Consider the following 54,062-nt stretch of genomic DNA (forward strand, 5'->3'; position numbering starts at 1 on the left):
GCTCCAGGAGTCGGGCGCCGTACGGGTCGTGGCGATCGTGCACCCGGCGGTGCGCGATCTGTCGGCCTCCGCGCATCTGGCGATCGACACCGACGGTCCGGCGGGCCCGGCGGCCCGCGCGATCGCCGCGCTGCCCGAGGCGCCGTTCGTGACGCTGACCAGCGGGCGGCGCGCCATCATGACGGAGCTGCGCACCGCGGGCTTCGGCGCGCTCGACCGGACCATCGAGCAGATCCGGGCCATGCCGGGCGTACGCGCGGTGGACGCACTCGTCGCGACCCGCCACGTGAAGGACCCCTACCTCCTCACGCGGGAGCCGACCGTGAGCGCGCTCGACGCGGTGGACGAGCGGATCCTCGCCGAACTCGAGGACGACGGCCGCCTGGCCTTCGCGGAACTCGCCGCGCGCGTCGGCCTGTCGGCGGGCGCGACCCGCGCACGCACCCTGCGCCTGCTGGAGGGCGGGGTGGCCAAGGTGGTGGCCCTGGTCCGCCCCGACGTGCTCGGCATGGGGTACCTGTGCGGGTTCAGCCTGCGGGTCGACGGCGCGGCGGCGGACCTCGCCGAGCGGATCGCCACCTTCGGGCGCGTGACGTTCCTGTCGACGTGCCTGGGCGGCGCCGAACTGGTCGGCACGATCACCGCGGAGTCGTTCGCGGCCGTGCGCGCCACGCTCGAGGAGATGCGCGCCCTGCCCGCCGTACGGGAGGTGGAGAGCTGGCTCCACCTCGAACTGATCAAGGAGCGCTACGACCTGGGGCCGCGCACGGACTGACCCCACGGGCGGCCCGTAGGGGTGCACAGCCGATACGTAACCCAACAGGCGATTCGACGTTACAAACATTCCTAGACCGACCCTCTGGTCAATCAGTCGTTCGCTATCTATGGTTCTGCAAGCCGAATCGTCTGTCGGCGCACCCCCTGTTCGTTCCCGGTCGAAGGCAGGCCTGCCATGCCCCGCTCCCCCGAGCACACGCTCCTCGTCACCGGCGCCGCCGTAGCCGCCGCGGGCACCACCGTCCGGGCCGAGGCCCTCGCCGTACGCGGCGAGCGCATCGTGCACGTCGGCACCGTCGAGGAGGCCCGCGCCGCACTCGGCGGCCGGGTCGACGAAGAGCTCCGCCTCGACGGCGGCCTCGTCCACCCCGGCTTCGTGGACGCCCACTGCCACCCGGTGATGTACGGACAGGCGCTCGCCTGGGTCGACCTGCGCCCCGAGCGCGTGCCGGACATCGACACGCTCGTCGAGGTGCTCCAGGAGGCGGCCCGCGACCTGCCGGGCGGCGTCCCGATCCGCGGCTTCGGCTACGAGCACCGGCGGCTCACCGAGGGCCGCCACCCCAGCTGCCACGACCTGGACCGCGTCGCCGACGACCGCGAGGTCTACGTCATGAACGCCTCCGGGCACGGCGGCGTCGTCAACTCCCACACCCTGCGCACCTGCGGCATCGACGCGACCACCCCCTCCCCCGAGGGCGGCACCATCGGCCACTTCGCCGACGGCGAGCCCGACGGGCAGCTGTGGGACGGCGCCTGCGACCTGCTGACCGGCCCGGCCGGCGTGAAGATCGGCAACCACGGCCCGAACTTCCACCTGTCCGAGCCCGACGACATCATGGCCGACCATCTGCTGCGCGCCCAGGAGGTGTTCCTCGCCGCCGGTGTCACCACGATCGGCGACGCGCAGGTCTCGCGCCGCGAGATGGAGACGTACCTGCGGGCGCGGGCCGACGGTTCGCTGCGGATGCGTGTGTCCGCCTACCTGACCTCCGCGCTGCTCGACACCGCCCTCGAACTGGGCGCGGTGCGCGGCTTCGGCGACGACCGCTTCCGCATCCAGGGCGTGAAGTTCTACGCCGACGGCACGCTCGGCGGCTGGACCGCGTACTTCCCCGAGGGTTACGCCGCCGACTGCTGCCACCACGGGCAGCTGTACCACTCGGTCGAGGAGTACGCGGAGATCGTGCGCCGCGCCCACGCCGCCGGCCTGCAGACCGCCACGCACGCCCAGTCCCCGTACGCCATCGGCATGGTGCTCGACGCGATCGAGAAGGCGCAGGCCGACCGGGAGCGCCCCGACATGCGCCACCGCATCGAGCACTCGGGTCTTCCGACGGACGAGCAGATCGAGCGGATGGGCGCGCTCGGCGTCGTCCCCGTCATGCAGCCGCAGCACCATCTGCGCACCGGCGACGGCACGTTGACCGCGATCGGCGAGATGGGGCACCGCTACAACCCGGCGGGCCGCTGCCCCGAGGCCGGTGTGCCGGTCGTCTTCTCCTCGGACGCGCCGGTGGCCCCGCCCGCCCCGCTGGAGGCGGTGTCCGCCGCGGCCACCCGGCGCACGGTCCTCGGCACCGTCCTCGGCGACGAGTCGCTGCGCCTGCCGGTCGAGGCCGGTCTGCACGCGCACACGGCGGCCGCGGCGAGCGCCCTGCACCGCGAGCACGCGGTCGGCGCGCTTGCCTCCGGCATGCTGGCGGACTTCGTCGTGCTGGATGCCGATCCGTTGCACGTGCCCGCCGAGGACTTGGCCGGGATTCGCGTCCAGGAGACGTGGATCGGCGGCAGCCGGGCGTGGGCGCGCAGCGCGTAGCCGGAGTCGTTGTGGCCGAGTCGTGGTGTGGCCGAGCCGGATGGCGCGCCACACCGTGGCTGGGCTTGCGCAGTTCCCCGCGCCCCTGAAGGCCGCACCGTTGTCCGGCTCGTCCCCAATGACGCGCACAACCGTGGTTGCGGTCGCGCAGTTCCCCGCGCCCCTGAAGGCCGCACCGCTGCCCGGACCGTCCCGATGACGCGCCCGGCCGTGGCTGGGCTCGCGCAGTTCCCCGCGCCCCTGAAGGCCGCACCGCCGCCCGGGCCGTCCCTGTGACGCGCCCAGCCGCCCTGGAAGCCCCCCACTTCCCGTCCCCGCCCGCACTCTTCCGCCGGAGGTCCCCTTGTCGGACCGCACCACGCCCCGCTCGCCGCAGAGTCCGTTCAGGACGGCGTTCGCCGCTCTGTCCGGTACCTCCATCGAGTGGTACGACTTCTACGCCTTCGCCACCGCCGCGGCGATCGTGTTCAACGACGTCTTCTTCCCCGCCGACATGCCGACGGCCCTGAAGACGATCTCGTCCTTCGCGACCTTCGCCGTCGGCTTTCTGCTGCGCCCGCTCGGCGGCATCGTCTTCGGGCACATCGGCGACCGCGTCGGCCGCAAGAAGACGCTCGTCATCACGCTCCTGATGATGGGCATCGCCTCGTTCGCGATCGGCCTGCTGCCGACGTACGACCAGGTCGGCGTCCTCTCCCCGATCCTGCTGATCACGCTGCGCCTGATCCAGGGCATCGCGATCGGCGGCGAGTGGGGCGGCGCCGTACTCATCGCCGTCGAGAACGCACCGAAGGGCAAGGCCACCTTCTTCGGCTCGTTCGCCCAACTCGGCTCGTCCGTCGGCGCGTTGCTGTCGACCGGCATGTTCAGCCTCATGAACCTCTTCGGCGACTCCGCGTTCAACAGCTGGGGCTGGCGCGTGCCGTTCCTCGCCTCCGCGGTCCTCGTCGTCATCGGCCTGGTGGTGCGCACCAAGCTGGAGGACTCCCCGGTGATGGACGACATCCACGCCGCCGAGGCCGAGAAGGGGACGCCGAGCCGGCTGCCCGTCGCCGAGGTCCTGCACAAGGACTGGAGGACGGTCCTGACCGGGGTCTTCGCGCTCGCCACGGCGACCGGCGGCTACTACGTGGTGACCAGCTATCTGCTCTCGTACGGCACCGAATCGCTGCACCTGTCGGAGTCGATGCTGCTCAACGGCCTCTCGCTGGCCGCGTTCCTGGAGCTGGTGGTCACTCCGCTGCTCGCGCTGCTCGGTGACAAGGTGGGCGCCCACAAGGTTGTCGTCGCGGGTCTCGCCGGTGTCGTGCTGCTGTCGATCCCGCAGTTCATGGTGCTCGGCGGCGGCAGCGTCGTGCTGATCTATCTGATGATGCTGGCGATGCGCCTGGTGATGTCGGCGCTGTACGGGCCGATGGCCGCGATCCTGGCCGACGGCTTCGCCCCGCACGTCCGCTACACCGGTATCTCGCTCTCCTACCAGGTCTGCAACATGATCTTCGCGGGCTTCGCCCCGGTCACCGCGGTCTGGCTGTCGTCCCTGGCCGGCGGGGCGTTCTGGCCGCCGGCCGCCGCGCTGATGGTGGTCTCCGTGATCGGCATCTGGTGCACGCTGCGGCTGCGGGTCCACTTCGAGCGCCGGGTCGCGGCCGAGTCCACGGCCGCCACCCGGGCGTCGGTGCCCGCCTAGGAGCGGGCCTCAGTAACGCTGCGCCTTGGCCACGCTCGCCTTGAGGTGCGGCTCGGGGGGCTTGGTGCTGATCGCCAGCGGCTGCGCCCTGCCCCCCGCCTTCAGGTCCTCGGCTCCGACGACCTTCGTCTCGACCACCTTGCCGTCGGAGTCGCTGAAGTCGACCTGGACCGCGTACGAGGCTTTCTTGTCGGTGGTGTTGGTGATGTGGACGACGACGGCGCGCACGCCCTTCGTGTCCGCGAGGCGCTTTCCGGTCAGCTCGACGTCGCGCACCGCGTTGCCCTCCCCGTCGACCTTGTCCAGCTGCTTGGTGAACTCCTGCCGCTTGCGTTCCAGGTCGGCCGAGACCGACGCCTCGAACTTCTCGGCCCGCTCCGAGGCCGACTCGGCGGCCTCGGAGGCGGAGGCCTTGATCGACTCCTTCTTCGACGCCAGCGCCGAGGGCGGCGTACCGGAGAACCTCGACGCGTCCGGTGAGCTGGCTGACGCACTGGCGCTCGCGCCCGTGTCCTTCTCGTTCCCTGAGCCGCATCCCGCGAGGGCCAGCACACCCGCCAGCGCGCAGGCGATCGGCGCGACCGTCGTCCGCCCGCGCATCAGAACCTCAACACCGCGGCGACGCGCCCGGCGTCCGCGAGGGTGTCGTCGGGGACGAACACCACCTCCGCGCCGGTCTCCAGGGCGGACTCGACGACCTCGTCGACGATGTCGTGCACGGCGTCGAGGTCGTCATCGGCGGCCGGTTCCAGGTGTCCTTCACCGGCCCGCACGGTGATCCGGTAGTTCTCCTCGACGACGAGCCTGCGGATCCGCCCGTCCTGGGCCTCCTGCCACACCTCGTCCACGCCCGCCGCGTACTTCTTCTCGCCGCGCGCCTGCTCCAAGTGGTCCAGCGCCTCGGCGACGACCAGCCGCGCCGCTTCCTCCCGGGCCGGGGCCACCGCCTGTGCGACCTCCTCCGGGGTGCCCTGTGCGAGCCCGCCGACCGACACCTCGATCGCGCCCTTCGCGGAGCTGCCGACCTCCGTCAGCAGGGTCAGTGCGGCCGGCTCCCCGGTGACGTAGAGCGGCCGCGGCTCCTCGCCGAGCACGTCGCTCAGCTCGGTGTCCGCGTCCCGGAAGAACTGGCGGGTCTGCTCGTCGCGGAAGGTGCTGGGCAGGTCGCCGACCCGCTCCTTGCGTTCGGCGTCCGGGTCCTCGAGGCTGCGGGTCAGCGGGAAGCCGTGCTCGGTGTTCTCGGTGACGCGGTCGCCGCGGCCGTCCCACAGCGTGATCCGGTCGGCGGCCAGGGCCAGCACCCAGTAGGGGCGCCGCGCGGCGTCGGCGGCGACGAGGTTGCGGGTCAGGAAGGTGTCGGCGACCACGACCCGCTCGGGGACGCCGCGGTCGACGGCCCAGACCTGGTGCTCGCCGGGCGCCGCGAAGACGATCAGGCCGTCGCGTGCCTGGGCGGGATCGACCTCCTGGACCGCGGCCCGCAGCTGCGCGACGACGTCCTCCTGGCGTTCTTTCGTCACCGCGGGATCCGCCGCCAGCTGGCGCTCCGCCTCGCTGACGAGGTTGCCGAGCCGGACCGGGTCCTGGCCGTTCTCCGGTCGTCGCCGATGGGTGGGCATCGCCAGGGACACGGCGGGGTAGGAGCGCGGCTCGCGCAACTCGCGAAGGATCACCGGGGTCAATGAGGAATGCATGGCTGCTTGTCCTTCTCCTGAGACGGCTCGCACCATGCTGCCCACAACTCGCGCAATCGGCCATTCGGAATGAACAGGAGTTAATGCCCCAGCACCCTTAAAAGGTGCACTCCTCAACATGTTGATAGAAAACTGTTCCCCGAGCGCCCCAGCTCCCGCACCACAACCGAAGGGGACGTCATGGAGCAGCAGGCCTCTACGGAGCCGCAGACCTCCCCACCGCCCGCGAAACTGGCCCTGTTCACCCTCACCACCATGGTCATCGGCTCCATGGTCGGCGCGGGGGTGTTCTCCCTCCCCTCGCGTTTCGCCGAGCAGACGGGGGTGGCGGGAGCGCTCATCGCCTGGGCGATCGCCGGTACGGGCATGCTGATGCTCGCCCTGGTCTTCCAGTCCCTCGCCGTGCGCAGACCCGACCTGGACGCGGGCGTCTACGCCTACGCCAAAGCGGGCTTCGGGGAGTACGTCGGCTTCTTCTCCGCCTTCGGCTACTGGGCCAGCTCGTGCGTGGGCAATGTGACGTACTGGGTGCTCATCATGTCGACGGTCGGCACGATCTGGTCGAGTCTCGGCGAGGGCGACACGGCGCTCGCGGTGATCCTGTCCTCCGTCGGCCTGTGGGCGTTCTTCCTGATGATCCGCCGGGGTGTGAAGGAGGCCGCGGCGATCAACCGGATCGTCACGGTGGCGAAGGTCGTGCCGATCATCATCTTCGTGATCCTGGCGCTCGTCTTCTTCGACCCGAGCGTGTTCGTCGAGAACTGGGGCGGCGCCGACTACGCGGGCTCCCTGTTCAGCCAGGTCAAGGGCACGATGCTGGCCACCGTCTTCGTCTTCCTCGGCGTGGAGGGCGCCAGCGTCTACTCGCGGCACGCCAAGCGCCGCGAGGACGTCGGCAGGGCCACGGTCCTCGGCTTCCTCAGCGTCTTCGCCATCTTCGCCTCCGTCGTGATCGTCAGCTACGGGATCATGCCGATGAGCGAGATCGCCGAGCTGCGCCAGCCCTCCATGGCGGGCGTCCTGGAGGACGCGGTCGGCAGCTGGGGCAAGGTCTTCATCAGCGTCGGCCTCATCGTGTCCGTGCTCGGCGCCTACCTGGCGTGGACGCTGATGGCCGCGGAGGTGCTGTTCGTCGCCGCGAAGGACGACGACATGCCGCGCTTCCTGCGCCGCGCCAGCCCCGCGGACGTGCCGGTGCCCGCCCTGCTGATGACGACGATCCTGACCCAGGTCGTCCTCGTCGTGACCGCGTTCTCCGACGACGCCTTCAACTTCGCGCTCGACCTGACCAGCGCCCTGTCCCTGATCCCGTATCTGCTCGCCGCCGCCTTCGCCGCGAAGATCGGCATGCGCGCCGATCCGCTGACCGCCGGCGGCCGCACCTCCAACCGTGAACTGACCATCGCCTGGGTGGCCGTGATCTACACGGCGTTCCTGCTGTACGCGGCGGGGCTGAAGTTCGTCCTCGTCTCGCTGATCTTCTACGCCCCGGCCACCATCCTGTTCGTGATGGCCCGCCGCGAGCAGGGCCGCCGCCTGTTCTCGCCGCGTGAACTCGTCATCCTCGCCGTCTCCGTCATCGGCGCGGCGATCGGCATCGTCGCCCTGGCCGCCGGCTGGATCAGCCTGTGACCGCCCCCGTCCCACCACCCTCTTCCTCTCCCCGGGAGGCACTCGTGACCGACCCCGACAGCTCCGCTCCCGTCCCCTACGGCGTCCACTCCGAGGTGGGCCGGCTGCGCAAGGTCCTGGTCTGCGCGCCGGGGCTCGCGCACCGCAGGCTGACCCCGACCAACGCGGACGACCTGCTCTTCGACGACGTGATGTGGGTGGAGAACGCCCAGCGCGACCACGCCGACTTCGTCAACAAGCTGCGCGGGCGCGGCGTCGAGGTCGTCGAGCTGCACGAGCTGCTCGCGGAGACGATGGCCGTCCCCGGGGCCAGGTCCTGGCTCCTGGACCGGAAGATCATCGCCAACCAGGTCGGCCTCGGCCTGATCGACGACACCCGCACGTTCCTGGAGGGCCTCGATCCCCGGCAGCTCGCCGAGTACCTCATCGGCGGGCTCGCCACCACCGATCTGCCCGACGACTACCGCTCCCCGTACGTGTCGCTGGCCCGCGAATCCACGGGTGTGCGCGAGTACTTGATGCCGCCGCTGCCCAACACCCTCTACACCCGCGACACCACGTGCTGGCTCTACGGCGGTCTCACCCTCAACCCGCTGTACTGGCCCGCGCGGCACGACGAGACGCTGCTGATGAAGGCCGTCTACACCTTCCACCCGGACTTCGCGGGCTCGACCGTGTGGTGGGGCGATCCCGAACAGGACTGGGGGCAGGCCAGCTTCGAGGGCGGCGACATCATGCCCGTCGGCAAGGGCGTCGTCCTGATGGGCATGAGCGAGCGCACCTCGCGGCAGGCCATCACCCAGGTCGCGGCCTCCCTCTTCGAGCGCGGCGCCGCCGAGCGCGTCATCGTCGCCGGGATGCCGAAGCTGCGCTCCGCGATGCACCTGGACACCGTCTTCACCTTCGCCGACCGCGACATCGTCACCCTCTACCCGAAGATCATGGACGCGGTGCACACGTTCTCGCTGCGCCCCAGCGATAAGCCGCCGGGCCTGGAGATCACCGACGAGGGCTCGGCCGCCTTCACCGACGTCGTCTCGAAGGCCCTCGGCATCGGCGACCTCCAGGTGATCGAGACGGGCGGCGACGTGTACGCGTCCGAGCGCCAGCAGTGGGACAGCGGCAACAACGCGGTCGCCCTCGAACCCGGCGTGGTCTTCACCTACGACCGCAACACCCAGACGAACACGCTGCTGCGCAAGGCGGGCGTCGAGGTCATCACCATCGTCGGCGCCGAACTCGGCCGGGGGCGCGGCGGCGGCCACTGCATGACCTGCCCCATCAGCAGGGACCCGCTCGACTACTGAGGCGGGCCCGGGACCGGTACCGTCGAGGACATGGAGAAGGTCGCGCTCCATCCGCTGCTCCGCGCGGTGGCCCTCGTCGTGGCCGCCGTCGCCACGCTGACCGTGTGCGTCACCGCCACCGTCCGCGGCACGCTGCTCGACCCCGGCTTCCACGCCGCCGTCCTCGACGAGCAGCATGCCTACGACCGGCTCTACAACGAGGTCCTGGTGGACCCGGAGGCCTCCCCGGTCACCCGTGACCTGCTGGCCCGGCTCGCCGTGCCGGAGGCCCAGATCACCTCCAACCTCAAGCTGGTCCTGCCGCCCGACACGCTGCGCAACCTGACCCGCCAGCAGATCGACGCGCTGGTCGGCTACCTGAACGGCGACCGTGAGGACCTGCGCCTCGTCGTCGACCTGCGCCCGGTCCTGGCCAACCTCGGCGACCTGGCGCACACCTACTTCGGCGACCTCGTCGCGGACGTCCAGAACCGCTCGGAGCCCGACTTCGACCGGTTCCGGGCGACGCTCGCCGACGAGGCGCGCGAACTGGCCGCCGGGCGCGCGCCCGAGGGCCTGCCGCACCTGCCGCTGACCGAGGACCAGGCGAGCCGCGTCGCCGACACGCTGCTCGCCCTCGTACCGGCCGGGGAGCGCGCGGGCCTGCGCCCGGAGGTCGAGACGGCGCTCGCGGACGGGGACGTGGGCACCGCGCTCGCCGCCGTCGCCCCCGCCACCGTCACGGACCGCGTCCAGGGCGCGGCGGCCCAGCTCGGCACGCTCGTCGACGGCGGACGCTGGGACCTGACCGACTCCCTCAAGGCGTCCGGCAACGATCTGTCGGGGCTGCGCGAGGTGCGCCCGTACACGGCGGTCGGCCTCGGGGTGCTCGAAGTCGTCGCGGCGGTGCTGCTGTTGCTGTCCCTCACGGCGCTGTGGCTGCTCGGTCCGCAGCAGCCGGGGCGCCGGCTGGTCCTGCTCGGGATTCCGCTCGCGGCGGGCGGGGTGCTCACCGCGCTGGCCGCCTGGGTGACGCGCCTGGTCACCGACGGGCGGCTGGTCGCGCCTCCCGAATCGTGGCCGCCGAGCCTGACCCGGCTCGTCGACGACGTGCAGCGCGCCGCCGTCGGCCACTTCACCGGCACCGCGCTGTGGGCCGCGCTCGTCCCCGTGCTCGCGGGGGCGCTGCTCGCCGGTGTCGGCCTGCTCATGAGGTCCGGGCTGGCCGGCCGCGTGCGGCCCGCGAGCGCCTCGGTACGCAGCGGCGGGCGGTCGGCCTGGGGTTCGGGTCGGCGTGCGTGGCGGTCGCGGGGATGGTCCTGATGCCGCTGGCCGCCGCCCCCGCGGCGGCCCGCGAGTGCGAGGGCAGCACCGCACTGTGCGACCGCCGCTACGACGAGGTCGCGTATCTGACCGCGCACAACGCGATGTCGACGACCGCCGACCACTTCATCGGGCCGCTGCAGGACCCGCACATCGGCACGCAGCTGGACCACGGGGCGCGCGCCCTGCAACTGGACACCTACCGCTGGGAGACGCCCGAGGAGATCACCGGGCGGCTTGACGGCTCCGACTTCACGGCGGAGCAGCAGGCGCTGGTGCGGTCCGCGGTCAACCGGGTCAATCCGCCGCGCAAGGGGCTGTGGCTGTGCCATTCGGTGTGCCGGGCGGGGGCGATCTCCCTGGTGCCGACGCTGCGCGAGCTCGGCGACTGGATGAAGGACCACCCCAACGACGTGGTCACGCTGATCGTCCAGGACGCGATCTCCGCCGAGGACACCCGAAAGGCCTTCCGGAGGGCCGGGTTGGACAAGCTGGTCCACCGGCCGCACGCCGATCCGGCGAAGCCGTGGCCGACGCTCGGCGAGATGATCGACAGCGGCCGACGCCTCGTCGTCTTCGCCGAGAAGGCGGACAGCCCCGGCTCCTGGTACCGCAACTTCTACCGCTACGGCATGGAGACGCCGTTCGCCTTCCGCTCCCCGGACCAGATGAGCTGCGTCCCCCACCGCGGCGGCGACGACAAACGGCTCTTCCTCCTCAACCACTTCATCACCAACAACGGCGGCAGCCGCATCGACGCGGGCGAGGTCAACGCCCGCCGCTACGTCCTTGACCGGGCGCGCCGCTGCGAACGCGAGCGCGGCAGGCCGGTCAACTTCGTCGCCGTGGACTACGCGACGATCGGGGACGCCCAGGGAGCCGTGGACGCGCTCAACGAGGGCCGCTGACCGGCTCCGGCGCCGGTTCCGGCTCCTCGACCAGCGACGTCTTCGAGGTCTCTGGCATCAGCGCGTAGGTGATCAGCGAGATCAGGGCGCAGCCGGAGACGTAGAGGAAGAACCAGTTCTCGTGGCCCGCGTCGGCGAAGGCCAGGGCGACGTAGGAGGCGGTGCCGCCGAAGATCGCCTGGGCGAGGTTGTAGGGGACGGCGACGCCCACGGTGCGCACCTCGGTGGTGAACAGCTCCGCCTTCACCACCGCGTTCACGGACGAGTACCCGGCGACGATCGTCAGCGCCAGGATCGAGAGCGCGAGGGCGGCGCCCCAGGTCGGCCACGCCTTCATGCCGCTGAGGATCGGGTAGGTGCCGAGGGTCGTGCCGATGCCGAAGAAGATCAGCACGGGGCGGCGGCCGACCCGGTCCGAGATGTATCCGCCCAGCGGCAGCAGCACCAGGAAGACGCAGAGCGCCGCGAGACTCACCCAGGACGCCTGCTCCTTGGGCAGGCCGACGCTGTTGACCAGGTAGCTGTTGAGGTACGTCGTGTACGTGTAGTAGGCGACGGAGCCGCCGAGCGTCAGGGCGAACACCAGCACGGCCGCGCGCCGCTGGCGCCACACCTCGCGCAGGGTGCCGCGCCGCTCCTGTACGTCGCCGGCCTCCGCCTTCACGTACGCCTCGGTCTCGTGCATGCCACGGCGCAGATAGAACACGGCGACGGCGCCGAGCGCGCCGATCACGAAGGGGATGCGCCAGCCCCACTGCGTCAACTGGTCGTCGCTGAGCAGGGTTTGGAGCACGATCAGGATCACGAGTCCTGCCAGCTGTCCCAGCGTCACGGAGACGTACTGGAAGCTGCCGCCGAGGCCGCGCCGGTGCCCGGCCGAGACCTCGGTCAGGTAGGAGGCGCTGGCCGCGTACTCACCGCCGACGCTGAGGCCCTGCAGCAGGCGGGCTACGACGAGAACGACGGCGCCGGTGTAGCCGGCCGTCGCGTGGTCGGGGGCGACGGCGATCATCAGGGCGCTCGCCGACATCAGTCCGACGGTGACGGTGAGTCCGGCCTTGCGGCCCTTGCGGTCCGCGAGCCTGCCGAGCAGCCAGCCGCCGACGGGCCGGGCGAGGAAGCCGACGGCGAAGACCGCCGCGGAGTTCAGCAGGGATGCGGTGGCGTCGTCGGCCGGGAAGAACTGGCCGGAGAAGTACACGGCGAAGGTGGCGTAGACGAACCAGTCGAACCACTCGATCATGTTGCCGATCGAGCCGACCAGGATGTTCCGGACGTAACTCCGCTTCTGTGCGGCCGTGCTGGATACCGCTCTTGGGTTGACCGGGCGACTCATCGTCGAGCCTCTCTGCGGGAGGTGTGCGGCGGGGACGGAGGGAGGTCAGTGCGGCGCAGGGGCGGTGAGGACGTCCCAGACGGCGGGCTCGCCGGCCGCGATGGCCAGGCGGCCCAGTGCGACGGCCTCGGCCTGCTGCGGGACGGGGGTGTCGCGCCAGGCCCAGAGGCGGCGCGTGTAGCGGTGCAGCGGGTATTCGGCGGTGATGCCGAGCGCGCCGTGCAACTGGTGGGCGCTGCGGGCCACTTCGGTGGCGGTGGTCGCGGCGGTGATCCGGGCGGTGGCGGCCGCGGCGGCCAGCCGGGCCGCATCTGGTTGACCGCTCGCGTCCCCGCAATAGGTGTCGCGGGCATGGTGCAACGCGGCCTCGGCCTGCAGGAGATGGACGCGCATGGTGGCGAGGTGGGCGGCGACGGCCGGGATCTTCAACAGCGGCGCGCCGAACTGCTCGCGCTGGGTCACGTGCGCGGCGGTCAGCTCGTAGGCGCCCTCGGCCGCGCCGAGCAGGGCGGCCGAGCGGAGCACGGCGAGGCGGGCATGGAGGTGTGCGGGGGACGGCGCGCCGGGCGGCAGCGCGTGCACCGGCGCCGCGGTCAGGCCGACGGCCTCGTACGGGGTGCCGCACAGGGCGGGTCGGGACGGGTGGCGGGTGACGCCCGGGCCCGTGAGGTCGACGGTCCACGGGCCCGCATCGGACGCTCCCGCGGCCTCGGCCGCCGGGACCAGCAGCAGGGTGTGCGCTCCGGACGCCCAGGGGACGGCGGGCAGTTGGGCGGTGATCGTGCCGTCGGGGCCCGGCCCTGTGATTCCTGCGGGGAGGAGGGCGAGTGCGGTCGCCCCCGTGGGGAGGGTGTCGCCGGATGCCAGGCACCGGTCGGCGGTGGCGGACTCGGCGACCGGGGTGGTGACGGCGTGCCGGGCGAGCGCGTGGGTGAGGGCGAGCAGGTCGTCGAAGGTGCCGCCGGAGCCGCCTGCCGTCTCGGGGATGTCCAGGCGCGTCATGCCGAGTTCGGCGAGCCGATCCCACAGCGCGGGGCCGGACGGCTCCCCCGCGTCGGCTTCGTCGGCCGCGTCCGCCGCGAGTCCGCGTACGACCTCGCGGAGCTCGTCGGCGTACCCGCTGGTGATGGTGGGCTCGCGGCGCCGGGGCTTGGTGGAGGTGCTCATGCGCGGGTCTCCTCGCGGGCGATCAGGGACAGCAGGACGTCGGAGGCGCCGCCGCGCAGGCCGAACGCCGGGGCGGCGAGCAGCGCCTGGCCGAAGTCGCTGTCGGCGGTGGGCGGCAGGCCCCCGGACGCCTCGCGGAACGCCTCGACGACGTCGTTCTCGAAGGCGTTGCCCAGGTACTTCAGGGCGGCGGCCGCACGGACCGGGGTCTCCCCGCGGTCCATGGCCGAGGCGACGTCCCAGCAGAGGCGGCGCAGCACGGTGAGCCGGGCGGTGAGGGAGCCGACCGAGGCCGCGATCGTGTCGGGGACGGCCGCACCGGATCGCCCGTCCCGCGCCGCCTCGGCGAGCAGGTTGACGAGGACGGGGTAGCTGGACAGGACGCGTTCGGCGCCGCCGCGTTCGAAGGAGAGCTGGCCGACGACCTGGCGCCAGCCCTCTCCCTCGGTGCCGATGAGGCGGCCCTCGGGGACGAACACGTCCTCGAACCGCACCTCGTTGAAGTGGTGTTCGCCCGCCAGGTCGGGAATGGCGCCGGTGCTCACCCCGTCGGCGTCCATGTCGACGACGAACTCGCTCAGCCCCTGGTGCTTGCGCTCGACGTCCTCGCGCGGGGTGGTGCGGGCCAGTACGTAGGCGTGGGTGGCGTGGTGGGCGTGGCTGGTCCAGATCTTGTGGCCGCTGAGCCGCCAGCCGCCTGTGACGCGGCGGGCGGCGGTGCGGACCGAGGCCAGGTCCGAGCCGGCCTCGGGCTCGCTCATGCCGAGGCAGAAGACGGCGTCGGTGGCGGCGATCCGCGGCAGGATCTCCTCCTTGAGCGCGGGGCTGCCGTGCCGCAGGATGGCGGGCCCGATCTGCCGGTCCCCGATCCAGTGCGCGGCGACGGGCGCGCCCGCCCGCAGCAGTTCCTCGGTGACGGCGAGCCGGTCGACGTTGCGCAGGGCGTGGCCGCCGTACTCCACCGGCCAGGTCATGGCGGTCATGCCGCGGGCGGCCAGTTCGCGGCTGAAGTCGCGGTCGAAGGAGCGGAGCCAGGCGTCGCTGCGGGGCGTGCAGCGGCCGGCCTCCCGCCATTCGGTGGCCAGGGCGCGGGCGGCGGTCCGCGGGTCGGCGCCATGAGAGGTGGGTGCCGGGGCGCGGGCGGTGTCGGTCGGGGACATACGGGGGTTGCCTCCTGGAGCTCAAGTCCGGTGCGGGACGGGCGAGAAGACGGGCGAGAAGGGGACTCAGGAGCCCGAGTACGTACCGGTGCGCTTCTCGCGGAACGCGTCGTAGGCCTCGCGGGAGTCGTCCATCGACGTCACCACGGCCATGTGGGAGGAGATCAGGTCGAGCGCGGTGCGCAGGTCGTGGTTCGCGCCCTGGCGGACGGCGCGCTTGATCATGGCGAGGGCGGCGGGCGGCCGGGACACGAGGCGGGCGGCGAACGCGTACACCTCGTCGAGGAGTTCGGCGTCGTCGTAGACGTCCTCGACGATGCCGAGCCGCTTGGCCTCGTCCGCGTCGACGAAGTCGCCGGTCCACAGCAGGCGCAGCGCGGCGGCCTGGCCGACGACGCGGGGCAGCAGCCAGCAGCCGCCGTCGCCGGGGACCAGGCCGACCTTGATGTAGCCCTCGCAGAAGCGGGCGGAGCGGCCGGCGAAGCGCAGGTCGCAGAGCAGGGCCATGTCCATGCCCGCGCCGACGGCGGGTCCCGCGACGGCCGCGAGGACCGGCTTGTCGAGGTCCTCAAGGGCCCGTGCGACCTGGTGCACCCGCTCGGTGAGCAGCCTCTTCTCCTGGATCGGGGTGCGCTGTTCTCCCTTGAAGTCGGCGAGGTCGACGCCGGAGCAGAAGGCGTCGCCCGCGCCGGTGACGACGATGACGCGGACGTCCGGGTCGGCGTCGGCGCGGCGCAGGGCCTCGGCCCAGGCGTCGGCCATGGGGAGGGTGAACGCGTTCTTCCGGTGCGGGCGGTTGAGGATGACGGTGGCGATGTGGTCGCGGGTGGCGTAGAGGAGGTCTTCGTCCGCGGACATGGGGGATCCTTCCGTTCGGGGGGCCGTTCTCAGGACCGTCGGGTGGCTGTTCTCGGGCCTGTCGGGGTGCTGTTCTCAGGCGGCGGTCGCGGCGGTCGGCTCGCGGGCCACACCGGTGTCGAAGAGGGCGGCGGCCTCCGTGCCGGGCAGGCCGAGCTCGGTCAGGACCTCGCGGGTGTGCTCGCCGAGGTGCGGGGCGGGGCGCAGCGGGCCCTCGTCCTCGCACGGGGAAGCGCCGGCGGCGGGTTCGGTCATCCGGACCGGTGGCCGGCCGAGCAACAGCGGTCCCTCGGTGGGGTGTTCGGTGCGCTCGAAGAAGCCGGTGGCGCTCAGGTGCGGGTCGGTGAAGAGGTCGTCGAGGGTGTTGACGCGGGTCGCGGGTATGTCGCGGGCGTCGAACTCGGCCTGCCACTCGGCCGTGGTCCGCAGCAAGAGTTCGGCGTTGACCATCGAGTAGAGGGTGTCGATGTGCTCGGTGCGCTCCGTGATGGTGCGAAAGCGCGGGTCGTCGGCGAGCGCGGGGCGACCGATCGCGGTGAAGAAGGCACGCCACTGGGCGTCGGTGTAGATCATGACGGCGAGGTGGCCGTCCTTGGTGCGGCACGGGCGGCGGTGCGGGGAGCTGGTACGGGCGTAACCGGTGGGGCCCGTAGGCGGGTCGAAGACGCGGCCGCCCTGCTGTTCGAGCAGGGTGAACGAGGCCATCGTCTCCAGCATCGGGACCTCGACGGCGCGGCCCCGGCCGGTGACCTGGCGGCCGTGCAGCGCGGCGAGCACCGCCGCGGCCCCGTAGATGCCGACCGTCTTGTCGGCCGCGGCCTGCCGCACGTACTCCGCTCCGCCGTCGCCGCCCTGGAGCGCGGCGACGCCTCCGGCGGCCTGGATGACGTCGTCGTAGGCGGGCCGGTCGGAGTCGGGCCCGCCGGCGGCGAAACCGCGGAACGCGCAGTGGACGAGGCGCGGGTTGCGCTCCAGGGCGGACTCGGCCGTGAGTCCGAGGCGGCGGGCGGCGGCGGGGCGGAGGTTGTGCACGAGGACGTCGGCCGAGTCCACGAGGGCGGCGAGGACGGGCGCCGCGCCGGGCGCCTTGAGGTCGAGGGCGACGCTGCGCTTGCCGCGGTTGGTGTTGAGGAAGGCGGGGCCCATGCCGTTGGCCCGGGTGTCGCCGATGTAGCGGACGACGTCGCCGGCGGGCGGCTCGACCTTGATGACGTCGGCGCCCCACTGGGCGAGCAGCAGGGTGCAGTACGGGCCCATGAGCGTCGAGGTGATGTCGACGACGCGGACGCCGTCGAGCGGCCGGCCCGCAGGCGATCCGCCGCCGCTCTCAGCCGCCGCTGCGGCCGTCGCCGCGCCTTCGGAATTGTCTACCGATTCTGCCGGTTCCTTCGGCGTCATCGCCGAGTCCTCCTCTGAAATCGGCCGCTGATGGCATGCGTTGAGGCCATCAACAGGTTTCATTTAGGGACGTTCACCACTGAACTGGACATCCGTCCGAGCGAGATTGGATGCAATCTGACTCACGGTGCGGCATCATGTCAATGCCCCTGCGCGTTCAGGGGAGTTAGAGTCGACAACCCTCGGCGGGAAGGCAGGCAACAGTGACGGCTCAGACGGGGGCGGAGCGTCTTGACGCGGTGTCCGGTGCGGTGGCCCAGGTGGTGGAGGAGCTGCGGGCGATGCTGTTCGCGCGCGATCTGACACCGGGCAGCCCGGTGCGGCAGGAGGCCCTGGCCGCGCGTCTCGGGGTCAGTCGCGCCCCGGTCCGCGAGGCGTTGCGGGTGCTGGCCAGCGAGGGCGTCCTCGACCACGTCCGCAACGTCGGGTACCGGGTGAAGGTGCTGACGGCGGCCGAGTTCGAGCAGACCTATCTGATGCGGCGGGTCCTGGAGGCGGAGGTGCTGCGCCGGCTGCCGCCCTTCCCGACCCCCGCACTCCAGCGGCTCTCCGCCGTGAACGAGCAGATCGCGGAGGCCTCGGCCCGCGGCGACCTGACCGCCATGGCCCGCCTCAACTCCGATTTCCACTTCCGCATGTTCACCGCGTCGGGCCTGGACCTCGTCGTCGCCGAGCTGCGCCGCGTCTGGCAGCTGAGCGACGGTTACCGGGCCTACCTCCTGCACGACCCGATATCGCAGAAGCGGATCGTCGACGAGCACGCGGAGATGGTCGAGGCGCTCCGCGTCCGGGACCACGAACGCCTCGTCTCCCTCATGGACCACCACCGGGACGGGACCCGGCCCCAGCTGGAGGCGGTCTTCACACCGCCCCCCGCCTAGCGGACGCCCAGCGTGATAGTTTCGCCGAGCCAGTCGTACCTTTGTGTGTTTTTCTACGCACACGGGTCAGGGAATCCGGTGCGAACCCGGAACTGACGCGCAGCGGTGAGGGTGACGGGCGGAGCCACTGCCACTGGGCCGGCACATCGGTCTGGGAAGGCGCTCCGCGCGGACGACCCCGAGTCCGAAGACCTGCTGGCGGCCTCCAGCGCCGCGTGGCGTGGGGGCGGACCGTAGGCCGGCTCCGCGTATGAGCCCTGGACGCGAAGGAACTCCCGTGCTGTTCGCACGTCAACTCCGCCGATGCGCCCCGCTGTTGGCGGGCGCCCTGCTGCTCACCGGGTGCGGCACGACCGCCGCCACCCAGGACGATGCCGCGAGCGGCGGCGGTGTCACGCTCGACAACTGCGGCGAGAAGGTGCGGGTCGAGCACACCCCGCGCCGGGCCGTCGCCCTCGACCAGGGCTCCGCCGAGATCATGCTCTCGCTCGGCCTGGAGGACCGGATGGTCGGCACCGGCACCTGGACCAACCCGGTCCCCAAGGACCTGGCGAAGGCCAACGCGAAGGTGCCGCGCCTGGCCGACCGCTATCCCTCGTTCGAGAAGGTCCTCGGCACCGAACCGGACTTCGCCGCGGCCTCGTTCACGTACACCCTCGGGAAGGGCGGTGTGGCGCCGCGCGCGGAGTTCGAGAAGCTCGGCGTGCCCACGTACCTCTCCCCCAGCGACTGCGCGGGCAAGGACAACGGCGGCGACGGGGACGGGGTGCGGACCAAGGCGCTGGGGCTCGACGTCGTGTACGGCGAGATCCGCGATCTCGCGCGCGTCTTCGACGTGGAGAAGCGCGGCGAGAAGCTGATCGACAAGCTCAAGTCCCGCGTAAGCACGGCCACGTCGGGCATCGACGCGCACGGCGTGGACGTCCTGTACTGGTTCGCCAACTCCGACTCGCCCTACATGGCGGGCTGTTGCGGCGCCCCCGGCGTCGTCACCAAGGAGCTCGGGGCACGCAACGTCTTCGACGACACGCGCGCGGAGTGGCCGCAGGTCAACTGGGAGACGGTCGCCGACCGTGACCCGGACGTGCTGGTCATCGGCGATCTGACGCGCCGCTCGCAGTCCGCGGAGTCGGCCGCGCAGAAGATCAGGTTCCTGGAGTCCAACCCCGTCACCAAGCACATGACCGCCGTGAAGAAGAAGCGGTACGTGCGCCTGAGCGGGCAGGCCATGAACCCGACCATCCGGACGGTCGACGGCGTGGAGCGGGTGGCCGCGGGGCTGCGCGAGTTCGGCCTCGCGCGGTGACGGCTCGCACAGCTGCGGCTCGTACGGTCGCGGCTCGCACCGGGACGACCGCGCCCCCGCAGGCCTCCCCCCGGATCACCCTTCGCGCCGCGCTCGCCTGGGCGGCCGGCATCGCCGCGCTGTGCGCCTCCGTGGCTTTCGCCATCACCATCGGTCCCGCGCAGATCCGGGTCGGCGACGTATGGGCGGCGGTCGGCGACCGGGTGGGCCTGGCGACCTCGGATCTCTCGCCGATCCGGGACGGCATCGTATGGAATCTGCGGCTGCCGCGGACGCTGCTCGCGGCGGTGTGCGGGGCGGGACTCGCGGTGTGCGGCACGGTGCTCCAGGCGCTGCTGCGCAATCCGCTCGCCGACCCGTTCGTGCTCGGCGTCTCCTCGGGGGCGTCGACCGGGGCCGTCCTCGTCGTCGTGCTCGGCCTCGGCGGAGGCGCCGTCTCGGTGTCCGGCGGCGCGTTCGTCGGCGCGGTCTGTTCGTTCGCCCTGGTGCTGGTGCTCAGTCACATGCTGGGCGGCAGCACGGACCGGGTGGTGCTGTGCGGGGTCGCGGCGATGCAGCTGTTCTCGGCGCTGACCTCGTTCGTCGTGCTGACCTCCGCCGACGCGGAGACGACGCGCGGCGTGCTGTTCTGGCTGCTCGGCTCGCTCAGCGGGGTCGGCTGGACCGAGGTGTGGCTGTGCCTGGCCGTGCTCGCCGTCACACTCGTGGTGTGCCTGGCGTACGGGCGCACCCTCGACGCGTTCGCCTTCGGCGCGGAGGCGGCGGCCGCACTCGGCGTCCGGGTGGCCCGCACCCGGATCGTGCTGCTGTGCGTGACGGCGCTGCTGACGGCGGCCCTGGTCAGCGCGGCGGGCGCGATCGGCTTCGTCGGGCTGGTGCTGCCGCACGCGGCGCGCGCCCTGGTGGGTCCGGGGCACACCCGGCTGCTTCCGGTGACGGCGCTGGCCGGGGCGGTGTTCCTGGTGTGGGTGGACACGGTGGCGCGGACGGTGCTCGAACCGCAGGAGGTTCCGGTGGGTGTGGTGACATCGCTGATCGGTGTGCCGGCGTTCGTGCTGGTGCTCTACCGGCAGCGGGGTGTGCGGTGACGGCGGGGCTGCGCGCGGAGCGCGTGTCGTGGTCGCCGGGCGGCGCGCTGGTCCTCGACGGGGTGTCCGTGGCGCCGGAGCCCGGCACCGTCACCGGCGTGCTCGGCCCCAACGGCTCGGGCAAGTCGACCCTGCTGCGCCTGCTCGCCGGGGTGCTCGCCGCGGACAGCGGTGTCGTCACACTCGACGGTGACCCGCTCGCCTCGGTGGGCCGCAAGCAGGCCGCCCGGCGCATCGCGATGGTGCAGCAACAGTCCGACGCCCAGGTCGAGTTGACCGTCGCCGACGTCGTACGGCTCGGCCGGGTCCCGCACCGCCGCGCCTGGCAGCCCGCGTCGGCGGCGGACGAGGCGGCGGTGCGCGACGCCCTGGAGCGCAGCGGACTCGCCGACCGGGCGCACCGCCTGTGGCACACGCTGTCCGGCGGCGAGCGCCAGCGCGTACAGATCGCGCGGGCGCTCGCGCAGGAGCCGCGCGAGCTGCTGCTCGACGAGCCGACCAACCACCTCGACATCCAGCACCAGCTCGAACTCCTCGACCTGATCGGCACGCTGGGCATCACGTCCGTCGTCGCCCTGCACGACCTGAACCTCGCCGCCACCTACTGCGCGCGGGTCGTCGTGCTGCGCCAGGGCCGGGTGGTGGCGGCCGGGGAGCCGGGCGACGTACTGACCGAGGAACTGATCGCCGATGTGTACGGGGTGCGCGCCGAGGTCACTCTGCCCGGCGCCCGTCCGCACATCCGCTACCTGGGCACGACGACGCCTGTGTGAGACACCCCTGCCCAGAAAAATGTCGCACTGACTCGTATCAGTGCGACATTTTTCTGGGCAGGGGTGTCTCCCGGGCGGGGTCACTCGAAGCGCTCGGGATCCCCCGCTCCGCGCCGTACGATCTCGACCTCTCCGCCGGAGAAGTCGATGACCGTGGTGGGCTCGGTGCCGCAGTCGCCGGAGTCGACCACGGCGTCCACCGAGTGGTCGAGGCGCTCCTTGATCTCCCAGCCCTGGGTGAGCGGCTCCTCCTCGCCGGGCAGCAGCAGCGTGCTGGACAGCAGCGGCTCGCCGAGCTCGGCGAGCAGGGCCTGCGTCACCACGTGGTCCGGGATGCGCACGCCCACGGTCTTCTTCTTCGGGTGTTGCAGCTGCCGCGGCACCTCGCGCGTCGCGGGCAGGATGAAGGTGTAACTGCCGGGCGTGGCGGCCTTGATGGCGCGGAACACGTCGTTGTCGATCTGGACGAACCTGCCGAGCTGGGCGAAGTCCTGGCAGACCAGTGTGAAGTGGTGTCGGTCGTCGAGCTGCCGGATGGTGCGGATCCGGTCGACGCCGGCCCGGTTGCCGAGCCGGCAGCCGAGCGCGTAGCAGGAGTCCGTGGGATAGGCGACGAGCGCGCTGTCACGGATGCTGTCGGCGATCGCGGAGATGAGGCGCGCTTGCGGGTTTGCTGGGTGCACGTCGTAGTACCTGGCCATTCGGCGAGCGTACGGGATCGGACGCGCCACGCCGGGGGGCACGAGGGGCGAATCGGGCACGTACGCGCGACAATCCAGACACCGGCCCACCCTGCCCTGGCCTCCGCGTGCCCACGGACCCCATACTGGTCGCGCCCCGATCACTCACAGAACGACTCCATGGCGAAGAAGAACTCAACCCCGACCCCCGTCCCCGACACCGTGTGGCTAGGACGCGGACGCCACCTCGGGCCCGACCCCGAGCGCGACGTCCGGCGCAACCTGATCGCCCTCAAGGCGGCGGGTGTGCTCGACGACTTCGTCGACCTCGACCCCGAGGACGCGGCGCGTTCCACCGTGCTGCACCCGCGCGCGGAGGAGGCCGGGCCAGGACCCGGCGCCCGCCGGGTGTTCGAGGCGCGCTGGCGCGTGGCCGAGAACGTCACCGTGCGCGGCCAGCTGACGACGTACGACCCCGACACCCGCGCGAGGGACTCCGCGGGCGTCACCTGGGTCCTCGCGGCGGAGGCCGAGCGGGCCTGGGAGCTGTCCTGGCCGTCGCCCGCGCCGATGTTCTGGCCGGACAGCGAGCGGGTGCCGTGGGACCACGACACGGTGGCGGGGCTGCGCCTGCGGGAGCCGAACCACCTCCCCAAGGACGACGACGCGCTGCGCCGCCTCCTCAAGGACTGCTCACGCTCCAGCTGGTACGTGCATGTCGTCATCCACGAGGCGATGACGCCGGACGCGGCCGGGCAGCGGTCGATCACGCGGCATCTGCCGCCGGGCCTGCAGCACCGGGTGATCGAGCACCGGGCGACGCCGGACCAGGCGCAGGTCGTGGACTTCGGTCTGCGCAAGGACTTCAAGGCCGGGATGCCGCGCGGCGGCGGCGTCGTGCTGCCGACCACGCCGCCGCATCCCGACTATGTGGCGGACCGTTTCACCGTGCGCAGCGTGTTCCTCGACGGCAGCGAGCCGACCGAACTGGTCGACCGGATCCGGGAGTTCACCGCGTTCCCGCGGCCGCTGACCGACGAGGCGGCGCAGGCCCTCACGCGCCTGCGCGACGGCTGGCATCTGCTCACGCCCGACGAGGAGCTGACGCACGCGCAGGACATGGTCACGAAGTACGCCGAGGCCCTCGACGCCATGACCAAATCCCGGGACAGCTACCGCGAGGCGGCCGAAGCGGCGCGCGCGGCCCTCGCCGAGGCGCCGCGCGGCGACGGCGCGGCGCACGCGCCGGCGGACCCGGACGCCAAGGACGCCTCGCCGTTCGGCACGCTCGGCAAGGCGTTCGGACGCTTCCGGGGACCGAACAAGTAGCTTCCGGACAGCAGTGCCGGACAAGACGGCAGTGCTGGACAAGACGGTGGTGCAGGACCAGCAGGTTCAGGTGCCCGCACGCGTGCGGGCGCCTCCTCTCCCCCTCACTCCTCCTCCACCTCCGCGTCCCCCGGGTCGGACATCCGCAGCGCGATCTCCTGCAGCAGCTCGCTGGAGTTGACGTCGATGCGGCCCTCGTCGTGGATCTTGGCGAGCTGCGTGAAGAGGAACGCGAACGCCTCCACGAGCGACACGCTCGCCGGCATCAGCGCGGCGATGGCCAGTTCGGCCGCCTCCTCCGCGCTGGCCCCCGACGGGATCTCGATGGTCGGGAACACCTCCGACACGAGGCGCCCCAGTTGCGTCAGGTCGGTGTCGAGTGCCTCGCCGTCGCTGAGCCTGCGCACCATCTCGTGCGTCTCGGTGAGCACGCCGATGGCCCGCAGAATGATCTCCCTCTGTTCCATGTGCGGAGCTTATGCCGGGGCCCGCGTCGCGCGTGCAACGTGGTCGCAACGTCCCTTCCCTTTGACTGGTCGACATGACCGACGTACCCCGCGTGGAGCTGACGGACGCGGCCGCCGAGCTGGTGCGGCGGCTGCACGAGGCCCACGGTCCGCTGATGTTCCACCAGTCCGGCGGCTGCTGCGACGGCAGCGCGCCGATGTGCTACCTGGCGGGCGAGTTCCGCACGGGAGCCTCCGACATACTGCTCGCCGATCTCACGGTGCGGGGGGTGGCGGAGCCGGTCTCGTTCTGGATGTCCAAGAGCCAGTACGAGGTGTGGAGCCATACCCGGCTCATCGTCGACGTCGTCGAGGGGCGCGGCAGCGGCTTCTCCCTCGAAGCGCCGGAGGGCGTACGTTTCCTGATCCGTTCCCGGCTGGTCGGTACCTAGCCATCGACGCGGGACCCCACGTCTGCTGAACTCCCCGCATGCAGACGCGAGTTGGCAAGAGAGGCAGAAGAGTCCTTGCGGCCCTCGGGGTCGCGTCGATGCTGGCCGGTGCCGCCCTGACGGGTGCGGTGCCGGCCGGCGCCGCTTCGGGCGAGCGGGTCGCACCGGGCGTCGCGTACACGGAGTTCGACGTCGCCGCCGCCAAGGGCACCGCGCACGCCCATGTCCTCACCGTCGATCTGACCGACCCGCGCGTGCGGGTCGACCTCCTGCACCCCGGCGCGGTCGGGGCCCGCGCCACCGTCTCCTCGATGTCCGACACGGCCGGCGCCGTCGGCGGGATCAACGGGGACTTCTTCAACATCACGGAGAGCCAGCACCCGGGCGTCGAGGTCACGGGCGCCTCCGTCGGGCCGGCCATCGCCGCGGGGCACACGCTCAAGGCGGCCGTGCCGAACGGGCAGCGCTTCGGCCCGGCCCTGCCGCCGGGCACCTCCACCCGGGACGTCCTCGGCGTCGGCGTCGACCGGCGGGCCCGCCTCGACACCCTGGACCTCGACGGCTCGATACGCACCCCGGACGACCGGCTGCCGCTGGGCGGGCTCAACCAGTACGCGCTGCCGGTCGGCTCGGTGGGGGCGTTCACGTCCGACTGGGGCAGCGTGTCGCGGGTGCGGGCCACCTGCGGCACGGACACCCAACGGGCGGCTCCGTGCAGCACGGACACGTACGAGGTGACGGTGCGCCGCGGGCGGGTCGCGTCGTCGGCCGACACGCCCGGCAGCGGGCCCATAGCGGCCGGCTCCACGGTCCTGGTCGGCAGGGAGGCCGGGGCGCAGTGGCTGCGCAAGCTGTCGCAGGGGGACCCGGTCGCGGTCCACCACCGGCTCGTCGCCGCGCGCTCCCCCGTCCCGTACCGCTTCGCGATCGGCGGCTACCCCGTGCTGCGGGACGGCGCGCCGCTGCCAGGCCTGGACGCGACGACGTCGGCGGTGCGCACGGCGGCGGGCAGCGGGCGCAACGGCCACGAGCTGATCCTGCTGGCCCTGGACGGCGCCCCCGCCTACCGCACCGGCATGTCGATGACCGAAGTCGCCGCCACGATGCGGTCCTTGGGCTCGGACGACGCGTTCAGCCTGGACGGCGGCGGTTCGTCGACCCTCGTGGCACGCGCACCCGGCGCGCCTTCGGTCTCGGTCCGCAACCACCCCAGCGACCCGCCGGAGCGGGCGGTCGCGAACGGGATAGGGGTGTTCTCGGCCACGAAGTAGCGCTGCCTAAGCGGTCTTGGTGATTCGTCGTGAGTTTGGGTAGGCGTCCCTGGCAGAGGGGCGGTGATGTCGGTGAAGCCGCTGTGTGTGGAGCTGTCGCGGGAGCGATAGGCCGAGCTGGGGTGGCGGTTGAGTACCCGGACCTGGCAGTCGGCGAGCGGATGCGGCTGAAGGCCGGGCGGCGCTGCACCGGTTCTTCGATGGCGGGTTCGATGCGCTGGCGGATGCGCCGCGGGCATCCCCGGCGCGACACGGCCCTCCCGCATCGTCGAGGACCTCGGCGCCCTCACTCAGGAAGTCCCGTACGCCTTCTGGAAGTCTCTGCGAAGCGCAAGGCCATCGCCCACGGCACACCGGTGCCCGTACAGGGCTCCTGACGCTCAACCACCGAGCGAATGGCCGCCGTTGACCCTGATCCGCTCGCCCGTGACGAACGCCCCCTCGGATGAGACGAGGTACGCCACGGCAGCGGCGACGTCGTCTGGGCTGCCCATCCGGCGCAGCGGCACCTCGGCGGTGTAGGCGGCCCGCTCCCCGGCAGGGGTTGCGGTGTGCCGTTCGACCGGGATCCAGCCCGGCGCGACGGTGTTCACCGTGATCCCGTGCGGGCCGAGCGCGCGGGCCCAGCACTCGGTCAGGCTGTGCTGGGCCGCCTTGGCGGCGACGTACGCCGACATCTCGGGCAGCAGCCGCTCGGTGACGTCCGAACCGATCTGGACGATCCGGCCGCCGCCGCGCTCCCGCATGGCCGGCAGCACCGCCTGCATCAGCAGGGTCGGGCTCTTGACGAAGAAGCTGAGCTGGGCAAGATGGTCGTCCCAGCTCACCGCGGCCGGATCCCTCGCGGGTTGCGGGCCGGTGGCGTTGACGACGAGCGTGGTGACGGGACCGAGACGGGCAGCGACGCTCAGCACCAGGTCCGTCACCGCGGTCTCGTCCGTCACGTCGGCGGCGAACGCCTGCGCGGTCCCGCCCGATGCCCGGATGTCCGCCACCACCGAGCGGGCCGCCGTGGCGTCCGAGCGGTACACGGCGGCGACGGGGTGTCCAGCGGCCGCGAGACGCCGGGCGATCACGGCACCGAGGCCGCGGGACGCACCGGTGACCAGGGCAGTACCCGTGGTGCCTGAAACTGTCATGCCGTCAACCTAAGCGGTCTTGAGGGACTGGGGTGTGGTTGTTGCCACCGCGGCTGCGCAGCGGGTCAGGGCGTGGTCGACGGCTGTGTGCAGTTCGGGGGTGCTGGTGTAGGCGCGGACGGGCATGTCCTCGTACTTGACCGAGCGCCACACGCACTCGATGTGGTTCAACTCCGGTGACCTGGGCGGGAGGTAGAACAGATGGACCCCGATGGCCGCGAGGTCCTCGCGCCGTTCCGTGACGAGCTTCGCGCGGTGGATCTGGGCGTTGTCCAGCACGATCGTGCACGGCCGGTGCCGCTTCCAACCGGGCGGCGGATCAGCAAGCCGGTCGGCCCCGCCGGGCAGACGGGTGATGTCGGTGCAGATGAAGTCGAGCACCATCGCCGCGTCGATCTTGTGGCCGACGGCCGTCCACAGCAGTTCGGGCTGGGGAGCCGTAAACCCTCCAGCCGGGCCCGGGCGGCGGCCTGAAGGGCCGGGTCAGCCTTGTGCCGCAGGCTGTCCCGGGTGCGTTTCCAGCGGAAACCGTCCCGGTGTAACAGCACCGACAGCCACGAGGAATCCAGGTCGACACCACGCTCGCGGCGCAGCCACTCCGCGAGCACAGGCAGCGTCCACGTCCGCCCCTCGGCAGCCGAGACGTCCAGCATCTCCTCCAGCGCATCGAGGGCCTCGCGCGTCCAGCGCGGCGTGCGACCCGGCCGCGGCGCATCCGCCAGCGCATCGAACCCGCCATCGAAGAACCGGTGCAGCGCCGCCCGCACAGTGGCCACGTGCCGGTCCACGATCGTCGCGATCTCGGGCGCGATGCGCCCGTGCGCCGACAGCCGCACGCACTCCAGCCGCATCCGCTCGCCGACTGCCAGGTCCCGGGTGCTCAACCGCCGCCCCAGCTCGGACTGTTGTTTCCGCGACAGCTCCACACACAGCGGCTTCACCGACATCGCCGCCCCTCTGCCAGGGACGCCTACCCAAACTCACGACGAATCACCAAGACCGCTTAGAAGGCCGGTCGCCCGGACGAACCGCTGCGGTCGGTCCGGGCGACCGGGCGGCTCAATTGCCCGGCGCGCTCCGCCGGTTGACTCACGGGCTGAGGCTGCTGACCAGCCCCGCGGTGGAGTTGATGCCGTCGTGGATGGTCGGCGCGGCGTCGGTGCCCGCGAGCAGGAAGCCGAGCAGCAAGCAGACGAGCCCGTGCGAGAACTTCATGGCGCCGTTGCGCAGGAAGATCACCGCGACGATGGCCAGCAACAGCACGACGGAAATGGACAGAGACATCGCCGGACCTCCTCCGCCACGTCAACACCGTGGCTATCAGCCGCAAGTGTGACGCAGCAGAGGGCGCCGACCGGCGCATGACCTGTCCCCCGAACGGGTGTTAACCCGGCGTCACCGGCCACGGCCCTTGTCGTGGGCCTCCAGGAACGCCCGCAGTCCCGCGAGATCGTCGGTGTTGAGGTGGTCGACGTCCGCGGCGATCAATTCGGTCCAGACGGCGTCGCGTTCGGGCCCCGCGACATCGGGTGTCGCCCAGAAGCGGACGCGCTGGCCGCGCGCGTGGGCGGCGCCGACGATCCCGCGCAGCTTGTCGCGCTCGGCGGCCGGGATGGGGCCGCTCCCCAGCCAGGTGAAGTTGTTGGCCCAGTTGTCGCTGATGAGCGGGATGAGCGAGGCGGGTGCCGTGCTGCCGAGGTCAGTGAGGCGGCCGTCGTAGAAGGCGCTGCGCCGGGCCTGCGCCTCCATCGGCGGGCGGGCGGCCCGGTCGCCGGAGACGACGACCGTGACGGCTCCGTCCCGCACCCGCCCGCGGTCGTACGTGGTGAAGAGACGGCCGTAGCGGCGCAATTGGCGGTCGAGTTCCTGGTACGTCGCCGCGCCGTCGGTCTTGATGTCGACGAGGAGCTGCAGCGGGGTGCGCCATCCCCGGTAGACCGACCCGTGGTTGGCCTTCACGCGGGCGGCGAGCGGGGCGAGGTAGAGCGAGTCCAGGGTGCGCGAGGGGTCGAGGTCGATGGGGTCGTGGGCGACGAGGAGGTCGCCGTTCACGAGGTAGATGTCGGCCTCGACGCTGTTGAACCGCTGGTCGAGCGCGTCGAACAGGGGCCGGGGGTGCTCGTAGTCGTTGTGGGCGTGTGCGCGCCGCAGGGGCGCGGGGCCGCGCTTGGATGCGGACTCGGCGGCCTGTGCGAGCTGGGGTGTGGTGACACCGACGGCGAGCGCGGCGGCGAGGGTGCCGAGGGCTCTGCGGCGGGTGGTCGAGGCCATGTGTTCCTCCCGTGGTGGGCCGGTGGGACACGGTGAGTATGCGGGGCGCGGTCTTCAACCGGCAGAGTCGAGACGGGAGTTGGCGTGACTGGCACTCCCGGTTCACCGCGGGGCCACCACGATCCACTGGTCACGGGCGTGCATGATGGCGGGGCGGGTGAAGGATCGACGGAAAGCGAAGGGAGTCGGCGGTGCGCCAGGAGGAACGCGTGGTGGAGGCGCTGCGCGAGGCGCTCGGGCCGGACCTGGTGGCCGCGTACTTGTACGGCTCGGCGGTCTCCGGCGGCCTGCGCCCGCACAGCGATGTGGACGTGTTCGCCGTGACCGGCGCGGCCACGACCCACGATCAACGCGCGCGCCTCGTCGGCGGGCTGATGGAGCTGTCCGGACAGGGCGCGGCGCACGGCCAGGAGCGCCCGGTGGAGCTGACGCTCGTACAGCTCACCGCAGTGCGGCCCTGGCGGTTCCCGCCGGTGCGGGAGTTCCAGTACGGCGAGTGGCTGCGGGACGCGTACGAGCGCGGGGAGACGCCGTCGCCCGAGGTGGACGAAGACCTGGCACTGCTGGTCACGATGGTGCGGCAGCGCGGTGTCGCCCTGTTCGGCCCGCCCGCCACCGAGCTGCTCGAACCGGTTCCGGAGGCCGACGTTCGCCGCGCGACGACGGCCGGAATCCCGGAGCTGCTGGCCGAGTTGGAGACGGACACCCGCAATGTGGTCCTGACGCTGGCCCGCGTCTGGGCCACCCTCGCGACCGGCGAGATCCTGTCGAAGGACGCGGCGGCGGACTGGGCGCTCGCCCGGCTCCCGGAGGAGGAGCGCGACGTGCTGACGCACGCCCGCGCCGTGTACCTCGGTGGGACGGAGGAGTCGTGGACGGCGCTGCGGCCCCTCCTGCGGCGGCAGGCGCAGGTCCTGGTCGACGCGGCGAGGGCGGTTCCGGACGTATCGGGATCGAGCAGGAATCGAGAAGCGCGTCCCCCGGGTCGCGTCTAACCTGCTCGCCATGGACATCACCATTCACACGACCGTATTGCCGCACGAGGACCCGGACGCGTCGCTCGCCTTCTACCGCGACGTCCTCGGCTTCGAGGTCCGCACCGATGTCGGGCAGGGCAAGATGCGGTGGATCACGGTCGGCCCGCCCGGTCAGCCGGGTACGTCGATCCTGCTCGCGCCACCCGCGGCCGACCCCGGCATCACGGACGACGAGCGCCGCGTCATCACCGAGATGATGGCCAAGGGCACCTACGGCTGGATCCTGCTGGCCACACCGGACCTCGACGGCACCTTCGAGAAGGTGCAGGCCGGTGACACCGAGGTCGTCCAGGAGCCCACCGAGCAGCCGTACGGCATCCGCGACTGCGCCCTGCGGGACCCGGCCGGGAATCTGGTCCGCATCCAGGAGTTGCGCTGAGGCCCGTGGACGGTTGGTTCGACAGGGGGGACGGATTTCATGTGTGACCCTGAATGGCGGCGGGCCCGCGTGCAGGCGCAGCGCCTGGACGACCTCGCGCGGCTGCGCCGCGTGCGCGACCGGATCGACCGCGAGTACGCGCAGCCGCTGAACGTGGAGGCGCTCGCCCGCGACGCCCACATGTCCGCCGGGCACCTGAGCCGGCAGTTCCGTGCCGCATACGGCGAGTCACCGTACTCGTACCTGATGACACGCCGCATCGAGCGGGCGACAGCGCTGCTGCGGCGCGGCGACCTCAGCGTCACCGAGATCTGCTTCACGGTCGGCTGCGCGTCGCTGGGCACGTTCACCACCCGCTTCACCGAGCTCGTCGGCATGCCGCCGGGGGCCTTCCGGCGGCAGGCGGCGGACGAGACGGGCGAGCGTGCCGAAGGTGCGGACGCGGCCCCCGCCGCGGGTCCGGCGGTCTCGGTGGAGGGCATGCCCGCGTGCGTGGCGAAGCAGGTGACGAGACCGGTCAGGAATCGAGAAGCCCCGGCGCCGGGAAGTCCCTAGCGTGAAGGACATGGAAACCACCGCACACACCTCAGCCCGTATGTCCCTCGCGTCCGTCACCGTCGAGGTGGACGATGTCGAGGCCGCCCACCGCTTCTACGCCGCGCTCGGCGTGGACACCCGGATCCGGCTCAGGGAGTCCGAGGCTCCCTCCACCGGATTCCGGGGCTTCACCCTGGCCCTCAGCGTGACGGGCCCGGCCACCGTCGACGGCTTCGTGGCCGCCGCCGTGGAGGCCGGAGCCAAGGTGCTGAAGCCGGCGACGAAGTCCCTGTGGGGCTACGGCGGCGTCGTGCAGGCCCCGGACGGGACGATCTGGCAGGTGGTCACCTCGGCGAAGAAGCACACCGGCCCCGCCACCCGCGAGATCGACGAGATCGTCCTGCTGCTCGGCGTCGAGGACGTCAAGGCGACCAGGCAGTTCTACGTCGGCCGGGGCCTGACCCTGGCCAAGGGCTTCGGCGGCAAGTACGCCGAGTTCGCCGCCGGCGCCTCCGGCTCCGTCAAGCTGGCGCTGTACAAGCGCCGCGGCCTCGCCAAGCTCCTCGGCGTCCCCGCCGACGGCGCCGGCTCGCACCGCATCGTTCTCGGCAGCACCACCGACACCTTCACCGACCCGGACGGCTTCGTCTGGGAGGCCTCCGAGGCCGCCGAGGCCGTCGACGCCACCGAGTAAACCCACCCGCCCCCTGCACGAGAGAGAGGAGACCTGCGATGCCGTCCACGAAGACGAACGACGAGCAGTACGCCGGATTCACGGCCGAGGAGCGGGCCGCGATGAAGGAGCACGCACGCGAGCAGAAGAAGACGGCCGCGCGGCGCGGTGCGTCGAAGGCGGAGAAGGCGGCGGCCGCGGAGCAGGACGTGCTCGCGAAGATCGCCGAGATGCCGGAGGCGGACCGCGTCCTGGCCGAGCGGGTCCACGCACTCGTCAGGACCTGCGCCCCCGACCTCGCGCCCAGGCTCTGGTACGGCATGCCCGCGTACGCCAGGGACGGCAAGGTCGTCTGCCACTTCCAGGCCGCGGAGAAGTTCAAGACCCGCTACGCCACGCTCGGCTTCAGCGACCAGGCGGCGCTCGACGAGGGCACGATGTGGCCGGCCGCCTTCGCCCTGAAGGAGCTGACCGCGGCCGACGAACAGATCCTCGGCGCCCTGCTGAAGAAGGCGGTGGGCTGAGCGCGGCCTTCTTCAGCAAGGCGCCGCCCACTGCCGGACGGCTCAGACCGGTCGCGGGGCGCTCGGGCCATGGAGGACGGTCCGCTCGCGCAGCGCGTTCAGCGCGTCGTCGTACTGCGCCTTGAACGTGGCGACGAGCTCGGCGGCGGTCGTCGAACGGTCCAGGGGTCCGATGCCCTGGCCGGAGCCCCAGATGTCCTTCCACGCCTTGGCCTTGGTGGTGCCGCCGGAGCCGAAGTTCATGGCGGTCGGGTCGGACTCGGGCAGGTCGTCCGGGTCGAGTCCGGCGGCGGCGATGCTGCCGCGCAGATAGTTGCCGTGGATGCCGGTGAACAGGTTGCTGTACACGATGTCCTTGGCCGTGCTGTCGACGATCATCTGCTTGTGGGCGGCCTCGGTGTTGGCCTCGGCCGTGGAGAGGAACGCCGAGCCGATGTAGGCGAGATCGGCGCCGGCGGCCTGTGCGGCGAGGATCGAGCGGCCGTGCGCGATGGCGCCCGACAGCAGCAGGGGCCCGTCGAACCACTGTCGGATCTCGCTGACGAGGGCGAAGGGCGACTGGGTGCCCGCGTGGCCACCGGCGCCCGCGGCCACGGCGATGACGCCGTCGGCGCCCTTCTCGACGGCCTTGTGGGCGAACTCGTTGTTGATGACGTCGTGCAGGACGATGCCGCCGTAGGAGTGCACGGCCTCGTTGACCTCGGCACGGGCGCCGAGTGACGTGATCACGATCGGCACCTGGTGCTTCACGATGACGTCCATGTCCTGCTCAAGGCGGTCGTTGGACCGGTGCACGATCTGATTCACCGCGAACGGGGCCACCACGGCCTGCGGGTGGGCGGCCGCATAGGCGGCGTTCTCCTCGGCGATCCGGTCCAGCCAGTCGGTCAGCAGCGAGACGGGCCGGGCGTTCAGAGCGGGGAACGAGCCGATCACGCCCGCCTGGCACTGGGCGATGACGAGTTCGGGGCCCGAGGCGATGAACATCGGGGAGCCCACGACGGGGAGGGTCAGCGGCCGGGCGAGGCCGGGAGGCAGCGACATGCGAGGTCCCTACGGCAGCGTTCGGGACGGCCCGTGACGGGCGTCCCCCACGGATGTGCCCCTGGCTGAGGGGCGGTGCACAGCGATTCTGCAACTAGTTGCAGAATCAGACAAGGGCGCACCGCAGGCGGGAGTTCGAAGGCCGACCCTACGCCCCCACCAACTCCCCCCACTCCACGGTCCGTCCGCACCACCGCTCAAGCAGCACCCGGTCGTGCCCCACCGCCAGAAGGCCCGCCCCGGTCTCTCGCCGGTAGTCCTCCACCACGCCCACCAGCGCGGCCGTGGTCGACGCGTCGAGCATGGCGGTCATCTCGTCGCAGATCAGCCAGCGGGGGCGCAGGGTGAGGGCGCGGGCGAGGCAGGCGCGTTGGAGCTGGCCGTCGCTGACCTCGTGGGGGCGGCGGGTCAGAAGGTCGGTGGACAGGCCCACCGTGTCGGCCAACTCCCGTACGCGGGCCGCGTGGTCGGCGCCGTTCGCGCGCAGGGGTTCCGCGATCAGATCGGCCAGGCGCAGGCGCGGGTCCGCGGACAGGCGGGGCTGCTGGAAGACGACGCCGAACGCGGTGCGCTGCGCGCGCGGGGCGCGGTGCCGCCAGCCGCGGGCCGCCTCGCCGTCGACGACCACGCGGCCCATGTCCGGGGCGTGCAGCAGCGCCGCGACGCGGGCCAACGTCGACTTGCCGCAGCCGCTGGGCCCGAGGAGCCCGACGCTCTCGCCGGGGCGCACGGTCAGGGTCACGTCACGGATGACGGGGGCGCGCCGGCCGTAGCCCGCGGTGATGGAGTGCAGTTCAAGCACGGGTGGCCTCCTGGTGGGCCGGTACGGGGTGATGGCAGGACACGCCGTCGGTGAGCCCCGGCAGCGCCGCGCACACCTCGTCGGCGCGTGTGCAGCGCGGTGCGAACGCGCAGCCCTCCCCCAGCGCGCTCAGTTCCGGCGGCATCCCGGGGATCGGGGTGAACGCGCGGTCGGGCAGGGCGTTCAGGAGGCCTCGGGCGTAGGGGTGACGGGGGCCCGGTGCCCCGAAGAAGGCCTGCGCCTCCGACAGTTCGACGATACGGCTCGCGTACATCACCGCCACCCGGTCCGCGATCCGCTCCGCCGCCGCGAGGTCGTGCGTGATCAGCAGCAGCGCCCGGTCGGTGCCGATGTGGCGGCGCAGTTCGTCCACCGTGCGCTCGACGAGGTCGCGGTCGAGGCCGGTGGTCGGCTCGTCCGCGAGGAGCAGCGGCGCGTCCCCGACGAGGGCGAGCGCGGTCGCGGCGCGTTGGGCCAGTCCTCCGGAGAGTTCGTGGGGGTACCTGTCGAGGTGATCCAGCGGGAAGGCGGCCCTCGCGGCCGCTTCCCGGACGGCCGCCTGCAGGCGCGCGCCCCGGCGCGGCGCGCCCGTCAACTGGCGCAGTGTCTCCGCGAGTTGTGAGCGCACCGTGCGCACGGGGGTGAGGTGCGCGGCCGGGCTCTGCGGCACCAGGCCGATCCGGCGGCCTCGCACCGTGCGCGCGAGCGTCGCCTCGTCGGCCGCCATCAGGTCCAGGTCGCCCAGGCGCGCCGAACCCGCCGTCTCCGCGTTCTGCGGCAGCAGGCCGAGCAGCGCGGAGGCGAGCACCGACTTGCCGCAGCCGCTCTCGCCCACGAGGGCCAGGCACTCCCCCGCCCTGAGGTCGAAGGAGGCGTCGCTGACGGCCCGTACGTACGCGCCGCCGCGCATCCGGAACCGTACGGACAGGTCGTCCACCGAAAGCACCGTGGTCACAGGTTCAGCTCCGATCGGCGGCGGGGGTTGAGGCGTTCGCGCCAGGCGCCCGCGAGCCCGGCGATCGCCAGGGTCGGCACGATGATGAACAGGCCGGGGAAGAGGGTCGGCCACCAGTCGCCCGCGAGCAGCGAGCCGCGCGCCGTCTGGACGAGCGTGCCGAGGCTCGCCTGGTGGGTGGGCAGGCCCAACCCCAGGAAGGACAGGGCCGATTCGTGCCAGATGGCGTGCGGGACCATCAGCACCGCGGCGAGTGCCGCCTGCGGCAGGACGCCGGGCAGGAGGTGTCTGGCCGTCACCCGCCACCGTGAGGCTCCGCCGGAGATCGCCGCGTCCACGTAGGGGCGCGAGCGCAATGAGAGGACCTCGGCGCGCACGATGCGGGCCGTCGACAGCCAGTGCGTCAGGCCGACGGACACGACGACCGGCCACACGCCCGGCCGGAACATCGCCACGATGAAGATGCCGAGCAGCAGGTGCGGCACCGACGAGAACGTGTCCACCACGCGCATCACGCCCCGGTCCACCCAGCCGCCGAGCGCTCCCGCGAGCGCCCCGACGGCGGTGCCGATGACGGTCGCGACGACGGCGGCCACCACGCCGACGAGCAGCGAGACCCGCAGCCCGTACACGCTGCGCAGCAACAGGTCGCGGCCGACGTCGTCGGTGCCGAACGGGTGGGCCCAGGAGGGCGGTTGGAGCTTCGCGGCCAGGTCGACGGCCTGCTGGTCGAGCTGTGTGAGCGGCGGTACGACCAGCACGGCGAGGACCACGAGAGCCACGAGCGCCGCGGAGGTACGGACCCGCCACGCGCGCGTGGAGCGGCGCCGCACCCCGCGCGTACGCCACTGCCTTTGCAGAGCCTGCTCAGCGGTCTGGTCAGCCATCGAAGCCCACCCTCGGATCGGCGATGCCGTACAGGAGGTCGGCGGCCCAGTTCCCGGCGAGCACGGCGAGCGTCGCGAGCACCGTGACGGCGGCGAGCAGCGGGAAGTCCACGGACGTGGCCGCCTGCACGGTCGCGGCGGCGATGCCGGGCCAGCTGAACACAGTCTCCACGAGCAGCGCCCCGGTGATGAGTTCGGGCACCCGCGAGCCGATGAGCGTGAGCACGGGCAGCGTGCCGGAGCGCAGCGCGTGCCCGAACAGGACGGTACGCGGCGCAAGTCCGCGGGCCCTGGCCCCGCGCACGGGGTCCTCGTCGAGCGCGTCGCCGACGCCCTGACGGACGTACAGGATGAACCACGGCAGCTGCGAGATCGCCAGCACGCCGGCGGGCAGCGCGAGATGGGACAGCACCTGCCCGGCGGTGATCGTCGATGAGCCGGTGTCGGTGAGACCGCCCGCCGGCAGCACGCCGAGTTTCAGCGCGAACAGCCACACGGCGAGCAGGCCGAGCCAGAACGGGGGCGCGGCCTCCAGCGTGTACGCGAGCGAGGTGATCGCCCGGTCGACCCAGCCGCCCGGGCGGCGCGCGGCGAGCACGCCGAGCAGGGTGCCGAGGACGATCGCGACGAGGAACGCGGTGGCGGCGAGCAGCACCGACCAGCCGAGCCGCTCGCCGATCACCTGGGCGACGGGTTGCCGCATGACGGCCGAGTCGCCGAGGTCGCCGGTGAGCGCGGACGTCAGCCAGTCCCACCAGCGGGTGAACAGGGGTTGGTCGACGCCGAGGTTGACCCGCAGCTGGTCGAGGTTCTCCTGTGACGCGGTGAGCCCGGCGGTGCCCGCGTACGCCTTGACCGGGTCGAAGGGGGAGGCCGCGGCGATCGCGAAGACGCCGAAGGTGACGGCGGCCAGGACGGGCACGGCGAACACGATCCGCCGGCCCGTCAGGCGCGCCATCGGCCCCCAGGGGAGCCTTCTGCTCATGCCTTCCAGTCCTCCACGTTCCACCACGGCCCGGACGCGAGCCCGTGGTCGTGCGGCTCGATCTGCGTGGAGAGGTCGCCGAACTTCTTGTCGACCACGTAGAGGTGGTCGATGTGGGTGAGGAAGGTGTAGCCGGGGTCCTTGACGAGCTCGCGCTGGACGGTGTCGTACGCGGCCTGCCGCTTCGCCTTGTCGTCCGTGCGGCGGGCGTCCTCCAGGGCGGCGTCGACCTTCTTGTTGTCGTAGTGCGCCATGTTGTTGAAGCCGTCGCCCGCGAGGGAGGACTTGAGCAGCGAGTACTGGTCGAAGTCGGGGTCGGCGGGCGCGCCGCCGCCGGCGAGGACGGCGTCCTTGGGCATGCGGGGCATGATGACTTCCCAGGTGCCGCTGTCGACCTTGACGTCGATGCCGAGCTTCTTGGCATCGGAGGCGTAGGCGAGGGCGTGGTCCTGGCGGAGCTTGTCGCCGGTGAGGTACCACAGCGGGAAGGCGGCGCGGACGCCGTCCTTCTCGCGGATCCCGTCCTTGCCCGCCTTCCAGCCGGCCTCGTCGAGGAGCTTCTTCGCCTTGGCGAGGTCGTGTTCGCGCTCGGTGCCCTGGGTGAACCAGAGGCTGTCGGTGGGCACCGGGCCGTACGCCTCCTTGCCCGCGCCCTCCAGGATCTGGTCGACCATGGCCCCCCGGTCCACGCCGATGTCGAGGGCGCGGCGGACGGCAGTGTCGCCCGCCACCTTGTTGCCGGTCGGCAGGGTGACGACGCGGTAGTCGAAGGTCTTCGCCGCGTACGTCTTCTTGGCGGCGTCGGCCTTGTACGTCTTGGCGAGGTTGGGCGGCAGGATGGCGCCGTCGAGGTCGCCGGAGCGCAGCCGGGTGGCGCGCACGTCGTCGTCCTTGATGATCGCCATGGTGAAGTTCTTGATCTTCGGCGCGCCACCCCAGTAGTCGGGGTTGGCCTTGAAGACGAGCTTCTCGCCCTTGGACCACTTCACCAGCTCGTACGGGCCGGTGCCGATGGGCCTGGTGGTGAACCTGCCGTTGTTCACGTCCTGCTGGGCCGCGACGTGCTCGGGCGCGATGGGCAGGACGGTGCGCTCGGCGAACGGCGCGTAGGGGTACTTGAGGTGGAAGACGACGGTGTCGTCGCCCTTCGCCTCGACGTCCTTGACCGCGTCCAGTTCGGTCTTGGAGGCGTTGTTGGTCTTCCTGTCGAGGATGGTCTCGTATGTGAAGACGACGTCCTTCGAGGTGAACGGCTTGCCGTCGCTGAACTTCACGCCGTCGCGCAGCTCGTACGTGTAGGTGCGGCCGCCGTCGGTGACCTTCGGCAGCTCGGCCGCGAGCGCGGGCTTGAGCTCCATGTCGGCGTCGTGCGTGAGCAGTCCGTCGAAGATCTTCGAGTTGCCGTCCTTGCCGTAGCCGAGGAGCGGGCTGAGGCTGTCGGGCTCGTAGGCGATGCCGACGACGGCGCTGTCGCTGCCGCCGCCCTTGGCGTCGTCGTTCGGCGCCGCGCAGGCCGCAGCGGTCACCGCCAGTGCGGTGACCGCTGCCCCTGTTATCGCGCTGCGTGCCGGCCTGGCCACGTCACCCACCCCTATTCAAGATCTACTGTTATTGCGAACGAGTCGCAATAATGTCATCTCGTCAAGGAGAGGTAAAACCCGGCTGTGGAGTTGTACGCACCATGACTGCCGTCAGGGAGCGCGCAGGTCGACCAGTTCGGCCAGCTCCTCCCGGTGCCGTCCCGCCGTGCCAAGCGCGATCGAGTCCGCCTTGGCGCGCTTGAGGTACAGGTGGATCGGGTGCTCCCACGTCATGCCGATGCCGCCGTGCAGCTGCAGGGCCTCCTCGGCGGCGTGCACCGCGACGGGCGCCGCGTACGCCTGGGCGACGGCGACCGCGATGTCCGCATCCTCGCTGCCGGTGGCGAGCGCATCGGCCGCGTTGCGGGCGGCGGCGCGGGTGTTGACCGTCTCCAGCCACAGCTGGGCGAGGCGGTGCTTGAGCGACTGGAAGGAGCCGACGGGCCGGTTGAACTGGTTGCGCTCCTTCGTGTAGCGCACCGTCTCCGTCAACAGCCAGTCGGCGAGCCCCAGTTGCTCGGACACGAGCAGCCCGGCCCCGGCCCGCAGCGCGCGCCGCACCGCCGTCGCCGCACTGTCGCCCAGCTTCCGCCCGGCGGCCCCCGCGAACGTCACGGCCGCCAGCGGGCGCGTACGGTCCAGCGAGGTCTGCGGCTCGACGGTGACACCCTCGGCGCCCGCGTCGACGGCGAACAGGCCGCTCGCGGTGGGCACGAGGAACACGTCGGCGGCGCCCGCGTCCGCGACGCCGGTGACGCGCCCGCTCAGCGACCCGCCCTCTTCTCGTACGTCCCTGAAGTCCTGCCCGGACGTGGCCGACAGCGGCACGGTGAGCACGCCGATGGAACGCCCCGAGGCGAGCACGGCGAGGACGGTGGCCGCCTCGTCGCCCGCGCAGGCGAGCAGCGCCTCCGTGGCGATGACGGCGCTGGTCAGGTAGGGAACCGGGGCGACGGCGCGACCCAACTCCTCCAGGACGACGGCCGCTTCGCGGTGCGAGGCGCCCTGGCCGCCCTTGTCCTCCGGGACGAGGAGGCCGGCCAGGCCCATCGTCTCGGCGAGGTTCTTCCACAGCTCGCGGTCGTGCGGCGCGTCCGTGTCGACGCGGGCGAGGACCGAGGTGGCGTCGCAGTGGTCGGTGAGCAGGTCGCGGACCGCCGAGCGGAGGGCTTCCTCCTCCTCGGAGTAGAGGAGGTCGGGTTCGGTGTTCACGGAAGCGGTCGAAGCGGTCGAAGCGGTCATCGGGCGAGGTCCTTCCAGGCGACGTCCTTGTCGGTGCGCGGCTCGGACGGCAGGCCCAGGACACGCTCGGCGACGATGTTCAGCAGGATCTCGCTCGTCCCGCCCTCGATGCTGTTCCCCTTGGCGCGCAGATACCGGTAACCGGCCTCGCGGCCCGCGAAGTCGACGATCTCGGGCCTGCGCAGGGTCCAGTCGTCGTACAACAGGCCCTCCTCGCCGAGGAGTTCGACCTCCAGGCCGCTGATCTCCTGGTTGAGGCGGGCGAAGCCGAGCTTCATGCCCGCACCCTCGGGCCCGGGGTGTCCGGCGACGAGCTGCTGGCGCAGGCGTTCGGACGCGAGGCGGGCGACCTCGGCCTCGACCCACAGCTTGACGAGCCGCTGGTGCAGGTCGTGGGTGCGCAGCTCGGGGCGCTCGCGCCAGGTCTTGGCGACGATGCCGACGAGCCCGCCCTCGCGCGGCACGCGCATGCCGCCGATGGAGACGCGCTCGTTGTTGAGGGTGGTCTGGGCGACCCGCCAGCCGTCGCCGACCTCGCCGAGGCGGTGGGCGTCGGGGATGCGGACGTCGGAGAGGAACACCTCGTTGAACTCGGCCTCGCCGGTGATCTGCCGCAGCGGCCGCACCTCGACACCCGGGTCGGTCATGTCGCACACGAAGTACGTCATGCCCTTGTGCTTGGGCACGTCCGGGTCGGTGCGGGTGACGAGGATCGCGAAGCGGGCGTTGTGCGCGTTGGACGTCCACACCTTCTGGCCGTTGACGACCCAGGTGTCACCGTCACGGACGGCGCGGGTGCCGAGCGCGGCCAGGTCGGATCCCGCGCCGGGCTCGCTGAAGAGCTGGCACCAGATCTCCTCGCCGACCCAGAGCGGCTTGAGGAAGCGCTGCTTCTGGTCGTCGGTGCCGTAGCGCAGGACGGTGGGGGCGGCCATGCCGAGGCCGATGCCGTTGCGCCGCGGGTTGTTGTCGGGCGCGCCCGCGGCCGTCAACTCGGCCTCGACGACGGCCTGCAGGGCGCGCGGCGCGTCGAGCCCGCCGAGGCCCTCGGGGTAGTGCACCCAGGCGAGCCCGGCGTCGAAGCGGGCGCTGAGGAAGTCCTCGCGGGACGTGCTCGCGGGCGGGTGCGCGGCGAGGAACTCCCGGGTACGGGCCCTCAGTTGGGCGGCGTCGAGGCTCATGCGCCGGCTCCTTCCTGCTGACGGGCGTTCAGGCCCGGCACCACCACGACGCGGCCCGTCGTGACGCCGTCGGCGACGCGCTGCACGGCGCCCGCGGCGTCCGCCAGGTCGACGCGCTCGCTGACGAGGGGCTTGATGGCGCCGCTCGCGGCCAGCTCGGTGAGCTTCTGGTGGCAGTGCGGGATGAGCTTCGGGTTCTTGGTGGCGTACAGACCCCAGTGCAGCCCGACGATCGAGTAGTTCTTCACGAGCGCGTGGTTGAGCGCCGCGGTCGGGATGGCGCCGGAGGCGAAGCCGATGACGAGGATGCGGCCCTCGAAGGCGACGACCTTCGTGGACTGCCGGTACGCGTCGCCGCCCACCGGGTCGTAGATCACGTCGGCGCCGCGGCCGCCGGTGGCCTCCTTCACGGCGGCGATGACGTCCTCGGAGCGCCGGTCGATCACGACGTCGCAGCCGAGCCCGGCCGCGACCTTCGCCTTCTCGGGGCCGCCGACGACGCCGATGACGCGGGCGCCCGCGGCCTTGCCGAGCTGCACGGCGGCGCTGCCGACCCCACCGGCGGCGGCGTGCACGAGCAGCGTCTCGCCCGCCTGGAGGTGGGCGCGCTGGTGCAGGCCGAACCAGCCGGTCTGGTAGCCGATGTGCAGGGCGGCGACCTCGGCGTCGTCCAGCGAGTCGGGCGCCGGCAGCAGGGACTTCGCGTCGGCGACCGTGTACTCGGCGAGTCCGCCGCGCGGCAGCACGGGGTTGGCGATGACGCGGCGGCCGTCCTCGGTCTCGCCGCAGATCTCCACGCCCGGCGTGAACGGCAGCGGCGGCGTGACCTGGTACTGCCCCTTGCACAGCAGGGCGTCCGGGAAGTTGATGTTGGCGGCGCGCACCTTGAGCAGAACCTGCCCCTCACCGGGCTCGGGACGCTCCACCTCTTCGAGGCGCATCACCTCGCTCGGCTCGCCGTTCTCGTGCACTTGCCATGCCTGCATGCGGAGCCTCCACGGGACTGCTTCGTCAAACCGGGTTCGGCCGCATACTAAGCGGTCGCTTGCCGATCTGTGAATGCCCCGGAGGGGTTCGAATGTCTCTCGGCAACGTGGCTTTCAGTCGTCCTTCTTCCGAGCGGGCCGCGCACGTACATGCATCCGCTCGCCCTGCGGCCCGAACAGCACGAGGAACTCGGCGGGCCCCTCCCCCGTCGACCCGAACCAGTGCGGCACGCGCGTGTCGAATTCGACGGCCTCCCCCGGCTCAAGCACCACATCATGCTCGCCGAGCAGCAGCCGCAGCTTCCCGGAGAGCATGTACAGCCACTCGTAGCCCTCGTGCGTCTTCTGCTCGGGCTCGAGCCTGCGCTGCGGCTCGATCACCTTGTACGCCTGGAGCCCGCCGGGCTTGCGCGTCAGCGGGATCATCGTCCGGCCGCCCCGCACGATCGGCTTCGCCTGCACCCGCGGATCCTCCACGGGCGGGGCGCCGACCAGCTCGTCCAGCGGGACCTTGTGCGCGCGGGCGATGGGCAGCAGCAGCTCCAGGCTGGGCTTGCGCAGGCCCGACTCCAGGCGGGAGAGCGTGCTCACGGAGATGCCGGTGGTCTCGGAGAGCCCGGACAGGGTGGCGCCGCGGTCCTTGCGCAGGGCGCGCAGCCGGGGCCCGACGCCGGACAGGACGGCGTCCATGCTCGCGTCGGACTGCTCGTCTTCCAGATGCTGATGACCTTGCCGATTCATGAATCCATTGCAGTTTCAGCAAGCTTGTTTGTCAATACGGCAGGAGTGGGTGCACCTTCGGAATCCAGAGGTTCCCGCGCAGCCCCGAACACGAGGTGGTCACCATGCAGAGCAAGAAGAACGCGTACGAGGTCGTGATCGTCGGCGGCGGAGCGGCGGGCCTGACGGCCGCGCTGATCCTGGGCCGTTCGCGCCGCTCGGTCCTCGTGGTGGACGCGGGCGAACCGCGCAACGCACCGGCCGCGCACATGCACGGCTTCCCGTCGCGGGACGGCATGCCGCCCGCCGAGTTCCTGGCGGAGGTGCGGCGCGAGATCACCGAGTACGGCGTGGAGCTGATACGGGACCGGGTGACGGCGGCCGAACCCGACGGGTCGGGCGAGTTCGAGGTGACGCTGGCGGACGGCGGCCGGGTGCACGCACGACGCCTCGTCATCGCCACCGGCCTGGTGGACGAACTCCCGGACATCCCCGGCCTCGCCGAACGCTGGGGCGACGACGTGATCCACTGCCCGTTCTGCCACGGCTACGAGGTACGCGACCGCGCCATCGCCGTCCTCTACCGCAAGGAGACGGCCATCCACCAGGCCCTCCTCTTCAGCAGCCTCTCCTCCGACGTGACGCTGTTCCTGAACGGCGCGGACGAGGACGACCTCCCGGACGAGCACTGGCAGACGCTGGCGGCGGCCGGGGTGAGCGTGGTGAGCGGCAAGGTCGACGGCATCGAGGTGACGGACGACCGCGTGAGCGGGGTGCGCATCGAAGGCGGCCGGGTGTTCCCGCGCGCGGTGGTAGTCGTCCCGACGGTGATGGTGCCGCGCGACTCCCTGCTGAGCGCACTCGGGGCCCGGACGAAGGACACCCCGGCGGGCCCGTTCGTCGAGGTCGACCCGACCGGCCTGACCACCGTGCCGGGCGTATGGGCGGTGGGCAACGCCACCGGCCCCGCGGAACAGGTCGTCAACGCGGCCAGCGCCGGCTACCGCGCGGGCGCCACACTCCACGCGCAGCTGCTCCACACGGACCTGGAGCGCGAGGTGGCGCGACGCCGGGCCGGAGTGTTCTCACCGGAGGGGGAACGCGCGGTGGCGCGGGCACGGCGGGCGGCTGTGGGGGCGTGAGCGCATTACCGTGCCCGTGGACTGCCGGCTCGCCGAAGTGGTCGTGGCGGGCCGCAGCACTCGCTCAGGTCACTCCTCGTACGGCGCCGCGAGCCGCATCCCTAGGTCGGCAGCCCATCGCTGGAAGTAGCGGCGCAGCTGGTCGATGCGGTCGTCGCGCAGTCCGTAGGCGGCGAATTCGACGTCGTCCGTCCAGGCCAAGCCCTCAAGCCGGGCGTGGAGATCGTCGAGCCCGAAACGCTCGCGGGCATGACGGCGGGCCAACTCTTCAAAGTCGTTGTGTGTCCAGCGGCTGGACGCGGCGTAGACGTCAATGAAGTCGCGCGCTGCGCCCCGTTCAGCCAGGGCCCGCACCTTGGTGCCGATCACGTCCTCCTCCGCAAGTACGGGCCCGTGGCGCAGGTACACAACGGGCCTGGTGAAGACCTCCTTGAGAACATCGACCTCGACCTGTCCGTCTCCGCGAGGATCAGTGACGGTGAATCGTGCGGCCAGCGGTGCCACTTCCAGTGCCTGCACCTGCCAACCGCGCTCGGTGAGGCCACTGCTCACCGTGGCTGCGATGTCCTGCATCGGTGCGCTGCTCTCGGTCGCCACATCCAGGTCCTGACTCGGCCGGTCGACGATTTCGTGGGCCTGAACGGCATAGCCCCCGGTGAGGACGAGCGGGTAAGGAGCACCGATGGCCAGCACGTCCGCCAAGAGCCGAGCGTGCAGATCGGGCAGCTTCACGCGACGGCCTCGGCCGTCCGCAGCTGCGGGAACGCGGTCTCCCACACGTCGCGGATCGTGCGGGACACCAGGGTGCGCAGGGTGGGCCACTGGGCGACAAGCAACTCGTGATTGAGGTGGGCGCACAGGTCGTCGTGCAGCCCCTCGGCAAGGAGCGTGCGGTACAGGCCCATGCGCTGGCGCGGCTGGTCCAGGCGGTACTCCCGCAGCCCGGACCAGGCGACGTGCAGGGGCAGGGCCACGGTCCCGTCCTGCGGGCCGGTCAGCTCGTCGAGCCGGGCGGGCAGGCGCTGCTCGTACTTGGCGCGGTACAGCGCGAGGTCCACGGCGTCGGTAGCGGGCATGCCCCCATTATCCCCGGCCTTCCCCGCGTCCCGCTCGAGGCCGCGCCAATTCCGTCATCCGCCCACCGCATCCTCAACCTCCCACCGCAGCAGATCCCCCGGCTGACACTCCAGGACCTCGCACAGCGCCGCGAGGGTCGTGAAGCGGACCGCCTTGGCGCGGCCGTTCTTCAGGACCGCGAGGTTGGCGGGGGTGATGCCCACGCGGTCGGCCAGTTCGCCGACGGACATCTTGCGTTTGGCCAGCATCACGTCGACGTCGACGACGATCGGCATCAGATCACCTCGTCCAGCTCGGCCTGCATCTCCATCGCCTCGACGTCGCGCGCGACCGCCTGGGCGAGCAGCATCCGCAGGACGAGGACGATGAGCGCGACGCCGAGGATGGCCAGGCCGATCCCGCCCATGATCAGGGTGACGCCCGGGTCCTCCCGCTGGCCGGGCGCGTTGACGGCCGTGACGACGAACCACAGGAGGCCGACCGCGACGATCGCGCCGATCACCCCGTCCACGTACCGGAAAGCGGCGTGGGAGAACACGGTCCCGCGGCGCACCATCGCCACCAGCCGCCATACGCAGACCAGGGCGACCTGGGCCGCGACCATCCCCACGATCGTGATCACGCGCAGGGTGGTCAGCGGCATCGTGCCGTCCTCCGGGTCGTTCCCGCTGGCCAGCACCCACACCATCGACGCCTGGACGAACACGGTGCCCGCGAGCACCACCGCGAGCACGGCGCGCAGCGCACGCACAGTCCACTTCCCCATGACCCACCCTTGCTCTCTTACTCTTCCATTGAATTACGATGGGAATCTATCGAAAAACGATAGGTGAAGCAAGCGCGGTGCGCGTGCGGGCCGGGAATGGCTGGCCCGCCTGCACCGAACAGCCGCCAAGCCATGGAAGGTTGAGCGCTCAGGAGGTATCCATGTGCGCCATGACGCACTCCTCCCCCGCCCCGCGCGGCCTCCCCACTCCTCCCCCACTCGGCGCGTCCGCCCTGCCCCCGGACACGTACGACGGCCGGCTCGTGCTGGTGACCGGGGGTGGTACGGGGCTCGGGCGGGCCGTGGCCGCGGAGTTCGCGCGGCTCGGGGCCGACGTGATGATCGTCAGCCGGAAGGCGGAGCATCTGGCGCCCGCGCGCGAGGAGTTGCAGGCGATCGAGAGCGCGGGGCTGATCACGGCGGCGACCTGCGACATCCGGGACGCGGTCCGGATCACGGAGGTCTTCGACGCGGCGTTCGCGGCGCACGGACGGACACCGGACGTGCTGGTGAACAACGCCGCCGCCAACTTCCCCGTCCCGGCCGAGGACTTGTCGCCGAACGGCTGGCGCACGGTCGTCGACATCACGCTCAACGGCACGTACTTCATGACCCGCGAGTTCGGGCGCCGCCACCTCGCGGCGGGCACGCCGGGCTCGGTGATCGCCGTCGGGGCGTCGTACGCGTGGACGGGCGGGCCCGGTTTCGCGCACAGTTCGGCCGCGAAGGCGGGTGTGAAGAACCTGGTGGAGACGCTGGCCGTGGAGTGGGGGCCGTACGGGATCCAGATCAACGGCCTGGTGCCGGGCCTCATGCCGCACGAGGACATGACGCCCGACATCCGTGACAACCTCGACCGCGCCGAGGACCCCGCCGCCCGCCAGCCCGCTCTCCGGGTGGGCGCGCCACGGGAGTTGGGCTGGGCGGCGACGTTCCTCGCCTCCCCCTACGCCCGTTTCATCAGCGGCCACACGCTGGTGGTGGACGGCGCGAACTGGCAGCGGCGCGATCTGGTCAACGCGCCGGTGACGCCGGTGCGGGAGCAGATGGGGCGCGGCCCGTTCGCACCGTGATCCAGGACATCAGCCGATCCGCTGCCCGTACACGTGGTCCACGGCCATCACCATCAGCACCCGGCGGTCGGACACCATCACCGACCGGTACTCGTCCCAGTTGGGGTGTTCGCCCGCCGCCTTGCGGTAGTAGTCGACGAGCGCCTCGACCTCGGGCCCCTTGGGGTCGGTGCTCGGCCCGACGAGCGTCACGGCGCCCTCGGCGGTGGCCCAGGACCGGCCGTCGGAACTGGTCACCTCCAGCGCGGCGCGCGGGTCACGGCGCAGGTTCACGGTCTTGGCACGGCCCTCGGTCATCGACACGTTCAACGTCTCGGTGTCCGGGTCGTAGAACGGCTGCACCGGCGAGAGCTGCGGCCGGCCGTCGGCCTTGAGCGTGGCGAGGACGCCGAGCCTGCTCTCGGCGAGGAGGGTGCGCGGGGCGAAGGGTGCGGTGGTCATGGTCACCTTTCGGGCGGGTACGGACGCTACGGCGTCGACGCGGTCCGCCGACACCCTTGCGAACGTCTCACGCGCCCCGGTATTCCGGCGGCCTGCGCCGCGCCTTCGCCGTGAACCCTTCGGTCGCGTCCTCGGAGGTGAGCGTCAGCGCCGCGCTCATGGCGACCCGGTCGAGCGCCGCGTCGAGCCCGGCGTCGGCGTACGCGTCGATGTCGCGCTTGACGGACTGCACGGCGAGCGGGGCGTTACCGGCGATCTCGGCTGCCACGTCACGCGCGACACGCTCCAACTGGTCAACTGGGGCGACCTGTTGGAGGAGATTCAGCCGGTGTGCGGTCTCCGCGTCGATGCGCCGCCCGGTCAGCGCGAGGAACTTCGCCCACCCGGCCCCCGCCTCGCGCGCGATCCGCAGATCCCCGCCCGCGTCGACGGCGACCCCCAACTGCGCCTCAGGCAGCGCGAACACGGCGTCGTCGGCCGCGATCCGCACGTCCGCCATGAGCGCCAGCTCGAATCCGAAGCCCAGGCAGTACCCCTGCACGGCGGCGACCACGGGCTGCGGCAGCCGCGCGAACGCGGCGAACCGCTCGTGCACCCACCGGATGCCCTCGTAGTACGCCCGGTGCCGCGCGGAACCGCTCTCGCCCTCGATGCCCCCGCCGGGCGCGGTCACATCGATCCCCGCGCAGAAGGCCCGCCCCTCGGCGCGCAACAGCACGACCCGGATCCGGTCGTCGAAGCGGATCCGGTCGGCCATGACGCCCAGCTGCCGACTGGACTCCCAGCTCCAGGCGTTGAGCTTGGCCGGACGGCACAGCGTGAGCACGCCGACGCCGCCCTTCTCGACGTCGAGGCGCATCCGCCGCTCGTCCCCTTCGGGGATGCGGGTGTCGGTCGTGTCGATCATCCGCGCAGGGTAGCGGCGGGAAGCCGCATCCTGAAGACACCTGACATCTGCACCCTCACGTCACGGACAGATACGCCGCGTTCGGTATCCGGCTCACCCTCAGCGACTGAACTCCCCGCCCACCGCCCGGCGGAGCAGCTCGGTCGAGACGGCCCAGAGGCGCTCGGCGGTCGCGGGGTCGAGCGCCCATTGCTTGACGCCGTGCGGGTGCCGCGCGAGTTCGGCGTCGTTCGGCACGGTGTACGCCTCTTGCCCATCGTCGAGGTAGTGGCCTCCGGTGTGGGCGAACTGTGGGGCGACGGCCGCGACGATGCTGGTGGCGGCCCCCTGCTCGACCGTCTTGTACGTGAAGGTCCCGGCGGCCTCGGCCGCGTCGAGCGACGCCTTCTGCTCGGGCGTGAAGTTCCGTTGCAGCCCCGTCGCGACACCCCCCGGGTTCACCGCGTTGGCCACGATGCCGTCGGCCGCCCAGCGGCGGGTCGCCTCGACGGCGAAGAGCGAGTTCGCCGTCTTGGACTGGGCGTAGGCGAGCTGCGGGTGGTACGTACGACGCTCGAAGTGAAGGTCGTCGAAGTCGATACCGGCACGCATGTGCGCGGTGGAACTGACCGCGACGATCCGCGCCCCGTCGCGCTCGGCGGCTCCCCGCGCCAGGGCGCCACGCAGTCCGGTGGCCAGCGCGAAGTGGCCGAGGTGGTTCGTCGCGAACTGCAACTCCCAGCCCTCACGCGTGCGTTCGAGGCCGCCGGTGACCACGCCGGCGTTGTTGATGAGCAGGTGGAGCGGGCCGACCCAGGTGTCGACGAAGTCCGCGACGGAGGCCGAGTCCGCAAGGTCGAGCCGGACGACCCGCGGCCGGACCCCGACGGCCGACTTCGCGACCCTCTCGGCGACGACCTCACCCGCACCCGTGTCTCGGACGGCGAGCGTCACATCCGCCCCGGCAGCGGCCAGCACACGAGCGGTCTCGGCCCCGAGCCCGGAGGAGGCCCCCGTCACGACCGCGCGAACACCCGCGAGGTCAACGCCTCGCAGCACCTCGTCCGCGGTGCTGAAGGCGGTGAAGGGGGTGGTGATGAGGTCATGAGCATCCATGCGGCGACTATACGCACTGAACTGCATTTGTATAGTTCGCTCACCTCTTCTACGCTCGCCCCATGAGCAGCCCCGACGCCGACCGTCGCTCCCTGGTCCTGGACTCCGCCATGGCCACGTTCGCGCGCTTCGGATACCGGAAGACCTCGATGGAGGAGGTGGCACGGGCCGCGGACATCTCCCGGCCCGGCCTCTACTTCCTCTTCTCCTCGAAGGAGACCCTGTTCCGCGCCGCGGTCACGCAGACCCTGGAGCGGGACATCAGCGCGATCGAACGGGTCCTGGCCGACACCGGCCGCCCCCTTGCGGAGCGCCTCGTGGACGCATTCGACCGGTGGGCCGGCCGGTACATCGGCGCGCTGTCGGGCGACATCACGGCGGTCATCGAGGACAACCCCGGCCTCCTCGGCGAGATCGTCGACATCACGCCACGACGCTTCGAGGAACTGATCACCAACGCGATCGCCCTCGAGTCGACCCGAGAGGCGGCCACCCCCGTCGCCCGGACATTGATCAGCACCTCGATCGGCCTCAAACACCAGGCCGCGTCACGGGAGTTCTACGTGGACCGGATGAAGACCGCCGTCGCGCTGCTGGTGCGCTGAGGGCAGCGCCCAGTGCCGCGCCCGCGTAGGTTCGCCGGGCTGGCGGTCGTGACGGCCATGGCGGTCGTGGCGGTTGAATGGGCGCTGACATCGTCACCTGCTCGTCTCCAAGGTGCAGACCGCGCGCCGTCAGCCGTGTGATACCAGGGTCTGACGGGATCCGCCGACAGGGGTACGACCAAGTAGGCCTGGCGCCGGACGTGTTGTGGAGAACGAAGACCTAGCTTCGACTTCATGATGCCCAGACATCGCAGAGCCGCTGTGGCCACTCTGCTCACCCTGGCCCTGTCGGCGCCGCTCTTGGGCGCCACACCGGCCGTCTCCGTCAAGCCCGCGCAGATCGTGTCCCGAACTCCTTACAGCAGCAGGTTGGAGCTACCGTTCCCCACTGGCCCCAACCTCGTGGGCCGCCGCACCTTGCACTTGGTCGACCGTCACCGCACTGACCCATGGGTGCCGACGGCCGGTGACCGGGAGCTGATGGTGACGGTGTCCTACCCGGCGCGCTCGGCCGGCGGGTCACCGGCGGCGTACATGACCGATGAGGAGGCGCAGCTTCTCTTGGAGGCGAGGGGACTCGGCGGCGTCGTGCCCCATGAAGCGGTTGCCAGGGCGCGTACTCATGCGTATGTGGGTGCTCGTCCGGCGCGAGGGCGTTTCCCCCTGGTGCTGCTCTCCCCGGGCTTCTCGATGCCACGCACCACTCTCACCTCGATCGCCGACGATCTCGCGAGTCGCGGCTATGTCGTCGCCTTGGTGGATCACGCGTACGAATCCGTCGGCACAGCGTTCCCCGGCGGCCGGATCCTGACCTGTGTGGCCTGCGAACGGGGCGACACCCCGGAGGGGCGGGCGGCCATTGTGGGCGGCCGGGTCAAGGACATGTCCTTCGTGATCAGCGAGTTGACCGACAGCCGGCAGGCTGGGGCGCTGTCCCATGTGATCGACTCGAGCCGGATCGGAATCGGCGGGCATTCGATCGGCGGTGCAACCGCGGCGGCCACTATGGCCGCGGACCGTCGTGTGCGAGCGGGGGTCGACCTGGACGGTGACTTCTTTGTGCACCCTGCTGCTGCGGGGCTCGGCGGGCGCCCGTTCATGATGCTCGGTGCCGAGTCCACCCACAGTCCCGGTAACCGGACAACCGACTGGCCTGATGCGTGGAAGCATCTGAACGGCTGGAAACGCTGGCTGACCGTGTCCGGTGCCGAACACTTCTCCTTCACGGACCTGCCCTATCTCGCGGGGCAGTTGGGCCTGTCGGACCCTGCCATACCACTGTCCGGAGAACGTGGGTGGCGCATAACCCGCGACTACGTGTCAGCCTTCTTTGACCTTCACCTTCGGGGCATATCGCAGCCGCTCCTCGACGGCCCCGGGGCCACGCACCCTGAGGTCGCATTCCAGCAGCCGTGACCTGGCGCGCGACAAGAGGGCCGCGAGCGCTCAGGATCACCGGGGTGTCTACACGGCAGCTTTGAGGGGCATCCACTCCAGCCGATGCCCTTTCTCTCTGCGGACGCGAGTACGTTCTTTGCGTTCAGCCGCTAGGGCGTGCCTGATGATTGATCTTGTGGTTGGTCGTGGTGAGCTGACGGATGTGGCGTGGGAATGGATAGCGCCCCTGCTGCCCGGTGTTGACGGTCGTGGACGGCCATGGCGTGATCAACGGAGTGCTGTGGCGGTTGCGGACGGGTGCTCCCTGGCGCGACCTGCCGGAACGCTATGGTCCGCGGCAGACGGTCTATGAGCGCTTCGCCCGCTGGGAGGCGGACGGAACCTGGGCCCGTCTACTGGAACGAGCCCAGGTCAGGGACGACTCCGTCGGGGCTATTGAATGGACGGTGTCGGTCGACTCCACGATCAGCCGAGCCCATCAGCATGCAGCGGGAGGCAGAAAAAGGGGGCGGACGCGGGGGACGAACTGGAAGATCCAGTACACGCGGCGGCTCGCCAGGCACTGGGCCGCTCACGCGGCGGACTGACCACCAAGATTCATCTCGCCTGCGACGGCCGCGGCCTGCCCTTGGCCGTCGTCGTCACGCCGGGCAATGTCAACGACTCCACCACCTTCGACACGGTGATGGACGAATTGCGGGTGCCTCGCGTCGCTTCCGGACGCCCCCGCCGGAAACCTGAAGCGATCCTTGCGGATAAGGCGTACTCATCTCGCGCGATCCGCCGCGGCCTGCGAGGGCGAGGCATCCGGACCGTGATCCCTGAGCGGGCCGACCAGAAGGCCAACCGCTCGCGGCGCGGCCGGGCTGGTGGCAGACCGCCGAGCTTCGACCACGAACTCTACAAAGCCCGCAACGTCGTCGAACGCCGCTTCGCGCGCCTCAAGCAGTTCCGCGCTTTCGCTACCCGCTTCGACAAACTCGCCGGCCGCTACCGCGCCGGCGTCCACCTCGCGTCGCTGATCCTCTGGCTCCGCGAAACCGCCCGAACCCTGCACCCAGGGTCTCCTTAAGCCGATGCGCGCGGGGTGCGCCGGGCGAGCAGCTTTCCGCGGACCCGGTGAAGGCGGGGCATCAGGACGTAGACGACGGTCGGCACGACGAGCGCGCTCAGGATCAGGGTCTGCACCACCATCGGCAGACCGTCGAGCCAGGTGTGAAACAGCAGCTCCAGCACGGTGAGGGTGGGGAAAACCGACACCCAGATCATGAGGGCCATGTGGTGCTTGGGGGGCGGGCCGGAAAGCGCCGGGTGAGACATGACAGTCAGCTCCCTACGGGTCGACGAAAATTCCAAATGGATGATTGGACTGTAACTCCGGCGTGCCCCGGAGTCCAAACAGTCATTTGGATGGGGGGTAGGATGAGCTCATGGCCTGGGACACCGCGCGTACCAAGCAAGCCCTGCTCGACGCCGCCATCGATGAGTTCGCCGAGCACGGCTTTGAAGGCGCACGGGTCGCTCGTGTCGGCACCCGGGCAGGAGTCAGTCCGGAGCGGATCTACCAGTACTTCGGCAACAAAGAAATGCTCTTCGGGGCGGTGCTGGAGGCGGAGCTGGACCGGATCGCCGCCGCGATCCCGCTGACCGCCGATCAAGCAGCTGACCTGGGTGAATACGCCGGGAAGCTCTACGACTACCACCGCTCGCGCCCGCAGTTCATCCGCCTGTTGCACTGGGAGGGCCTGCGCGACAACGGCATCCCGGCCCTGCGTGAGGCCGAGCGGACCGCTATCTACCGCTCACGGGTGGAAGCCCTGGCGCAGGCCCAGGCCAGGGGCGACCTCGACCCCACGCTCGCGCCCGACAACCTCTTCTACGCGGTCCTCGCCCTCGGCGCCTGGTGGTTCAGCGTCCCGCAGGCCGTTCGCATGATCTTCGGCGGCACTACAGATCCGGCGAACGAACGCGCCGCCATGGTGAGCCTGGTGCGACAACTGGCAGGCCAGCCCAGCCCGGCGCGCTGACGGACGGATCGTCAGACACCCCCAGGGCCTGCCCAGCGGATCATGGTCGAGCCGGGACGCCTGGCGAGGGCAGGCGCGGGGTGCTCCTCTGTCCTGCCCGCGCGTATCGAGTCCTCGGTCGCCACCCGCGGGCCCTTGCGGCCCTCCGCTGCGGGACCGAAGAGTTCTCCGCCGACGGAGCGCTGCGCGTCCCCCTCGGGAGGGAACGTCTTGACCTCAGGCGCGGTTGAGGTCGAATGATCGAGCCATGAACGAGATGAGCAGCACGACGAATCTCCTGGACCACTTCGAGATCACCACCCTCATCAGCGGCATCTTCCGCACTATGGACGAGCAGCGGTTCGACGAGGGCTGGGCCGAGGCCTACTTCACCGACGACCTGCAGATGACGACGCCGCTCGGCGTGGCCGAGGGCGCCGACGCGGTACGCCACCTGGAGCAGGCCGTCGGCCGTTTCTCCGCCACCCTGCACATTTCCTCCGACGCCCTCGTCCGGGCCGAGCCGGGCGCACGGACGGCCAATGCCTCCTGGAATGCCCACATGACCCACGTCCATCTGGACTCCACCCTCCAAGCGCGGGGCGAGGGCGCCGACCCCCTCTTCACGGTGGGCGGCATCTACGAGGGGCAACTCCGACGCACCGACAGCGGCTGGCGCATCAGCCGCATGTCCGTGCGGGCCGTCTGGACCACGGGTGAGCCGCCCGTCCTGCCGGAGGAGACCGCCACCCGTGTCGCGGAACTGACCGGCGCGCAGGCATCGAGCTGAGCCCGACCGCTCATGGGCGGAGCCAGAGCCGGATCGAGGTGATGGTGATGGTGACGGTGCCGTGGAAGATGCAGGCGCGCTTGTCCTGTCTCGTCGCGACGGCCCGGGAGTTCTTCAGCGCATTGATTGTCCGCTCGACTTCGTTCCTGCGCTTGTAGATCGTCTTGTCGAAACCGGCAGGCCGACCGCCCTTGCTGGCGCGGCGCTTGCGGTTGGCCCGCTGGCGCCTCTTGCGGGCCCCGGCGGCGCGCTGGTGTGCCCGGCAGGAGGTGAAGTCCAAGCTCACCATCGAACAGCCGATGCGGCCTTCCGTATCGGCATCGGCCAGGACAGCCGCGAAGATCTGGTCCCATGTGCCGTCCGCCGACCAGCGCCTCTGCTGCTCGTACGCGGTCTTCCACGGACCGAATCGCACAGTCAGATCCCGCCATGGCACCCCGGTACGCTGCCGGCACAGGGTCCCGTGGGTCCCGTTGATGACCCTTCGGTGGCTGGCCCAACGCCCGCACCGCTGCCCGGGCTTCGGCAGATGCGGCTTCAGCCGGG

Annotated in this window: 54 protein-coding genes, 4 pseudogenes and 1 riboswitch (2 of these 59 cut by a window edge); of the genes and pseudogenes, 25 read left to right on the top strand and 33 right to left on the bottom strand. The window is 71.5% G+C overall.

The genetic code is table 11. The features are described from left to right. From OKJ99_RS13360 to OKJ99_RS13370, 3 genes are all read left to right on the top strand, one after another. Window positions 1-775: the 3' portion of an Lrp/AsnC family transcriptional regulator gene (locus tag OKJ99_RS13360; RefSeq protein WP_326016284.1), read on the top strand. The gene continues 230 nt to the left of window position 1, outside the view; 775 of the gene's 1,005 nt are visible here — the last part of the coding sequence; the start codon falls outside the window, past its left edge; the stop codon is at window positions 773-775. Window positions 776-952: 177 nt separating this feature from the next. Continuing rightward, window positions 953-2,596, top strand: coding sequence for an amidohydrolase (locus OKJ99_RS13365; protein ID WP_326016285.1), 1,644 nt, complete (start codon window positions 953-955; stop codon window positions 2,594-2,596). Window positions 2,597-2,939: 343 nt separating this feature from the next. Next, on the top strand, window positions 2,940-4,286 hold the full coding sequence (locus tag OKJ99_RS13370; protein ID WP_326016286.1) for an MFS transporter: 1,347 nt from the start codon (window positions 2,940-2,942) through the stop codon (window positions 4,284-4,286). Between the two features lie 9 nt (window positions 4,287-4,295). On the opposite strand, the gene OKJ99_RS13375 is transcribed toward OKJ99_RS13370, so the two are convergent. Together OKJ99_RS13375 and OKJ99_RS13380 are read right to left on the bottom strand one after the other, a co-directional pair. Then, complete coding sequence (locus tag OKJ99_RS13375; protein ID WP_326016287.1) at window positions 4,296-4,886, bottom strand: hypothetical protein; 591 nt, start codon at window positions 4,884-4,886, stop codon at window positions 4,296-4,298. After that, entirely contained in the window at window positions 4,886-5,980 is a 1,095-nt protein-coding gene (locus tag OKJ99_RS13380) for a baeRF3 domain-containing protein (protein WP_326016288.1), read from the bottom strand. The genes OKJ99_RS13375 and OKJ99_RS13380 overlap by 1 nt, the downstream gene beginning before the upstream one ends. Window positions 5,981-6,160: 180 nt before the next feature. On the opposite strand from OKJ99_RS13380, the gene OKJ99_RS13385 reads away from it, so the two are divergent. From OKJ99_RS13385 to OKJ99_RS43745, 3 genes and pseudogenes are all read left to right on the top strand, one after another. Beyond that, on the top strand, window positions 6,161-7,612 hold the full coding sequence (locus OKJ99_RS13385) for a basic amino acid/polyamine antiporter (RefSeq protein WP_326016289.1): 1,452 nt from the start codon (window positions 6,161-6,163) through the stop codon (window positions 7,610-7,612). A gap of 44 nt (window positions 7,613-7,656) precedes the next feature. After that, the gene (locus tag OKJ99_RS13390) at window positions 7,657-8,919 is read left to right on the top strand and encodes an arginine deiminase (protein WP_326016290.1); all 1,263 of its coding nucleotides are present in this window, start codon (window positions 7,657-7,659) and stop codon (window positions 8,917-8,919) included. 30 nt (window positions 8,920-8,949) lie between these two features. Beyond that, window positions 8,950-11,129, top strand: a pseudogene (locus OKJ99_RS43745) (hypothetical protein). Here OKJ99_RS43745 and OKJ99_RS13405 read toward each other — a convergent pair. The 5 genes from OKJ99_RS13405 to OKJ99_RS13425 all read right to left on the bottom strand — a co-directional run bounded on the left by OKJ99_RS13405 (window position 11,113) and on the right by OKJ99_RS13425 (window position 17,048). Further along, window positions 11,113-12,465, bottom strand: a complete 1,353-nt coding sequence (locus tag OKJ99_RS13405) for an MFS transporter (protein WP_407700684.1) — start codon at window positions 12,463-12,465, stop codon at window positions 11,113-11,115. The pseudogene OKJ99_RS43745 and the gene OKJ99_RS13405 sit on opposite strands and share 17 nt — an antisense overlap. Before the next feature lie 45 nt (window positions 12,466-12,510). Next, complete coding sequence (locus OKJ99_RS13410; RefSeq protein ID WP_326016293.1) at window positions 12,511-13,632, bottom strand: acyl-CoA dehydrogenase family protein; 1,122 nt, start codon at window positions 13,630-13,632, stop codon at window positions 12,511-12,513. Next, window positions 13,629-14,792: an acyl-CoA dehydrogenase family protein gene (locus OKJ99_RS13415; RefSeq protein WP_326016294.1), complete on the bottom strand. Its 1,164-nt coding sequence runs from the start codon at window positions 14,790-14,792 to the stop codon at window positions 13,629-13,631. Before OKJ99_RS13415 ends, OKJ99_RS13410 begins: the two co-directional genes overlap by 4 nt. A gap of 66 nt (window positions 14,793-14,858) precedes the next feature. Beyond that, entirely contained in the window at window positions 14,859-15,650 is a 792-nt protein-coding gene (locus tag OKJ99_RS13420) for an enoyl-CoA hydratase/isomerase family protein (protein WP_326016295.1), read from the bottom strand. 75 nt (window positions 15,651-15,725) lie between these two features. Beyond that, the gene (locus OKJ99_RS13425; RefSeq protein WP_326016296.1) at window positions 15,726-17,048 is read right to left on the bottom strand and encodes a CaiB/BaiF CoA transferase family protein; all 1,323 of its coding nucleotides are present in this window, start codon (window positions 17,046-17,048) and stop codon (window positions 15,726-15,728) included. Between the two features lie 203 nt (window positions 17,049-17,251). Between OKJ99_RS13425 and OKJ99_RS13430 the strand changes: the two genes are divergently transcribed. The 4 genes from OKJ99_RS13430 to OKJ99_RS13445 all read left to right on the top strand — a co-directional run bounded on the left by OKJ99_RS13430 (window position 17,252) and on the right by OKJ99_RS13445 (window position 21,096). Continuing rightward, window positions 17,252-17,929, top strand: coding sequence for a GntR family transcriptional regulator (locus OKJ99_RS13430; RefSeq protein ID WP_326016297.1), 678 nt, complete (start codon window positions 17,252-17,254; stop codon window positions 17,927-17,929). 43 nt (window positions 17,930-17,972) lie between these two features. After that, window positions 17,973-18,125: riboswitch (cobalamin riboswitch) on the top strand. 54 nt (window positions 18,126-18,179) lie between these two features. Beyond that, window positions 18,180-19,235 carry an ABC transporter substrate-binding protein gene (locus tag OKJ99_RS13435; protein ID WP_326016298.1) on the top strand — a complete coding sequence of 352 codons (1,056 nt, stop codon included), beginning with the start codon at window positions 18,180-18,182 and terminating at the stop codon, window positions 19,233-19,235. Then, entirely contained in the window at window positions 19,232-20,323 is a 1,092-nt protein-coding gene (locus OKJ99_RS13440; protein WP_407700685.1) for a FecCD family ABC transporter permease, read from the top strand. Before OKJ99_RS13435 ends, OKJ99_RS13440 begins: the two co-directional genes overlap by 4 nt. Beyond that, entirely contained in the window at window positions 20,320-21,096 is a 777-nt protein-coding gene (locus tag OKJ99_RS13445) for an ABC transporter ATP-binding protein (RefSeq protein ID WP_326016299.1), read from the top strand. Before OKJ99_RS13440 ends, OKJ99_RS13445 begins: the two co-directional genes overlap by 4 nt. 80 nt (window positions 21,097-21,176) lie before the next feature. Here OKJ99_RS13445 and OKJ99_RS13450 read toward each other — a convergent pair whose 3' ends face one another. After that, entirely contained in the window at window positions 21,177-21,797 is a 621-nt protein-coding gene (locus OKJ99_RS13450) for an L-threonylcarbamoyladenylate synthase (protein ID WP_326016300.1), read from the bottom strand. Window positions 21,798-21,956: 159 nt separating this feature from the next. Between OKJ99_RS13450 and OKJ99_RS13455 the strand changes: the two genes are divergently transcribed. Next, a complete protein-coding gene (locus tag OKJ99_RS13455; RefSeq protein WP_326016301.1) occupies window positions 21,957-23,105 on the top strand; it encodes a hypothetical protein in 1,149 nt (382 codons plus the stop codon). Window positions 23,106-23,209: 104 nt separating this feature from the next. On the opposite strand, the gene OKJ99_RS13460 is transcribed toward OKJ99_RS13455, so the two are convergent. Then, a complete protein-coding gene (locus OKJ99_RS13460) occupies window positions 23,210-23,572 on the bottom strand; it encodes a hypothetical protein (protein ID WP_326016302.1) in 363 nt (120 codons plus the stop codon). A 74-nt stretch (window positions 23,573-23,646) separates the two neighbouring features. Between OKJ99_RS13460 and OKJ99_RS13465 the strand changes: the two genes are divergently transcribed. After that, window positions 23,647-24,003 carry a DUF779 domain-containing protein gene (locus OKJ99_RS13465; protein WP_326016303.1) on the top strand — a complete coding sequence of 119 codons (357 nt, stop codon included), beginning with the start codon at window positions 23,647-23,649 and terminating at the stop codon, window positions 24,001-24,003. A 38-nt stretch (window positions 24,004-24,041) separates the two neighbouring features. Then, a complete protein-coding gene (locus OKJ99_RS13470) occupies window positions 24,042-25,274 on the top strand; it encodes a phosphodiester glycosidase family protein (protein ID WP_407700686.1) in 1,233 nt (410 codons plus the stop codon). A gap of 380 nt (window positions 25,275-25,654) precedes the next feature. On the opposite strand, the gene OKJ99_RS13480 is transcribed toward OKJ99_RS13470, so the two are convergent. From OKJ99_RS13480 to OKJ99_RS13495, 5 genes and pseudogenes are all read right to left on the bottom strand, one after another. Then, window positions 25,655-26,413, bottom strand: a complete 759-nt coding sequence (locus OKJ99_RS13480) for an SDR family NAD(P)-dependent oxidoreductase (protein ID WP_326016304.1) — start codon at window positions 26,411-26,413, stop codon at window positions 25,655-25,657. A gap of 9 nt (window positions 26,414-26,422) precedes the next feature. After that, window positions 26,423-26,797: a transposase gene (locus OKJ99_RS13485; RefSeq protein ID WP_407700687.1), complete on the bottom strand. Its 375-nt coding sequence runs from the start codon at window positions 26,795-26,797 to the stop codon at window positions 26,423-26,425. Between the two features lie 92 nt (window positions 26,798-26,889). After that, window positions 26,890-27,360: pseudogene (locus tag OKJ99_RS43750) on the bottom strand (helix-turn-helix domain-containing protein); the annotation flags it as partial. A gap of 142 nt (window positions 27,361-27,502) precedes the next feature. Beyond that, window positions 27,503-27,697, bottom strand: a complete 195-nt coding sequence (locus OKJ99_RS13490) for a hypothetical protein (RefSeq protein ID WP_326016305.1) — start codon at window positions 27,695-27,697, stop codon at window positions 27,503-27,505. Window positions 27,698-27,808: 111 nt separating this feature from the next. Further along, entirely contained in the window at window positions 27,809-28,684 is an 876-nt protein-coding gene (locus tag OKJ99_RS13495; RefSeq protein WP_326016306.1) for a phosphatidylinositol-specific phospholipase C/glycerophosphodiester phosphodiesterase family protein, read from the bottom strand. A gap of 191 nt (window positions 28,685-28,875) precedes the next feature. Here OKJ99_RS13495 and OKJ99_RS13500 point away from each other — a divergent pair, with 191 nt between their 5' ends. Genes OKJ99_RS13500 through OKJ99_RS13520 form a run of 5 tightly spaced genes read left to right on the top strand, consistent with a single transcriptional unit; the run spans window position 28,876 to window position 31,834 of the window. Next, entirely contained in the window at window positions 28,876-29,679 is an 804-nt protein-coding gene (locus tag OKJ99_RS13500) for an aminoglycoside adenylyltransferase family protein (protein ID WP_326016307.1), read from the top strand. Window positions 29,680-29,689: 10 nt separating this feature from the next. Next, window positions 29,690-30,100 (top strand): VOC family protein, encoded by a 411-nt coding sequence (locus OKJ99_RS13505; RefSeq protein WP_326016308.1) that lies wholly within the window; start codon window positions 29,690-29,692, stop codon window positions 30,098-30,100. Between the two features lie 39 nt (window positions 30,101-30,139). After that, window positions 30,140-30,655, top strand: a complete 516-nt coding sequence (locus OKJ99_RS13510) for a helix-turn-helix transcriptional regulator (protein ID WP_326016309.1) — start codon at window positions 30,140-30,142, stop codon at window positions 30,653-30,655. 10 nt (window positions 30,656-30,665) lie between these two features. Beyond that, window positions 30,666-31,331, top strand: a complete 666-nt coding sequence (locus tag OKJ99_RS13515; RefSeq protein WP_326016310.1) for a glyoxalase — start codon at window positions 30,666-30,668, stop codon at window positions 31,329-31,331. 38 nt (window positions 31,332-31,369) lie between these two features. Further along, window positions 31,370-31,834 carry an iron chaperone gene (locus tag OKJ99_RS13520; protein ID WP_326016311.1) on the top strand — a complete coding sequence of 155 codons (465 nt, stop codon included), beginning with the start codon at window positions 31,370-31,372 and terminating at the stop codon, window positions 31,832-31,834. Window positions 31,835-31,876: 42 nt separating this feature from the next. Here OKJ99_RS13520 and OKJ99_RS13525 read toward each other — a convergent pair whose 3' ends face one another. The 10 genes from OKJ99_RS13525 to OKJ99_RS13570 all read right to left on the bottom strand — a co-directional run bounded on the left by OKJ99_RS13525 (window position 31,877) and on the right by OKJ99_RS13570 (window position 42,237). Beyond that, window positions 31,877-32,878 (bottom strand): NAD(P)H-dependent flavin oxidoreductase, encoded by a 1,002-nt coding sequence (locus OKJ99_RS13525; protein ID WP_326016312.1) that lies wholly within the window; start codon window positions 32,876-32,878, stop codon window positions 31,877-31,879. A gap of 148 nt (window positions 32,879-33,026) precedes the next feature. Continuing rightward, entirely contained in the window at window positions 33,027-33,680 is a 654-nt protein-coding gene (locus tag OKJ99_RS13530) for an ABC transporter ATP-binding protein (protein ID WP_326016313.1), read from the bottom strand. Further along, window positions 33,673-34,590, bottom strand: coding sequence for an ABC transporter ATP-binding protein (locus OKJ99_RS13535; RefSeq protein ID WP_326016361.1), 918 nt, complete (start codon window positions 34,588-34,590; stop codon window positions 33,673-33,675). The genes OKJ99_RS13530 and OKJ99_RS13535 overlap by 8 nt, the downstream gene beginning before the upstream one ends. A 41-nt stretch (window positions 34,591-34,631) precedes the next feature. After that, window positions 34,632-35,522 (bottom strand): ABC transporter permease, encoded by an 891-nt coding sequence (locus OKJ99_RS13540; RefSeq protein ID WP_326016314.1) that lies wholly within the window; start codon window positions 35,520-35,522, stop codon window positions 34,632-34,634. Further along, window positions 35,515-36,507 carry an ABC transporter permease gene (locus OKJ99_RS13545; protein ID WP_326016315.1) on the bottom strand — a complete coding sequence of 331 codons (993 nt, stop codon included), beginning with the start codon at window positions 36,505-36,507 and terminating at the stop codon, window positions 35,515-35,517. Before OKJ99_RS13545 ends, OKJ99_RS13540 begins: the two co-directional genes overlap by 8 nt. Beyond that, window positions 36,504-38,096: an ABC transporter substrate-binding protein gene (locus OKJ99_RS13550; RefSeq protein ID WP_407700688.1), complete on the bottom strand. Its 1,593-nt coding sequence runs from the start codon at window positions 38,094-38,096 to the stop codon at window positions 36,504-36,506. The genes OKJ99_RS13545 and OKJ99_RS13550 overlap by 4 nt, the downstream gene beginning before the upstream one ends. Before the next feature lie 102 nt (window positions 38,097-38,198). Then, window positions 38,199-39,329, bottom strand: a complete 1,131-nt coding sequence (locus OKJ99_RS13555; RefSeq protein WP_326016317.1) for an acyl-CoA dehydrogenase family protein — start codon at window positions 39,327-39,329, stop codon at window positions 38,199-38,201. Then, on the bottom strand, window positions 39,326-40,510 hold the full coding sequence (locus OKJ99_RS13560) for an acyl-CoA dehydrogenase family protein (RefSeq protein ID WP_326016318.1): 1,185 nt from the start codon (window positions 40,508-40,510) through the stop codon (window positions 39,326-39,328). The genes OKJ99_RS13555 and OKJ99_RS13560 overlap by 4 nt, the downstream gene beginning before the upstream one ends. Continuing rightward, a complete protein-coding gene (locus tag OKJ99_RS13565; protein ID WP_326016319.1) occupies window positions 40,507-41,496 on the bottom strand; it encodes an NADPH:quinone oxidoreductase family protein in 990 nt (329 codons plus the stop codon). The genes OKJ99_RS13560 and OKJ99_RS13565 overlap by 4 nt, the downstream gene beginning before the upstream one ends. Window positions 41,497-41,610: 114 nt before the next feature. Beyond that, window positions 41,611-42,237 (bottom strand): helix-turn-helix domain-containing protein, encoded by a 627-nt coding sequence (locus tag OKJ99_RS13570; RefSeq protein ID WP_326016320.1) that lies wholly within the window; start codon window positions 42,235-42,237, stop codon window positions 41,611-41,613. A 104-nt stretch (window positions 42,238-42,341) separates the two neighbouring features. Between OKJ99_RS13570 and OKJ99_RS13575 the strand changes: the two genes are divergently transcribed. After that, complete coding sequence (locus tag OKJ99_RS13575; RefSeq protein ID WP_326016321.1) at window positions 42,342-43,358, top strand: NAD(P)/FAD-dependent oxidoreductase; 1,017 nt, start codon at window positions 42,342-42,344, stop codon at window positions 43,356-43,358. Between the two features lie 69 nt (window positions 43,359-43,427). Here OKJ99_RS13575 and OKJ99_RS13580 read toward each other — a convergent pair whose 3' ends face one another. The 4 genes from OKJ99_RS13580 to OKJ99_RS13595 are packed head-to-tail and all read right to left on the bottom strand — an operon-like array spanning window position 43,428 to window position 45,201. Next, window positions 43,428-44,090, bottom strand: a complete 663-nt coding sequence (locus OKJ99_RS13580; protein ID WP_326016322.1) for a nucleotidyl transferase AbiEii/AbiGii toxin family protein — start codon at window positions 44,088-44,090, stop codon at window positions 43,428-43,430. Beyond that, a complete protein-coding gene (locus OKJ99_RS13585) occupies window positions 44,087-44,434 on the bottom strand; it encodes a hypothetical protein (protein ID WP_326016323.1) in 348 nt (115 codons plus the stop codon). Before OKJ99_RS13585 ends, OKJ99_RS13580 begins: the two co-directional genes overlap by 4 nt. A gap of 54 nt (window positions 44,435-44,488) precedes the next feature. Continuing rightward, window positions 44,489-44,710, bottom strand: coding sequence for a helix-turn-helix domain-containing protein (locus tag OKJ99_RS13590; RefSeq protein ID WP_326016324.1), 222 nt, complete (start codon window positions 44,708-44,710; stop codon window positions 44,489-44,491). Then, a complete protein-coding gene (locus OKJ99_RS13595) occupies window positions 44,710-45,201 on the bottom strand; it encodes a DUF2975 domain-containing protein (RefSeq protein WP_326016325.1) in 492 nt (163 codons plus the stop codon). Before OKJ99_RS13595 ends, OKJ99_RS13590 begins: the two co-directional genes overlap by 1 nt. A gap of 161 nt (window positions 45,202-45,362) precedes the next feature. Here OKJ99_RS13595 and OKJ99_RS13600 point away from each other — a divergent pair, with 161 nt between their 5' ends. Continuing rightward, a complete protein-coding gene (locus OKJ99_RS13600) occupies window positions 45,363-46,274 on the top strand; it encodes an SDR family oxidoreductase (protein ID WP_326016326.1) in 912 nt (303 codons plus the stop codon). A gap of 9 nt (window positions 46,275-46,283) precedes the next feature. Here OKJ99_RS13600 and OKJ99_RS13605 read toward each other — a convergent pair whose 3' ends face one another. From OKJ99_RS13605 to OKJ99_RS13615, 3 genes are all read right to left on the bottom strand, one after another. Next, on the bottom strand, window positions 46,284-46,715 hold the full coding sequence (locus OKJ99_RS13605) for a PPOX class F420-dependent oxidoreductase (RefSeq protein ID WP_326016327.1): 432 nt from the start codon (window positions 46,713-46,715) through the stop codon (window positions 46,284-46,286). A 67-nt stretch (window positions 46,716-46,782) separates the two neighbouring features. Further along, window positions 46,783-47,622: an enoyl-CoA hydratase/isomerase family protein gene (locus tag OKJ99_RS13610; RefSeq protein WP_326016328.1), complete on the bottom strand. Its 840-nt coding sequence runs from the start codon at window positions 47,620-47,622 to the stop codon at window positions 46,783-46,785. A 99-nt stretch (window positions 47,623-47,721) separates the two neighbouring features. Further along, window positions 47,722-48,717: an SDR family NAD(P)-dependent oxidoreductase gene (locus tag OKJ99_RS13615; RefSeq protein ID WP_326016329.1), complete on the bottom strand. Its 996-nt coding sequence runs from the start codon at window positions 48,715-48,717 to the stop codon at window positions 47,722-47,724. 62 nt (window positions 48,718-48,779) lie between these two features. On the opposite strand from OKJ99_RS13615, the gene OKJ99_RS13620 reads away from it, so the two are divergent. The 3 genes and pseudogenes from OKJ99_RS13620 (at window position 48,780) to OKJ99_RS13630 (ending at window position 51,792) form a co-directional block, all read left to right on the top strand. Then, on the top strand, window positions 48,780-49,322 hold the full coding sequence (locus OKJ99_RS13620; protein ID WP_326016330.1) for a TetR/AcrR family transcriptional regulator: 543 nt from the start codon (window positions 48,780-48,782) through the stop codon (window positions 49,320-49,322). A gap of 234 nt (window positions 49,323-49,556) precedes the next feature. Then, the gene (locus OKJ99_RS13625) at window positions 49,557-50,738 is read left to right on the top strand and encodes an alpha/beta hydrolase family protein (RefSeq protein WP_326016331.1); all 1,182 of its coding nucleotides are present in this window, start codon (window positions 49,557-49,559) and stop codon (window positions 50,736-50,738) included. Between the two features lie 157 nt (window positions 50,739-50,895). Beyond that, window positions 50,896-51,792: pseudogene (locus OKJ99_RS13630) on the top strand (IS5 family transposase). Here the strand turns inward: OKJ99_RS13630 and OKJ99_RS13635 are convergent. Beyond that, complete coding sequence (locus tag OKJ99_RS13635) at window positions 51,789-52,040, bottom strand: hypothetical protein (RefSeq protein ID WP_326016332.1); 252 nt, start codon at window positions 52,038-52,040, stop codon at window positions 51,789-51,791. The pseudogene OKJ99_RS13630 and the gene OKJ99_RS13635 overlap by 4 nt on opposite strands. Before the next feature lie 110 nt (window positions 52,041-52,150). On the opposite strand from OKJ99_RS13635, the gene OKJ99_RS13640 reads away from it, so the two are divergent. Continuing rightward, on the top strand, window positions 52,151-52,747 hold the full coding sequence (locus OKJ99_RS13640; RefSeq protein WP_326016333.1) for a TetR family transcriptional regulator: 597 nt from the start codon (window positions 52,151-52,153) through the stop codon (window positions 52,745-52,747). Window positions 52,748-52,994: 247 nt separating this feature from the next. Continuing rightward, window positions 52,995-53,516: a nuclear transport factor 2 family protein gene (locus OKJ99_RS13645; RefSeq protein ID WP_326016334.1), complete on the top strand. Its 522-nt coding sequence runs from the start codon at window positions 52,995-52,997 to the stop codon at window positions 53,514-53,516. Between the two features lie 10 nt (window positions 53,517-53,526). Here OKJ99_RS13645 and OKJ99_RS13650 read toward each other — a convergent pair. Beyond that, window positions 53,527-54,062, bottom strand: a pseudogene (locus tag OKJ99_RS13650) (transposase); its annotated part runs 13 nt beyond the window's last position; the annotation flags it as partial.

It is taken from the genome of Streptomyces endophyticus, from assembly GCF_035798155.1.
GTDB lineage: Bacteria > Actinomycetota > Actinomycetes > Streptomycetales > Streptomycetaceae > Streptomyces > Streptomyces endophyticus.

Bases quoted from the DNA above. Each gene is read 5' to 3' on its own strand.
- OKJ99_RS13365 (WP_326016285.1), top strand. From the start codon at position 953: ATGCCCCGCTCCCCCGAGCACACGCTCCTCGTCACCGGCGCCGCCGTA.
- OKJ99_RS13375 (WP_326016287.1), bottom strand. From the start codon at position 4,886: ATGCGCGGGCGGACGACGGTCGCGCCGATCGCCTGCGCGCTGGCGGGT.
- OKJ99_RS13380 (WP_326016288.1), bottom strand. From the start codon at position 5,980: ATGCATTCCTCATTGACCCCGGTGATCCTTCGCGAGTTGCGCGAGCCG.
- OKJ99_RS13385 (WP_326016289.1), top strand. From the start codon at position 6,161: ATGGAGCAGCAGGCCTCTACGGAGCCGCAGACCTCCCCACCGCCCGCG.
- OKJ99_RS13405 (WP_407700684.1), bottom strand. From the start codon at position 12,465: ATGAGTCGCCCGGTCAACCCAAGAGCGGTATCCAGCACGGCCGCACAG.
- OKJ99_RS13410 (WP_326016293.1), bottom strand. From the start codon at position 13,632: ATGAGCACCTCCACCAAGCCCCGGCGCCGCGAGCCCACCATCACCAGC.
- OKJ99_RS13415 (WP_326016294.1), bottom strand. From the start codon at position 14,792: ATGTCCCCGACCGACACCGCCCGCGCCCCGGCACCCACCTCTCATGGC.
- OKJ99_RS13420 (WP_326016295.1), bottom strand. From the start codon at position 15,650: ATGTCCGCGGACGAAGACCTCCTCTACGCCACCCGCGACCACATCGCC.
- OKJ99_RS13425 (WP_326016296.1), bottom strand. From the start codon at position 17,048: ATGACGCCGAAGGAACCGGCAGAATCGGTAGACAATTCCGAAGGCGCG.
- OKJ99_RS13435 (WP_326016298.1), top strand. From the start codon at position 18,180: ATGAGCCCTGGACGCGAAGGAACTCCCGTGCTGTTCGCACGTCAACTC.
- OKJ99_RS13450 (WP_326016300.1), bottom strand. From the start codon at position 21,797: ATGGCCAGGTACTACGACGTGCACCCAGCAAACCCGCAAGCGCGCCTC.
- OKJ99_RS13455 (WP_326016301.1), top strand. From the start codon at position 21,957: ATGGCGAAGAAGAACTCAACCCCGACCCCCGTCCCCGACACCGTGTGG.
- OKJ99_RS13460 (WP_326016302.1), bottom strand. From the start codon at position 23,572: ATGGAACAGAGGGAGATCATTCTGCGGGCCATCGGCGTGCTCACCGAG.
- OKJ99_RS13465 (WP_326016303.1), top strand. From the start codon at position 23,647: ATGACCGACGTACCCCGCGTGGAGCTGACGGACGCGGCCGCCGAGCTG.
- OKJ99_RS13470 (WP_407700686.1), top strand. From the start codon at position 24,042: ATGCAGACGCGAGTTGGCAAGAGAGGCAGAAGAGTCCTTGCGGCCCTC.
- OKJ99_RS13480 (WP_326016304.1), bottom strand. From the start codon at position 26,413: ATGACAGTTTCAGGCACCACGGGTACTGCCCTGGTCACCGGTGCGTCC.
- OKJ99_RS13485 (WP_407700687.1), bottom strand. From the start codon at position 26,797: ATGGTGCTCGACTTCATCTGCACCGACATCACCCGTCTGCCCGGCGGG.
- OKJ99_RS13490 (WP_326016305.1), bottom strand. From the start codon at position 27,697: ATGTCTCTGTCCATTTCCGTCGTGCTGTTGCTGGCCATCGTCGCGGTG.
- OKJ99_RS13495 (WP_326016306.1), bottom strand. From the start codon at position 28,684: ATGGCCTCGACCACCCGCCGCAGAGCCCTCGGCACCCTCGCCGCCGCG.
- OKJ99_RS13505 (WP_326016308.1), top strand. From the start codon at position 29,690: ATGGACATCACCATTCACACGACCGTATTGCCGCACGAGGACCCGGAC.
- OKJ99_RS13510 (WP_326016309.1), top strand. From the start codon at position 30,140: ATGTGTGACCCTGAATGGCGGCGGGCCCGCGTGCAGGCGCAGCGCCTG.
- OKJ99_RS13515 (WP_326016310.1), top strand. From the start codon at position 30,666: ATGGAAACCACCGCACACACCTCAGCCCGTATGTCCCTCGCGTCCGTC.
- OKJ99_RS13520 (WP_326016311.1), top strand. From the start codon at position 31,370: ATGCCGTCCACGAAGACGAACGACGAGCAGTACGCCGGATTCACGGCC.
- OKJ99_RS13525 (WP_326016312.1), bottom strand. From the start codon at position 32,878: ATGTCGCTGCCTCCCGGCCTCGCCCGGCCGCTGACCCTCCCCGTCGTG.
- OKJ99_RS13535 (WP_326016361.1), bottom strand. From the start codon at position 34,590: ATGCGCGGCGGCGCGTACGTACGGGCCGTCAGCGACGCCTCCTTCGAC.
- OKJ99_RS13540 (WP_326016314.1), bottom strand. From the start codon at position 35,522: ATGGCTGACCAGACCGCTGAGCAGGCTCTGCAAAGGCAGTGGCGTACG.
- OKJ99_RS13545 (WP_326016315.1), bottom strand. From the start codon at position 36,507: ATGAGCAGAAGGCTCCCCTGGGGGCCGATGGCGCGCCTGACGGGCCGG.
- OKJ99_RS13555 (WP_326016317.1), bottom strand. From the start codon at position 39,329: ATGACCGCTTCGACCGCTTCGACCGCTTCCGTGAACACCGAACCCGAC.
- OKJ99_RS13560 (WP_326016318.1), bottom strand. From the start codon at position 40,510: ATGAGCCTCGACGCCGCCCAACTGAGGGCCCGTACCCGGGAGTTCCTC.
- OKJ99_RS13565 (WP_326016319.1), bottom strand. From the start codon at position 41,496: ATGCAGGCATGGCAAGTGCACGAGAACGGCGAGCCGAGCGAGGTGATG.
- OKJ99_RS13570 (WP_326016320.1), bottom strand. From the start codon at position 42,237: ATGAATCGGCAAGGTCATCAGCATCTGGAAGACGAGCAGTCCGACGCG.
- OKJ99_RS13575 (WP_326016321.1), top strand. From the start codon at position 42,342: ATGCAGAGCAAGAAGAACGCGTACGAGGTCGTGATCGTCGGCGGCGGA.
- OKJ99_RS13585 (WP_326016323.1), bottom strand. From the start codon at position 44,434: ATGCCCGCTACCGACGCCGTGGACCTCGCGCTGTACCGCGCCAAGTAC.
- OKJ99_RS13590 (WP_326016324.1), bottom strand. From the start codon at position 44,710: ATGCCGATCGTCGTCGACGTCGACGTGATGCTGGCCAAACGCAAGATG.
- OKJ99_RS13595 (WP_326016325.1), bottom strand. From the start codon at position 45,201: ATGGGGAAGTGGACTGTGCGTGCGCTGCGCGCCGTGCTCGCGGTGGTG.
- OKJ99_RS13600 (WP_326016326.1), top strand. From the start codon at position 45,363: ATGTGCGCCATGACGCACTCCTCCCCCGCCCCGCGCGGCCTCCCCACT.
- OKJ99_RS13605 (WP_326016327.1), bottom strand. From the start codon at position 46,715: ATGACCACCGCACCCTTCGCCCCGCGCACCCTCCTCGCCGAGAGCAGG.
- OKJ99_RS13610 (WP_326016328.1), bottom strand. From the start codon at position 47,622: ATGATCGACACGACCGACACCCGCATCCCCGAAGGGGACGAGCGGCGG.
- OKJ99_RS13615 (WP_326016329.1), bottom strand. From the start codon at position 48,717: ATGGATGCTCATGACCTCATCACCACCCCCTTCACCGCCTTCAGCACC.
- OKJ99_RS13620 (WP_326016330.1), top strand. From the start codon at position 48,780: ATGAGCAGCCCCGACGCCGACCGTCGCTCCCTGGTCCTGGACTCCGCC.
- OKJ99_RS13625 (WP_326016331.1), top strand. From the start codon at position 49,557: ATGATGCCCAGACATCGCAGAGCCGCTGTGGCCACTCTGCTCACCCTG.
- OKJ99_RS13635 (WP_326016332.1), bottom strand. From the start codon at position 52,040: ATGTCTCACCCGGCGCTTTCCGGCCCGCCCCCCAAGCACCACATGGCC.
- OKJ99_RS13640 (WP_326016333.1), top strand. From the start codon at position 52,151: ATGGCCTGGGACACCGCGCGTACCAAGCAAGCCCTGCTCGACGCCGCC.
- OKJ99_RS13645 (WP_326016334.1), top strand. From the start codon at position 52,995: ATGAACGAGATGAGCAGCACGACGAATCTCCTGGACCACTTCGAGATC.